Raw genomic sequence first — 57,671 nt, forward strand, 5'->3', positions numbered from 1 at the left:
GCCCGCGCGCATGGGCCGCTTCGATGTCCATGCTCTTCATTGCGCTCACGTGCAGCCTCAGCTGCGGGTAGCATTCGCGCAATCGCGCGAGCAGGCCCGCCACTTCGTGCGTGCGGTAGTAGTCGGTGATCGCGACGCGCAACTCGCCCTTGATCGCCTGACCGCGCACCTCGTCGAACGCCGCCTCGTTCAACGCGACGATGCGCCGCGCATGTTGCAGCAGACGCGCGCCGGCCGGCGTCGGCTCGACGCCGCGCTTGCTGCGTACGAACAACGACATGCCGGCGCGCGATTCGAGCTTGCGCACCTGCTCGCTGACCGTCGACTGCGACAAGTGCAGCAACGGCGCGGCCGCACTCAGACTGCCGGCGTCCGCGACCGCCGCGAACGTGCGCAACTGATCCAGATCGAAACCTCGCATCACGTACCCCATCCATCGAATAACCCGATGGATGCTACCACCAATTCACGCTTTTCCGAACCATGGACGATGGTCAGAATGTCGGTCAACCGCCGCGTCGCTCCATTTCGGCACCACCCGACATGCCGCGCGGCCCTCATTCTTTCGGACTTTCGTTCATGACCGACAACACACTCGCCCGTTGCGCCGCAGCCCCGGCCGGGACTGCGGCCGCAGCACCGGCACGCAGCCATCACGGCTGGGCTCTCGTCGTGCTGCTGATCGGCGCCATCCTGCCGCCGCTCGACTACTTCATCGTCAATCTCGCACTGCCGGCCATCCGCGACGGCATCGGCGCGCGGCCGGCCGAGCTGCAACTCGTCGTGTCGGCGTATGCATGCGCGAACGCGGTCGTGCAGATCACGGGCGGGCGCCTCGGCGACCTGTACGGCCGCAAGCGGATGTTCATGACCGGGATGGCGGGCTTCGTCGTGGCGTCCGCGCTGTGCGGGCTGGCCGACAGCGGCGCGGTGCTGGTCGGCGGTCGCGTGTTGCAGGGGCTGTTCGCGGCGATCCTCGCGCCGCAGGTACTCGCGACGATCCGCAGCGTGTTCAGCCCGCACGAGCAGGTGCGCGTGATGGGCTTCTACGGTTTCGTGTTCGGGCTTGCGGCCGTGATCGGTCAGCTCGGCGGCGGCGTGCTGATCGCGCTGCATCCGTTCGGTCTCGGCTGGCGCGCGATCTTCCTGGTCAATGTGCCGATCGGGATCCTCGCGCTGCTCGGCAGTTGGCGCTTCATTCCCGAAAGCAGGCCGCCGCGCGGCCAGCGCATCGACGTCCCCGGCACGGCGCTGCTGTCGCTGTTCCTGCTGATGCTCGTCTATCCGCTCACGCATGGGCGCGAAGCCGGCTGGCCGCTGTGGATGGTCGCGTGCGTGGCCGGCGCGGTGCCGATGCTCGGCGCGCTGCTCGCGGTCGAAACGCGCCAGCTCGCCGGTGGACGCGACCCGTTGCTCGACGTGCGGCTGCTGCGCAATCCGGTCATCGCGCTCGGCCTCACGCTCGCGTTCCTGTTCTACATGCTCAGCGCGTTTTTCCTGAGTTACGGCATTTATCTGCAGGGATGCCTGAACTGGTCGGCGCTGCAGTCTGGGCTCGCGATCCTGCCGCTCGGCGTCGGCTTCCTGGCAAGCCCGTTGCTGATGCCGCGGCTCGTCGGCAGGTTCGGCGGCCATCGCGTACTCACGCTGGGCTTCGCGATGCTCGCGGCCGGCGTCGCGACGGCCGCCGCGCTGGCCAGCGAACACGCGCCCGGGCCGGGCTTTCATGCGGGGATCGCCGCGATCGGCATCGGGCAAGGCCTCGTACTGCCTTCGGTCGTGCGGATCGTGCTCGCGGAAGTCGACGCCGCGCGCGCCGGCGTCGCGTCCGGCATGGTGACGGCGATGCTGCAGATCGGTGCGGCGGTCGGCGCGGCGGCGCTCGGTGGCCTGTTCTTCGCGCGGCTCGGCGCGCGGCCGGCGCCGCCCGACTACGTGCACGCGTTCAGCGCGACGATGTGGGCGCTGACGGCGGTATTCCTCGTGTGCGTCGTGTTGTCGGCAGCATTGGGGCCGCTGCAACGGCGGACGCAGGCGCGCGCGTGACGGTCAGCGGCGCAGCATCGCCGGCCGCGACATGACGAACGCGGTGCACGAGCGAGCCGTTGCGAGCGGCCCGCTCACGATTGCGGCTTGGGCGGCGCGTGACGCGCTTCCCATTCGGCCAGCTCGACGCGATAGCGCTCCATCGCGTCCTCGTACAGGTCGAAGATGCATGGCGAGCAGCCGCTGTTGCAGCAGTCCTCGAGTTCCGGTTGCTGAGGCGGGGTCGGACGCGGATCGTCGGCGGGCGCATCCGCAGCGTCAGGCTTGGTCACGGCTTCGGTCGGTTGATGTCGAACGCGGAGTATAAGGCGATGGCCGGCTGCACGCAGGCTCACGCATGCACGCAGCGTCTCGCCGGCACATCGGCCGGCAGGCGTCGCGCGCGGTGGCGCGTGCGCTTACGCCTGCCGTGATGCCGAAGCCGAATGCGCTCGCGTGTCGCGTCGCTACGCGACGCGCCCGCTCACCGGGATCGATGCGCCGGTGATCGCCTGCGCGTCGTCCGACAGCAGAAAGCCGATCGTCGCCGCGAGCTGTTCGGGCCGCACCCAGCGCGTGAAGTCCGCATCGGGCATGTCCGCGCGGTTCTGCGGCGTGTCGATGATGCTCGGCAGCAGCGCGTTCACCGTGACGCCGCGATCGAGCAGTTCCGCGGCCAGCGCCTCGGTGAGCCGCGCGACGCCGGCCTTCGCGGCCGCGTATGCGCCCATTCCGGCGCCGGCCTTCGACGCGGCGCCCGCGCCGATGTTGACGATGCGGCCGGCGCCGCTCGCGATCAGATGCGGCAGCGCCGCCTTCGACGCGTTCAGCGCCGTCTTCACGTTGAGCGCATACATCCGGTCCCAGGTGGCGACGTCGCCGTCGGCCACCGTTTCCCACGCGAACGCGCCCGCGATGTTGAGCAGCGCGTCGACCTTGCCGAATTCGCGATTGACCGTTTCCAGCGCACGCACGGCGGCCTGCGGATCGACGAGATCGATGCCGCCGATGCGCAGCGCGTCGGCCGGTATGTCGGGCAATGCCTGTGGCTCGGGCGCCAGGCCGCGGCCGATCAGCGCGACGCGGGCGCCGCGCCCGCCGAGCCATGCGGCCGTGGCGACGCCCAGATGGCCGAATCCGCCGGTGATCGCAACGGCCTTGCCTTGCAGGTCGTGTTCCATCGATATGTTCTCCTTGGTCTATGCGAGTTGAATGATGCCTGTCGAATGATGCGCGGTGCGCGATCGATGCAGGCGCTACGCGCGATCCGGCGCGTAGCTGAGGACCGCCGGGCGGCCTCGACACCTCCGCGCGATCGGGCAGCCACGTCGGCGCACGCACCGAGCCGCTCGGCATGCGGGCATAATGCGCGAAGCCGCTGCGCCGCACGGCGCACCGCGGCCGCGTCGGGCGCGAGAGCGCCGCGTCCGGCCCGCACGGCACCACTCCAACCTCACGCGCCCATTCCATGCAAGTACTCGTCGTCGGCACCGGCAAACTGGCCGCCGAACTGCTCGCGTCGCACCGACTCGATCCCGCCGCCTGTGACGTGATCGCGTGGCCGCAGCGCACGCGCCCCGATACCCGCGCGATCGTCGTGCATGCGGGCTCGGGCCGCGAGCTGCCCGCCGTGATCGCGTTCTGCGATGCAACCGGCTCGCCGCTCGTCGAGCTGTCCACCGGCTCCGCGCTCGAAACCGGATCGTACGACTTCCCCGTCGTGCTGTGCCCGAACACCAACATCTTGATGCTGAAGTTCATGAGCATGCTCGACACCAGCGGCCATCTGTTTCGCGACTGCCGCATCAGCGTGACGGAGTCGCATCAGGCGAGCAAGACATCCGTGCCCGGTACCGCAGTCGGCATCGCCCGGTCGCTCGGCGTGCCGGCGCATGATATCCGCTCGGTGCGCGACCCCGACGCGCAACGCGATGTCCTGCAGATTCCGGACGATCAGCTCGGCCGCCATGCATTCCATCGGGTCCGAATCGACGATGGCGCGTGCAGCCTCCAGTTCGAATCGCGCGTGTACGGCGCGTCGCCCTACGCGGACGGCGTGTCGCGAATCGTCGAGGCGGTGCGGCAGCACGCGCTCGAGCGGCGCCGGTACTCGGTCGTCGAGTTCATCCACAACGGCTGGCTGTAGCTGGGGCGGCGGGCGCGTCCGTGCGCTGTCGGCCGAGGCGACGGCGACGGCGGATCGATCGCGCGCAATCGCAGCCATCGCGGCGCGTCGGCATCGATTGGAGTGTGCCGGTCACCGATGTCCACACGTCGTTCGCAACGTCGATCACGACGCTCACGGAGGTCGCGCGCTCGGTGGGATCGACGTAGTCGACGAAGTACCGGTCCTCGAGCGGCCGCGTGACGCGGCACGGCGCGCGCCCGCCTGCGTCGCTCGCCGTGTCGCGCCATTGCAGCGCGCCGGCTTCGAACGTATTGGCGCGCCACACGTCCCGCGCGTCGGCAAGGGCCATGGCTGCCCGACGAGTGAGCGCACGGGCGCGAGTACGTTCGCGTGTGGCGCGAAGCCGTCCGCGAGCGCACCCACCTGAATGAATACCGGGTGCCGTCGTAGCAATTGCTTTCTCCCGCACAGCTTCAGGCCCGGCGGGCCGTGTACGCTGCTCATGTGTACATGGTGCACGTTGCGTGTGCCGCGCGGTATCGGCCGAACGGATGAGGGACGCGCGATACGGGAACGCGCTAAAGTGCATTTGATCCGCGTCGCGGCGGAGCGAGGAGCGAGCATGCATCGTGTCACGCATTACCGCCGCACCTGTGAAGGCATCGAGGCGATCAGCCTCGATTCCGACCGCGCGTTCCCGCGTCACGCGCACGACGAATTCGGCGTCGGCGTGATCGTCAGCGGCGCGCACCGGTCATGGAGCGGCCGTGGGCAGGTCGACGCGCAGGCTGGCGACGCGATCATGGTCAACCCGGGCGAGATGCACGACGGCATGCCGATCGATGCGGGCACCGGTCGCCGCTGGCGAATGCTGTACCTCGCGCCCGCACTGGTTGCCGGCATAGCGGCGGAAGAAGGCATCCGCGGTGTGGAACTCGCGAACCCGGCCGTGCGCGACGAGCAGCTCGTAGCCGCGTTCGCTCGGCTGCATGCGCGGGTCGTCGCGGGCAACGCGCCGCCTCTCGCACGCGACGAAGCGCTCGTGATGCTGGTGGCCGCGCTGCTCGCGCGGCATTCGAATCGCACGCTGCGGGCTGCGTGCGTCGCGCCGGCGATCCGCGCCGCGCGGGAACGGCTCGATGCGGCGCCCGCCGCGCCGGTGTCGCTCGCGGAGCTGGCGGGCTTGGCGGCGTCAGCCGCTTCCAGCTGCTGCGCGGCTTCGCGCGCGAACTCGGCATTACGCCGCACGCGTACCTGATCCAGTCGCGTGCGCGCCTCGCCCGTGCGTTGCTCGCGCGCGGCCACCCGATCGCGGACGCCGCGGCCGAAGCGGGATTCGCCGACCAGAGCCACCTGACGCGCGCGTTTGCCCGCCAGTTCGGGATCACGCCGGGGCGATTCCTGCAGGCGGGATGACGCTCCGCGCGATAGCGCGGGCGGTGCTGGCGATGCGTCGGTAGCAATGATCGCCGCCGAGCGGTGATGGCGGTAGCGGCAGTACTCACGATCGCTGTCGCTGTCGTAGCCGAAATAGCAATCGCAGCCGAAGCCGAAGCCCCAGTCCCCGTCGAAGCCAAAGTCGAATTCCCAGTTGTAGCGCAGCGGCAGTCGTAGTCGCAATCGCAATCACGGTCACGGTCCCGATCGCAGTCACGCCCGGCACACGATAATCACCCTCCCCGCACGACCACACCACCCGCCGCCCCTCACAGCCCCGAACACCCCCGCAATTTCATTCAAGACGGCCGCATCGTCACCCGCGATGATGCGGTGCATGAAGACACGACTGATCGGCTATCTCTATCTCGCCGCCGCGATGACGGGCGTCGGCAGCACCGTCATCGCGAGCCGCCTCGCCGCCGGCGGATTGCCGCCGTTCACCGCGACCGCGCTGCGCTTCCTGATCGCGACGCCGCTGCTGTTCGCGTTGATGCGCGCGCAACGATTGCGCTGGCCGCGCCTGTCGCGGCGCGACGCGGGGCTGCTCGTCGTGCAGGCGGCGGCGGGCGGCGTCGGCTACACGGTGCTGCTGATCTGCGGCACGCGGCTGTCGTCGCCGCTCGACGCGGGCGTGATGCTCGGCACGCTGCCGGCGATGTCGACGCTGATCGCGGCCGTCCTGCTCCGCGAGCGGCAGACGCCGCGCGACTGGGCCGCCGCCGCGCTGGCAACGGCCGGCGTGCTGCTCGTCACGTTCACGCCCGGCCATGCGGCGCCGTCGATGCGGGCACTGGCCGGCGACGCGCTGGTGCTGGCGGCCGTCGCATGCGAAGCCGTGTTCATCCTGCTCAACCGGCGGCTCGCGGTTCCGCTCGCGCCGCTGACGCTGTCGACGGCGATGTCCGGGCTCGGCTTCGCGCTCGCGCTCGTGCCCGCCGCATTCGAATGGCATGCGCTGGCGAGCGGCTGGACGCTCGGCGCCGTCGGTGCGATCGCGTATTACGCGCTGGTGCCGACCGTGCTCGGCTACCTGTGCTGGTACGCGGGCTCGGCACGCACGAGCGGCACCGAAGCGGCGCTGTTCACCGCCTTCGCGCCGGTATCGGCGGTGCTGTTCGCCGTGACGCTGTTCGGGGAGACGCTCGGCGGCACGCAGGTACTCGGCGTTGCGCTCGTCGTCGCGGCGATGCTCGTAGGCGCGACGCGGCGGCGTGATGCGGCGACGCGGCGACCGGCAGCGCAAGCGGACGCGTCCGCATCGCAGATCGCCGAGTGATCCGGTCCGCTGCGCATCCCGCGTGACCGGCCAACGGTAACGATTGTAGGAATGTGTCGGCGCGCGGCAAAACCGTTGCGCGCCATCGCGCAAGGTGCAATATTCGCGTGGCCTGGCCATTCGACCACCGAACGCATACGCATCGCCATGAACAAGAAGGAAGCCAAAACACGCATCGCGGCGCTGTTGTCCGCGGGCGCGAGGAAAGCCGACGTGCTCGCCGAGCTGGCGGGCCACGGTCTCAAGGAACAGTTGCTCGCGCGCCTGATCGCGTCGCGCCCCGATCCCGCGCTGTGTTGGAGAAACCGCGTGCACACGCGCATCCTGGTCGGGCTGGGCGTCGCGCAGCTTTTGATCAGCGTCGCACTCGCCTACGTGTTCGCCGCCGGTGGGCTCGGCATCGGCGCGACGCTGCTGTTCGGTGCGCTGACCGTGTCGCTGTCGCTGCTGTTCATCTGGGGGTTCGCGACGCACCGGGTCGGCGCCTATCACGCGTACATCGTTCTGTCGCTGCTACAACTGCCGAAAACCATCGCCGCGCTCGGTCGCGATCCGTCCGCCGCGCTGCCGAGCCTCGCCGTCACCGTGATCCTGGTCGGCTACGTGTGGTTCGTCCGCAACCGGATGTTCCCCGACTTCGGCTGGTTTTCGCCGCGCAAGATCGACGGCCGCTACGCCTTCGTCGAAAGCGCCTGACGCCGCGTTCGGCGTGACGCGGCCTCTATCGCGGGCCGCAAAAAACACCGGCCCGCCCCGCAACGGCGGGACGGGCCGGTGTGTTCCGCGCAGGCCGGAACCGTTCGGCTTACTTCGCCTTTTCCGCGGTGTCGCTGATCGCCTGCCCGCCCTTCGAAATGTCCTGACCCACACCGGCAATCGTGTTGCAACCAGCGAGCGCGGCGGTCACCACCAGCAGCATTGCAGCAATCGTACGCGTCATTCTCAATCTCCTTCGAGTCGAAAAGCCCGAGCGGGCAGATCGTGTCAGGCGGCGCGTCCCGCGGCATGCGGAACACGGGGCCTGAACGGATTATACGGAGACGCCCGCCGCGCGCCAGTGCACGCAGCGTCGCGGCCGCGCAGATTTTGCTTGACTTCGTCGTCGCCCGAACTAATATACGCACCGCGTATATTTTCCCGTGAGGTTCCGCCGATGACCGTTCCCCAGCAAGCCTTCCTCCGCGACGCGATGCGCCGCCTCAACATGACCCGCGAGGCGTTCGCGAACCGCATCGGCGTCAGCCGCCGCGCGCTTGATACGTGGCTGTTGCCCGACGATTCGCAGGAGTCGCGCGGGATGCCGGAAATCGTCGAGCGCTTCGTGTCGGAGATCGTCGGCCGCGCCGCACCGGAAAACGGCAACCATACGCAAAGCGTAGATAATCATGGGCTGGCGAAGCAATTCCTGTTCGAGGGCAAGCCGCAGCTGCTGTCGGTCGACCAGTTCACGCGGGATTCGGTCGAGGCGCTGTTCCGCGTCGCCGACGTGATGCAGCCGATCGCACGCCGCCGCAAGATCTCGCGCGTGCTCGAGGGCGCGGTGCTCGGCAACCTGTTCTTCGAGGCGAGCACGCGCACCCGCGTGTCGTTCGGCGCGGCGTTCTGCCGGCTCGGCGGCTCGGTGTGCGACACGACCGGCTTCACGTTCTCGTCGATGGCGAAAGGCGAATCGATCTACGACACGAGCCGCGTGATGGCCGGCTACGTCGACGCGCTGGTGATCCGCCATCCGGAGAAGGGCTCGGTCGCCGAATTCGCGCGCGCGACCAACCTGCCGGTGATCAACGGCGGCGACGGCCCCGGCGAGCACCCGAGCCAGGCGCTGCTCGACCTGTATACGATCCAGCGCGAATTCTCGCGGCTCGGCAAGATCGTCGACGGCGCGCACGTCGCGCTCGTCGGCGACCTCAAGTACGGCCGCACCGTGCATTCGCTCGTCAAGCTGCTCGCGCTGTACCGCGGGCTCAAGTTCACGCTCGTGTCGCCGCCGACGCTCGAAATGCCCGCGTACATCGTCGACCAGATCTCGAAGAACGGCCACGTGATCGAACAGACGCACGACCTCGCGGCAGGGCTGAAGGGCGCGGACGTCGTCTATGCGACGCGGATCCAGAAGGAGCGCTTCACCGACGAATCGTTCGAGGGCTATACGCCGGATTTCCAGATCAACCAGGCGCTCGTCGACGCCGTCTGCGGGCCCGACACGCTGATCATGCACCCGCTGCCGCGCGACAGCCGGCCCGGCGCGAACGACCTGTCGGTCGACCTGAACCGCGACCCGCGGCTCGCGATCTTCCGGCAGACGGACAACGGGATTCCGGTGCGGATGGCGATCTTCGCGGTGCTGCTCGGCGTGGAAAACCTCGTCCAGCATTCGATGCGCGACGCGACGTGGCGCCCGCCCGCGTACCTCGGGCCGGAGGATGCGGTGTTTCACGGGATCGATTGACGCGCAGCGGCGCCGCGCGGCCGGATTCGTTCGCATCCGGCCGCGAACGCCGATGCCGGCAGCGCGAGCACGCGCGTCGCGGCGCATGTCGCCGGTCGCCGGTCGCCGGTCGCCGGTCGCACTCGCCAGCCGCCAGCCGCCAGCCGCCAGCCGCACAACTATCGTCACGATCATCGGTAACGCGAGCGGCGTCCGCGCCTACGCGGCGATGCACGGCTCAGCACGTGCAATCCGCTGCGCTCGACGCGACCATGCACGAACGCAACCGCTCGCCGACATTCTTTCCGCCACCCATCCGCCTGCGTCGGTAACATCGGCACTTGCCCATCGCCGCCCGCTCGCGCACAATCGGCCCACCTGCCCTCCTCTCCCCGCGCCGATGTCCTACGCGTCGCTCGCCACCGGCGTTCTCCTGGCCGCCGGCCTCGGTCAGCGCTTCGATCCCAGCGGCCTGCACAGCAAGCTGCTCGCCCTGCTTCCCGACGGCACGCCGGTCGCAGTCGCGGCCGCGCGCCGGCTCGCGACGGCCACCGCCGACGTGGTCGCCGTCGTGCGCCCCGGCGCCGATAAACTCGCCTATCTGCTGAACGAATCCGGCTGCCGGGTCGTGTTCGCGCCCGACGCGGTGCGCGGCATGGGCGCGAGCCTCGCCGCCGGTGTGCGCGCGAGCGCCGATGCAGACGGCTGGCTCGTCGCACTCGGCGACATGCCGTGGATCGCCGCATCCACCTACGAAGCCGTCACGCGCGCGCTAGATGCCGATCGCGCGTCGATCGTCGCGCCGATGCATCGTGGCGTGCGCGGTCATCCGGTCGGCTTTGCCCTGCACCATTACGATGCGCTCGCCGCGCTCGACGGCGACACCGGCGCCCGCGCGCTGTTCGCGCGCGAGCGGGTCACGCTGCTCGACGTCGACGATCCGGCCATCCTGCGCGACGTCGACACGCCGGCCGATCTGCGCTGACGTCGACGCGCGCCGCCAGCGCAAGGTCCGAGATTCGGTGCGATATCAACCGCCGAGCGAATATCGCAGGCAATCGCACTGCAAACGCGTGCCCGATTGCCTATAAAGGAGACGAGGCGCGCTCACCGCGCCGTCCGCTTCCCCTGTCACGCATTGCGCGAGCTCTCCATGGATCACACGACTCCGCTGCCCGAGCCCCCGGCAGACCCGACCCGCGATCCGGAAGACGACCCGTTGTCGCCGCCGGCGCCCGGCCACCCTCACGAGAATCCGCAGCAGCCGGAGGGGCCGCCGAGCAAGGACCCGGTTTAGCCGATGGCCGTACACGACCACGCGCATCGTGTGACCCGCAACAGCCACTAAGCAGCCGCGCTTTCCCGCGCGACGCGCGCTTCGTAAGTCTTCAGATGGTTGTACGCGATGCGCAACAACGACAGCGCATCTGCCGCATGCGGGTCGCATCGCGCGAGCAGATCGCCGATCACGTGGTCCGCTTCGACGCGCGCGCCCTGCTCGACGTCGCGCAGCATCGATGCGGTCAGCGGCGACGGCGTCAGCACCATTCGCTGCATCCGCTCGATCGCGGCCGGCTCCGGGCGATAACCGTTGTGCGCGGCAATCGCGCTGCACTCGTCGAGCATGGCCTCGAGCAGGCGGCGTCCGTCCGGCGCGGCCAGAATGTCGCCCACCGAGCCGCGAAACAGCGACGTGCCCGCCGCGAGCGTGGCCAGAAACACCCACTTCTCCCACATGCGCGCGATGATCGCGTCGCTCAGCGTGACGTCGAAACCGGCGCCGCCGAGCACGTCGGCAACCGCGCGCACGCGCGCCGATTCGCCGCCGCCGAGTTCGCCGAACGAGAGGCCGTGCGTGTCGTTCAGATGTACGATCCGCTGCTCGCGATCGAGCGTCGCGGCGATCACGCACAACCCGCCCAGCACCCGCTCCGCGCCGAACCGCTCGCGCAGCACGTCCAGGTGGCGCATCCCGTTGAGCACCGGAAGAATCATCGTGGCCGGGCCGACGAACGGCGCGATGGCAGCGATCGCATCGTCGAGGCTGTACGCCTTGCAGCTGAGCAGCACCAGATCGAACGGCGCGGCCGCGTCGCCGGTGCGTAACGTCTGCACATTGGCGAGCGTCAGGTCGCCGCGCGGGCTGCGAATCATCAGACCATCGCGCGCGAGCGCCGCCGCGCGACCTTCGCGCACCAGAAACGTCACGTCGCGCCCGGCCGCCGCGAGGCGACCGCCGAAATAGCCGCCGACCGCGCCGGCCCCTACCACCAGAATCCGCATCGCTGCCTCCTTTCGCCTCGTTCAATGCCGCCACGCGGGCCGCTCGCCGGCCCGGCGCATGGCCGCAATCGTCAGACAGTATAGCCACACAACCTATGCATATGCAGGGATGACCGCAGGCCGGCATGCGACGTTCGCAAGACATCTAAGGGATTTCCCGCCTACGGGAACGGTCGCGTCGAGCCGACAAACAAGTAAACCAGAAGTAAACCGCTAGGCCGTCCCGGCGCGCCTGCTTGACCGACCGACCTGATACCCATGCGCACCCTTTCCCTGAATCAGAAACTCGCTTCGATGATCGTCATCCTTTGGCTCGGCCTGCTCGTGATCGCAGGGCTCGGCGCGTGGCAGACGCGCGCATCGATGATCGATGACCGCCGCGACCAGCTCTCGACGCTGGTGTCGCAGGCCGCGAGCGTCGCCGATCACTTCTACAAGCTGTCGCAGCAGAACGCGATGCCGGAAGCCGATGCGAAGCAGAAGGCGCTGGAAGCGATCGCCGCGATGCGCTACGGCGCCGACGGCTACGTCTCGATCAACGACTCGAAGGCGGTGATCGTGATGCATCCGATCAAGCCCGAGATCAACGGCAAGGACATGTCCGGCTTCACCGATCCGAACGGCCGGCACCTGTTCGTCGACATCGTGAAGGCCGCGGACCAGAGCGGCGGCAAGGGCTTCGTCGAATACAAGTGGCCGAAGCCGGGCGCGGACAAGCCGCAGGACAAGACGAGCGTCGTGCAGCGCTTCGCGCCGTGGGACTGGTATCTCGTGACCGGCATGTACATGAACGACGTGCGCACGGCGGTGCTCGCGAGCGTCGGCCGCTGGTTCGCGATGACCGCCGTGCTGGGCTCGATCGCCACGTTCGTGATGGTGCTCGTGCTGAAGAGCGTGCGCGCGAATCTCGGCGGCGCGCTCGAGGACGCGCTGGCGACCGCGCAGCGCATCGCGCAGGGCGACCTGACCGCGCGCGTCGACCTGCGGCCGAACGATCGCGGCAGCCTGCTGCACGCGCTGCACACGATGCAGGGCGGGCTGATCGACATGGTGTCGCGCGTGCGCATGGGCACCGAGAACATCAACGTCGGCGCGGGCGAGATCGCCGCCGGCAACACCGACTTGTCGCAGCGCACCGAGGAACAGGCTGCCGCGCTCGTGCAGACCGCGTCGAGCATGGACCAGATGACCGCGAACGTGAAGCAGAACGCGGACAGCGCCGCGCAGGCCGCCACGCTCGCCGACCAGGCCGCGCAGGTCGCGACGCGCGGCAGCGAAGTCGTCGACGACGTCGTGCGCACGATGGCCGAGATCACCGACCGCTCGCACAAGATCGGCGACATCATCGGCGTGATCGACGGCATCGCGTTCCAGACCAACATCCTCGCGCTGAACGCGGCCGTCGAAGCCGCGCGCGCGGGCGAACAGGGCCGCGGCTTCGCGGTCGTCGCGGCCGAAGTGCGCTCGCTCGCGCAACGCTCGGCCACCGCGGCGAAGGAGATCAAGTCGCTGATCGTGTCGTCGAACGAAACCGTCGACCACGGCGCGGCGCTCGTCACGCAGGCAGGCGAGACGATGGGCGAGATCGTGCAGTCGGTGCGGCGCGTGAACGAGATCCTCGACGAGATCAGCCACGCGTCGCGCGAACAGAGCGCCGGGATCGAACAGGTCAATCGCGCGGTCGGCGAGATGGACCAGGTGACGCAGCAGAACGCGGCGCTCGTCGAGCAGGCGGCGGCCGCCGCGCATTCGCTGCGCGATCAGGCCGAAGCGCTGCGGGATGCGGTCACGCGCTTCGCATTGCCGGCCTGACGGGCTGATACCGGCCTGATACCGGCGCGCTTGCGGCGCGCTGCTGCACCCGGCGCGCTCGCGTCGGGTGGCTGGCCGGGGCTCACATTCGGTTGCGGGCGGTGTCGATGCGACGACGCACGCACGTGCGCTTCATAGGCGCGAACGCCCGCTTGCGCGGCGACGATCGCGCGGCGAACTGGCGTCTCGTGTCGCGGCCGGTTACGCAATTGCCCGGCCGTCCCCGCGGGGCGCACGTCGATCGAAGATGTATCGGCCGCGGCCGTTCAGATCCCTTCGTCCGTTTAGCCCGCTCGGCGCATTCGGCCCACTCCGCTCATTCACCCTTCCCACCGATCGGCGTTCACGGCCGATCGCATACCGCCCCACCGCGCGACCTTGCCGCCATCGACATCGCGCATACGCGTCGGCATCGTCATTCGCGCTGCATCACCGATACCGCACCCGCGCCGCGCAGCCGCCCCGCAGCCTGTCCGCCGCCGAAGCCGAGTGCGGCCGCCCGTTGAATCAGCTCGATGTCGTTTTTCGCGCCGAGCTTCTTCATCGCGCTGATCTTCTGCGCGCTGACCGTTTGCTTGCCCTTGTTCAGCCGCTCGGCGATCGCCTTGATCGGCATGCCGTCGAGATACAGGCGGATCACCTCGATTTCGCGCGTCGACAGCTTGACGGGCGGCCCGTCCTGTTCGGCAATCGTATCGAGCGCGCCGCGCACGAGCGGCGACAGATAGCTGCCGCCGCTGTAGCTCGAATGGATCGCGGTCACGATGTGGCCGACGTCGTCGAGCTTGCTGACGAGACTCGGGCAGCCCTGCGCGAGGATCGAGCGGATGATCACCGGGCTCTCGCTGCCGACCAGCGCGACCGTCCCGACGCCCGGGCGCATGCGCCGCAACCACGCGAGCAGCGCCAGACAGTCCATCTGCGGGCCGCCGCGGATCGAATAGTCAACCAGCGCGATATCGCAGTCGACATCGGCCAGCGCCGCGACCATGTCGGACGGGCTCCGATAGGCGCCGACGAGCGCGATCGCGCACGCGTCGCCGGCGATATGCTCGACGCCGGCCAGCGTCAGCGGCCAGTCGTACGCGAAAACGGTGCGAATGTTGAATTTCCCCATGCGTGGTTCCTGAAGGTTCGCGTGGCCGCGCGACGCGACACGTCGCGACGCGGCCGGTTGGGCGGTGACTCCGCGGGCGGGATATTTTTATCCCAACGTCATTCTATGAAACGGCGCGCGGCCGGGATATCGGACGCGGTATAGATGGACGCCCAGGGACGTAATACGAGTTTGATATTTCGATCGTCGTACGCGATCGCGGACGCGCGCATCGTCCGGACGGCCGACGTTGCGGGCCGTGCGGGCCGCGCCGCTTGCCGGCGCGGTAAAATTGCGGCCCAGCATGCCATTCCGGACGACCGGCCGACGGCTGCGCACGCCCGGCCGTGCGCCGTCGGCCGGCCCCCTGCTTCTTCCATGACCGATTCCGACCTCCACGCCGACGACACCACGATCCACGACGACACCCTCTGGCGCGACAGCGGCTGGACGGCCCGCATCATCAAGAACGAAGACGACGACGGCTGGGCCGTCGAGATGGTCAAGGACGGGGAAGCCGAGCCGGCGCTGGTCGGGCCCTGGACGATGGGGCGCGACAAGAAGAACCCGAAGCCGATGGACGCGAACGCGTTCCGGACGCTGGTCAAGACGGCGACCGAGGTGCTGATGCGCCACGAGCAGCAGCGGCGCGCGATGCTGCACAAGGAAGTGACGGTCTGGGCCGGCGAGGACGAAGTGTCGGTGACGCTCGATATCGTGCCGGACGAATTCGAGCCCTATGCGGAACTCAAGGCGCTCGACCGCTTCGGCGAGCTGCTCGGCGAAGCGAAGGTGTCGGCGGCGTTCAAGCTCAACAAGGCCAGCGCCGCACGCTGGATCGAATCGGATTTCGAGCGCCCGGCTTAGGGCCTGTTCACGCCAATAAAGGGCTTGCGCTGGCCCCACGAGTGAGTTTTTCCGCGCGGTCCCTGACGCAGGCCGCCGCCCGCTGCGCGCGCACGCGCCGCGTCAGCCGTGCAGGCCGTGCGTGGTCATCAGCCGGTACAGCGTGGCGCGCGACACGCCGAGCTGCGCCGCGACGTCGGCATGCTGCTGGCGACGGTTCCGCAGCAGCATCTCCTCGATCGTGCGGCGCTCCGCCTGCCGGCGCGCCTCCACGAGCGTCGGCGGGCGGCGCAACCGGTACTGGCTCAACTCGAGATCGTCGGCCGAGATCAGCGGGCCGTTCGTCATCACGACCGCGAAGCGAATCCGGTTGATCAACTCGCGCACGTTGCCCGGCCATGCATAGTCGTGAATCGCCTCGATCGCGCACGGCATGAAGCCGCGAATCCGGTGCGGGCTGTCGCCCCGATAGCGCTGCAGCACGTGATCGGCGAGCAGCATGATGTCGCGGCCGCGCGCACGCAGCGGTGGCTCGTCGATACGCAGCACGCACAGGCGGTAATACAGATCGGGGCGAAAGCGCCCGGCCTGCATCGCCGCCTCCAGATCGACGTGCGTCGCGGACACGATCCGCACGTCCACCGGCACCGACGCGTGCGCGCCGAGCCGCTCGATCGTGCCTTCCTGCAGAAAGCGCAGCAGGCTCGCCTGGCTCTCGAACGGCATGTCGCCGATTTCATCGAGAAACAGCGTGCCGCCGTGCGCGGCCTCGATCCGGCCGATCTTGCGCTGGTGCGCGCCCGTGAACGCGCCGCGCTCGTGGCCGAACAGTTCGGCCTGCAGCAGCGTCGGCGGAATGGCCGCGCAGTTCACCGCGACGAACGGCGCGTCGGCGCGCGACGAATGCCGGTGGATCGCGCGGGCGGTCAACTCCTTGCCCGTCCCGGATTCGCCGGCGATGAACACCGCAGCGTCGGTGTTCGCCACCTTGCGGATGGTCGAGAACAGGCGCCGCATCGCGTCGCATGCGCCGATCATCGTGTCGCAGGGTGGCATCGCGAGCGCGGCCGGGTCGGCGTGCGCGAGCTTCAGCATCCCGTACGCATGGCCGGCGAGATAGCCGATCGTCTTGCAGCCCGCGGCGCGCGACGCGAAGCCGAAACAGCACTGGCGGATCAGGCGCGCGAGCGCGACATCGCGCAGCAGCGCGTCGTCGGCGAGCGCGACCCAGCCGACGTGCGGGTCGCGCAGCAGCGCCTCGAACGCGGCCGCGTCACGCGCCGCGTCACGCATATTGAACGCGGTGAAGTCGACGATTCCCGCATGCAGGCGGTTCGCCTTCACGAGGTTGAGTGCGTCCGCAACGGACTTGGCGCGCGAGACGTCCCAGCCGCGCGACGCGAGACAGTCGACGAGCGCGGCGTCCGGATACGGCGACACATAGACGAGCGGGCGCGACGGCGCGGCATGATGGCGCGACGCCGCGACCGGCGGCGGCATGCACGCGATCCGCTCGGTTTCAGGATGGCTCGACAATCTGATCCGGCAACATTGATTCACGATGGCCTCGTCGCATGGCGTTGTCGGTCGGCGCGGGGCGCGCGACATGGCGCGCGGCCTGCCGGTCCGATCGGGAAAATGACGCTATCGGCAGAACACGACACGCCGCATATAGATCTGCGGTTCGACGACGGGCCGCGCGGACCGGTCCAGTTCGTCGCGATAGCGGCGGTAGGTCTTGCCGTCCACGGTCACGTCGCCGGCGCGCGCCGTCTCGATCGCGGCCAGCGCGTGGCTTTGCCAGTCGTCGACGCGCGCCGATGCCGACAGACTCGATGCACCGGCGATCGTCTGCGTGACCGTGCTGCCGTCGGCCCAGGGCTGCGTCTGCATGTCGTCCGCGTGCTGCATCGCGCCGACCGTCTTGCCGGTCGGCGTCGGGCCGCTCTGCGCGACGAACGGCGCGGCGCGGCCGTACACCGGCGATTGCCATGAAGGCGCGTGGCCTTCCTCGGGCACCATGTAGATCGTCTGCGGATCGCCGACCATCATCATCGGCACGCATGCGGTGTTGTCGGGGCGGCCGAGCGTCGTCAGCGACTGCTGGATGCTCGCGGCGTTCGCGACGCTCTGTTCGTTCAGGATCACGAACACCGCCGGATTCTGAAACAGCGACTGCGCGGCGGCGTGTGCGCCGACCAGCAGCAGAACGATCGAAAGGAACCTCATGATCCGCGCCTCCTGTCCCCTCGACAGGCAAAAAGAGGTGTTGGCCTCGGGGTAGAACCAACACCCGTCAAAGCTGTCGCGCGCATCGCGCAACCGGTTGCGGCGCTTGCCGTGCAGGCGGCATACCGGTTGCATCGAAGCGCGCTGCCGGTCACGACGACGTGCTCGTCGAGACGACGGTCGGCGCGGGCGCGAGCGGCGCCGACGGGGCGGCGTGCTGGTCGATCGCCGGCGTGGCTGTCGCGGGCACGTCCGCGGCCGGCACGGCTGCGGATTCGACCACGGCCGTTGCGTCGGCAGCGCTCGGGGCCGTCGCCGCCACGGGCTGGGCGGCTTCGGCGGCAGGCATGGCCGAGGCGATCGGCGCTTGCGGCGCGCGGTCGACTGCGTTGGCGTCGGCCGTCGGCATGGCCGGTGCGCCGGTGTCGGTCGCGGCCGGCGTGCGCGCGGACGCGTTGGCGGCGAGCGACGGTGCGGGGTCTGCGGGCTTGTCGGCGACCATCGGGGCCTTGTCGGCGGCGGTCGCCGCGGGTTCGGTGGTCTTTTCCGCAATCGTCGACGCAGGCTCCGCCGCCTTCTCCGCAACCGTCGGGACGGGTGCCGACGCCTTCTCTGCAACCACTGGTGCAGGCGTCGAGGCCTTTTCCGCGATCGCCGACGCAGGCTCTGATGCCTTCTCAGCAACCGTTGGGACAGCTGCCGATGCCTTGTCCGCAACCGCTGCTGCAGGCGTCGACGCCTTTTCCGCACTCATCGACGCAGGCTCCGCCGCCTTCTCCGCAACCGTCGGGACGGGTGCCGGTGCCTTTTCCGCAACCACTTGTGCGGGCTTCGATGCCTCCTGGGCAACCATCGGTGCGGGCTTCGAAACCTTCTCCGCAATCACCGACGCAGGCGCGGGCACCTTATCCCCCGCGACCGGTGCCGGTGCAGGCCGTGACACGTTGTCCGCAACCGTCGCGGCACTCGGCGACACGGCAGCGGTCGCTGCAGCGGGCACCGCGCTCATCGCAGCGGACACCGCGGCCACGCCCGGCACGACCGCGGCCGCCTGCGCACCATTCCCCGCAGCCGCCTGCGCCGCACCCGGCATCGCCGCCGCAGCCGGCGCGCCGATCGGCGCTCCCGCGACGGACGCCCCCGCCTGCCCCGCATTCGCCGCCACCGCCCGCATCTGCGCAGGCGCCGGCCCAGCCGCATCGAGCGGCGGCAGCCCCATCCGGTTGCGCACGAGCGGATCGCGGAACTTCAAGTCGTCGGCGACGGTCGCATCGGCGGCAGGCGCGACGTTCGAGCGCGCGAGCGGCGCGGTCGTGCCCGGACACAGGTGGCCGGTCGCCTCGACCGCGCGGCGGTTCGCGTCGCTCTGGCACAGCAGCGCCAGCGCGACGTCGGTCAAGCCCATCGCGCGAAATTCGCGCGCATCGAGCCGTCGCACGCACGCCTGATCCACCAGCGTCGTGCCGCCGGTCGCGCCGAACCCCGGGAACGACACGCCGACGCTCACCGAGCCCATGCAGGTATCGGACAACGTGGTCGTCAGCCCGGGCGCCTGGATCGCCGGGTTCGTCTTGATCGTCTGCGTGCCCGAGTAGTTGACGTTCTCCGCCACCTGCGTGTTGTACGGGCTCGAGCCCGGCGCGCCGGCCGCGAGCGAGCTCGCGCTCTGCGGCGTCACGGTCGAGCCGCCGCTCGTCGACGAAGGCAGCGTCAAGTTGACCTGCACGCTCGAATTGCCGCTGCCGCGCACGCCGCTCGTGCTGCCACTCGTCGCATTGCCGCCGCGCGAGCTCGTCACGTTGGTATTCATGCTCGAGCCGCCGCCCTGGCCGATGGCCGTCGACGACGTCGAGGACTGCGCGCTTGAAGTCGAGTCGGCGGTCTGCGCATGGGCGCCGATCGTGGCCAGCGCGAACATCGCCGCACTGGCCGCCCTGATCTTGCTGCTGTTCATTTTGATCTCCGGACGAGGTTGGACCGCCCACCCAGGCAACCGCATCAATCCCGTTGCGTTCCTGCCGCTTTGCCTGTTTCCCCGAACTGCTTCCAGCCGCTGCCCAACTGCGACCACGAACCGCCCGGCATGCCCTGCGATGGCGGGGCCGCGGGCGCGCCGGCGGCATTGCCCGGCGACAGCGTGTGTTGCGGTGACGGTTTGGTTGTCTGCTCAGTGTTACTTGACGTCTGTACGTTCGATTGCACGTCGTCGGTCGCGCGGTCGGCGGCATACGCCGTCAGCGACGTGAGCATCACGACGGCGGCAATCAGGTTCTGCTTCATGCCAGCTCCTTACGGTGACGACAACGGCGCAACAGAGACCAGCGTCACCGGGAAACTGGTCCCTTCCACCCGAATCAGGGCGTGCCGGCCGTCGCGCCGGAGCTGCCCTGACTGCCGCCCGACGCCGACGGCGATCCGGCCGGCCCGGTACTCCAGACGGTCGACGTGTTGTAGTGGTTCGAGCCCGCGATCGTCGACGATCCGCCGAAGCCGGCCAGCCCGCTCGCACCCGCGTTCGCGATGCCGGCGTCGTTGCCGCCGCTCGCCGTGTAGTGGTTCGCGCCGAGCACGATCGTGGCGGTCACGCCGCCCGACAACGCATTCGCGTTCTCGGTCGTATTGGCGGTGCCGCCGAACGAGCCCGCGGCGCCGATCCCGCCGCCAGCCGCGAACGCGCCGCCGTTGGTGCCCCACCCGCCGGCCGTCGACGTCGAGTCGTGGTACGCGGACGCCGTGCCGGTCGAGCCCGCAGGCGTCACCGTGCTTCCGGCGCTCGCGCCTGCGACCGAAGTCGTGTTGCTCGTATAGCTGCCGGTGCCGACCAGCACCGAACCCGAGACGCCCGACGCCACGGACTGCGTCTGGTTGAAGGTCGTCGTGCCGGCGGCCGCTGCGGCCGACGACAGCACGGCGAGCGCGGTCGCTAAAAAGACGTTGGCTTTCATAGCAATTCCTTGCGATGACGAAGGTCGGTGGCCGGATCGCCGGGCCGCCCCGTGCGGGGCGATTCCCGGCGTCCGCGCCACCATTCGATGACGAGCGCTGCGCGCGGCGGCTTAGTAGTGGCGGAACGTCCAGGCGCTGGAGCCTGCGTTCGCGCCGCTCAGCCCGCCGGACTGCGAGCCGCCGAAGCCGAAGCCGCCCACCGTCGACGTGTTGGTGTGATCGGTGTACGACACCGCCGCGCTGGTGCCGCCGCCGGCCATCGCGCCGGCCGCGCCGAGTGCCGCACCCGAATCGGTGGCGGTGAAGTGACCGAAGCCGGTCACCCCCGCCATCGTCTGGCCGCCGCTCGACGAACTGCTGCTCGACTGGGTGCCGCTCGCTGCGAACGCTGCACCCGAAACCGCCATCACTGCTGCTGCAATCAGAAGCTTCTTCATGGTCGACTCCAAAACGGCGTGGACGGAACAAGCGCAGGAAGCTGCACGCCTTCAGCCTGCCTGCGTCGAGCAATCCCTGAACACAAGGACCGCCATTCAATCGGCAACGAGCGTTTCTCCGATCGCAATTCGGCTCATTGCCTAAATCCCATTCGCTGTTTTATTGGCCCTGCGATTCATTGTTTTGAATACCGGCTTGCGCACCGGTGAAGTCACCGGAATAAACCGAGTCTCGAACCCGGAAAACGAATGCATCGTTCCGTATCGTTCGTCGTGCGTCGTTCGATATCGGGCGGCGCCGCGCGCCGGCATGCGGCTCGCCACTGCCGGCGAGCGAAAATGCACGACCCGGTTTACCGAAGGCGAACGCCCTGCCGCTGAAAATCGCCGCGTAATCGCGGCAACGCGACAACAATGCGCAACCGTGCACGCGCGCCTGACCGTCACGCAGCAACGTTGTTCGTGAGTTACCGGTCGCCGATCATGCGGATAATCCGGCTCGCGCGTTTTCGGTACAGTCCGGGTCGCGCCGCTATTGCCGCGATGCGATCGAAATGTCGATGGACGTGCACGCGCGCATCGGCATCGAGCGGCCCGATACGAACTGCTGGTCCATCAGGGTGAAGTGAGTCGACGAGAGCGCCGCTGTCGATCAGTGGTGGCGCGAAACGACAGCGGCTCCAGCACGCGCAATGCGCGGATACCGGAACGCCGGCAACGACGCACTCGCGACGCCGGCACTGCGCCGCGAGTCGTACGGTTACCCCATCGTTGCGCTGAGAATGCGCGGATCAAGCTGCTGCTTGTGGTCTTCATCGCTGTTCCCCGACTGCTTATTGACGAGACTGCCGCCCCCCCAATCTTCACTGCATCAGGTCGACTGCCCGCCGGTGCGGTCAATACCGCAAGCGGCATGCCACGCACGATTGCGCCGACGATTGCGGGTGGCACGGCGCGCGGGCAGCGCGGAAACATGCGGTTTTCGTTTCAGGAATGTATCGCGGCAACAGGTGGCCGCCTGCGGCGATCATCGACTGACGAGAAGCAATCCCACCGAAGGCCGCGCGACGCGGTGCGCGGCGCCGCATGTGTGTGCTACCGAACGTCTGTTTCAGAGTTGAGAATCGCGCGCTGCCGGTTCGGAACAATGGACACGTCAACGCCCGAAAACGGCCTGCCACCGGGCTTTCGCGGGCGCGCGGCAAGTTGCGGACGGCTCGCTCGCGCGCCGCGCGCCTTCGCGCAAAGCGTGCGCGCATACGGCACGGGACCGATTGCACGAAGCATGCAGCGGCAAACCGATTACCCGAAAATACGATTGATTCATCCGTGAAAATCCCGACTCGCTCGCACATCGATGGTTAATGCCGCAGAGCGACGAATCGCAAAACCGGCACGGGCCGCACCGCTTTCTACCGGTCCGCATATTCGATGAAAAACGCCGGGCATTCGCGCGTATCCGCCAGCACATCGGGCGTTTTATTACGTTGCACATTCATTTCATCGTCCGGTAATGAACGCCGGCGCATTGCGTTTCGATGTGCGTATCGTGCGGGCGTCACGTGAGTCCGCATGGCGCGCGATACACCGGAGAAACAACTCGGAAACGACGTCGACGCCGCTTTCCCGCGCGCGAAGCTGCGCGTGCAAGCGTCGTTTCGGCGCGAAAAAATCATCGTGGTATGGCGTTTCTCGCATTTTCGGCGCGTCGATACGCGGCGACGCCGCGAGCGCCGAATGCGTGCGGCGCGGCGCGGGATACACGGGTGGAACAGCGGCGCGCCGGCCGCGCCGCGGCACGACCCGATACCGCGCCGCATATGACGCGCGCGCCGCTGGCATGCCGGTTGCAGCACCGTGCGGTTCGCCGTGCACGGAGCATCGCCGCCCGCACGGCCCGCGTCGCTCCTCATCGGCCGACGACCTGCCCGCAGCGCCGACTACGTACCGAGCAATTCCTTCCTGCGCAAATGACCCACGTCGCGCATCGGCGGCGCGCCGAACAGCCGGCTGTATTCGCGGCTGAACTGCGAAGCGCTCTCGTACCCGACGCTCGCGGCCACCGACCCGACGTCCCCGCCCTGCCGCAGCAGCAGCCTGCGCGCCTCGTGCAGCCGAAGCTGCTTCTGATACTGCAGCGGGCTCAGCGTCGTCACGTTCTTGAAATGATGATGCAGCGACGACACGCTCATGTTGACCGCCTGCGCGAGCGTCTCGACCCGCATCGGCTCCGCGAAATGATCGCGGATCCACTCGATCGCCCGCGCGATCCGGTGCGTCTGGCTGCCCGCCACCGCCATGTGCCGCAGCCGCGCGCCCTGCTCGCTCGTCATCAGCCGGTAGATCAGCTCCTTCTCGATCAGCGGCGCCATCACCGGGATGTCGGCCGGCGCATCGAGCAGCCGCACCAGCCGCAACGCCGCGTCGAGCAGCGGCGGCGTCAGCTCGGCCAGCGCGATCCCCTCGCCTTCCGGGCCGGGCTGAGCGTCGGGCAGCCGCATCTCCGCCGCCAGCTCGACGATCCGCTGCGGATCAAGCGTGAACGACAGGCACAGATACGGCGCGTCCGGCGACGCCTTCGTCACCCGCGAGAGGATCGGCAAGTCGATCGACGTAATCAGGCAATGCTGCGTGTCGTATTCGTAGGCCTGATCGGCAACCACCACCCGCTTCGCGCCCTGCGCGGCGAGCACGAACGCGGCACGCGACACGCCGCAGCCGAGATCGACCGGATGCGTATGCTTGTGAAACGCCAGCGCGGGAATCGCCGTCGCATGCGAGCCGTCGACCGGCGCAAAGCGGCTGATCAGCGCCGCCAGTTCGCGCCGCCCGGATTCGCGCGACGCTGCAATATCGGTCAGGTCCATGGCGGTTCCTCGTGTCGTTTTGCGGATCGCGCGAGCATAGCGAAACGCGCGCCGCCGTGCCCGGGATTTGCAGGATTGTTCAATAAATTTGCAGGATCGGATAGCCGTAACGACGGGCCGTTCGCGCACACTCCCACCTGATCCGGCGCATGCCGGGTTTTCCCCACGGAGACACAACCCATGTCCACATCGTTTGTCCTCAACGGCAAGAACGTCACGCTCGATGTCGATCCGACGACGCCCGTCCTCTGGGCGATCCGCGAACACGCCGGCCTCACCGGCACCAAGTTCGGCTGCGGAATGGCGCAGTGCGGCGCATGCACGGTCCATCTCGAAGGCCAGGCCGTGCGCTCGTGCGTGCTGCCGGTCGCCGGCATCGCAGGCAAGCACGTCACGACGATCGAAGGACTTCAGAGCAAGCCCGCCCGGGCCGTGCAGGCCGCGTGGGTGAAGCTGCAGGTGCCGCAATGCGGCTATTGTCAGTCCGGCCAGATCATGTCCGCAACCGCGCTGCTCGAACAGAACCCGAAGCCGACCGACGCCGACATCGACGCCGCGATGAACGGCAACATCTGCCGCTGCGCGACCTATGCCCGCATCCGCGCCGCGATCCACGACGCCGCCGCAACGCTGGGAGCGTGACCATGACGATCGAACTCGACAACGCCGGTTCGGTGCGCGCGTCGCGCCGCACCTTCCTGAAAACCGCGGGCGCCGCAGCCGCCGTCAGTCTGACCGTCGGCTTCGAATGGTTCGGCCTGGGCCGCCGCGCGCTCGCCGCCACCACGCCCGCCGCCAGGTTCGCGCCGAACGCGTTCCTGCGCATCACGCCGGACGGCCTCGTCACCGTCGTCGCCAAGCACGTCGAGATGGGCCAGGGCGCGTACACCGGCATCGCGACGATCGTCGCCGAGGAACTGGACGCCGACTGGTCGAGCGTGCGCGTCGAAAGCGCGCCCGCCGACGCGAAACGCTACGCGAACCTGGCGTTCGGCACGATGCAGGGCACGGGCGGCAGCTCGGCGATGGCGAACTCGTGGCAGCAGCTGCGCGAAGCCGGCGGGAAGGCCCGCGCGATGCTCGTGTCGGCCGCCGCGGCCCGCTGGAACGTGCCGGCCGGCGAGCTGAGCACCGCGGGCGGCGTGGTCACGCACGCGAAGAGCGGCAGGACGGCCGCTTACGGCACGCTCGTCGCCGATGCGGCGAAACTGCCGGTGCCCGACCACGTCACGCTGAAGCAGCCGGCCGATTTCAAGCTGATCGGCCATCGCATCCCGCGCGTCGACGCGTCGGCGAAGTCGAACGGCACCGCGCAGTTCACGCTCGACGTCGCGTTTCCGGGGATGCTGGTCGCGCTGCTGCAGCGGCCGCCGCGCTTCGGCGCCACCGTCAAGTCGTTCGACGCGTCGGGCGCGAAGGCGGTGCCGGGCGTCGTGTCGGTCGTGCAGGTGCCGCGCGGCGTCGCGGTCGTCGCGACGGGCTTCTGGGCCGCGAAACAGGGCCGCGACGCGCTGAAGGTCGAATGGGACGATACGCACGCCGAGAAGCGCGGCTCGGATGCAATCCTGCGCGAATACCGGCAGCTCGCGAACCAGCCCGGCGCGCCGGCCCGCACCGACGGCGACGCCGGCGCCGCGATCGCCGGCGCGGCGCACAAGCTCAGCGCGACATACGAATTCCCGTACCTCGCGCACGCGCCGATGGAGCCGCTCGACGCGGTGGTCAAGCTGACGCCCGACGGCTGCGAGATCTGGGCCGGCGACCAGTTCCAGACCATCGACCAGGCCAATGCCGCGCAGGTCGCGGGCCTGAAGCCCGAGCAGGTGAAGATCCACACGATGTACGCGGGCGGCAGCTTCGGCCGGCGCGCGAACGCGTGGTCGGACTACGTGGTCGAGGCCGTGTCGATCGCGAAGGCGCTCGGCGCGAACGGCAAGCCGGTCAAGCTGCAGTGGACGCGCGAGGACGACATCCAGGGCGGCCTCTATCGCCCGATGTACGTCCACAAGCTCGACGCGGGGCTGACCGCGGACGGCAAGCTGGTCGGCTGGCGGCACCGGATCGTCGGCCAGTCGATCCTCGCCGGCACGCCGTTCGAGGCGGTGATGGTCAAGCACGGGATCGACGCGACGTCGGTCGAGGGCGCGGCGAACCTGCCGTACGCGGTGCCGAACGTGTCGGTCGAGCTGACCACCACGAAGGCCGGCGTGCCGGTGCTGTGGTGGCGCGTCGTCGGCAGCTCGCACACCGCGTATGCGGTCGAGGCGTTCATCGACGAAGCCGCGCACGCGGCGGGCAAGGACCCGTACGCGTTCCGCCGCGACCTGCTCGCGAAGGAGCCGCGCATGCGCGCGGTGCTCGAGCTCGCGGCCGGGAAGGCCGGCTGGGACCCGGCGAAGCCGCTGCCGAAGGGGCGCGGGCGCGGGATCGCGGTGGCCGAGGCGTTCAAGAGCTATGTCGCGCAGGTCGCCGAGGTATCGGTCGGCGCGGACGGCAAGGTGAAGGTGGAGCGCATCGTCTGCGCGGTCGACTGCGGGATCGCGATCAACCCCGACATCGTCGCCGCGCAGATGGAAGGCGGCATCGGCTTCGGGCTCGGCGCGGTGATGCACAGCGCGATCACGCTGAAGGACGGCCAGGTCGAACAGCGCAACTTCGACGGCTACCAGGTGCTGCGCATCGCCGAGATGCCGAAGGTCGAGGTCTACATCGTGCCGTCGGCCGAGGCGCCGACCGGCGTCGGCGAGCCCGGCGTCGCGCCGGTCGGGCCGGCCGTCGCGAACGCGATCTTCGCGGCGACGGGCAAGCGGCATTACACGCTGCCGTTCGATTCGGGGGATGGCGCGAAGGCTTGACCGACGTGTGACGCATCGGGCGGTGCGGTGTGGCGTTGTTGCCCGGTGCGTCGGTGCGGCGCGGCGCCCCGCCGCGCCCGCATCGTGCTGCGCGTGACTGCGCCGTAACGCCGCCCGTAACGCACGTTACGCACGTAACGCCCGTAACGTTCCCGCGCGATGCTACGTAACAATTCTTCAATATCGGTCGGGCCGGCGCCGCGGCACGCGGCTGCGGCGCCGTTAAAAATTCTTTTAGATTCAACACCGGCGCGCGATTGCGGGCGCCGGGACCCGCCGCACGGCTGGGGCGGCTCCATCACTGGCCCGGAAGTTGCAGTACATGACTCGCAACACTCCTTTACGGACATGCGAGGGCCGCCATGGATTGCAAGTACCTGTACATCGACAACATCAAGATCAACTTCGTGCGCCGCACGATCGAGATCGACGACAAGCTGGTCGACGTCACGCCGCGCGAATTCGACGTCGTCGAATTCCTGCTCGACAACATGAACAAGATCGTGCCGCGCCAGGCGATCCAGGAAGCGGTCTGGGGCCGCGAGCTCGCCGTGTCGTCGCGCACCCTCGACACGCACATCTCGCGCATCCGCGCGAAGCTGCGCCTCGACCATGACAAGAACCTGCGGATCATCCCGATCTACGCGGTCGGCTATCGGCTCGTGCTGTTCGGCGCGGCGATCACGCACGCCGAGCGTCACGATGCCGCGCCGATCCTGCGCGCCGCGCCGCAGCCGATGGTGACCGCCGACTACGCGTGACCCGCGGCCGCGCCGGCGCCCCGAGGCGCGCCGGCCGGTTTTCTGGTTGGGTGGGGCGCGGTACGTCGGGCGCGTTGAGCCGAGGCGTGCCGAGCCATGCCATGCCGAGCCGCATCGAGCCGAGCTGTGCCAAGTCGTGCCGGACTGAGCCGAGCCCCCTCGAGTCGAGTCCAGTCGAGCCAAGCCCTGCCACGGCACCCCAAGCGCCAAGCCGAGCCCGACACCGCGCCGCGTCCTCGCCACACCGCCCTGCGCCACCCCAACCCCACGCCCCAAGCCCCACCCACCTTCCCCTTCACCCGCCCCCACGCCCCCGACACGCTTCGTAGCTCGCCACCACGAGCCGCGCCGCGTGCCGTCTGCGACTACGGATTCCGGCGCCGCACGCGGCCGGCACCGTCCCTACAATCGACGCAGTTGCCGCACGCACCCCGCGCCGCCGGCCTTACAACAACCCGTCGTCCCGACGCCGAAACCGCCCCGATCCCGCCGTGCACGCGCTGTCCCTGACGAATGCCGACGCCGACGACGCCGCGAACCAAGCGCCCGCCGCCGCTCCGGCCGCCGCGCAGACCGCCGCCGCCGTGCCGCCCGCGCCGGTCGCGGTCCCGCTGGACGCGTCGCCGCATCTGCCGCGCCTGTCCGCCGCCGCCGCGCGCGGGTTGTCGTACGCATACGGCGCGACGGCCGCCGTGCCGCTCACGCTCGGCGACCACGCGTACGAGGCGCGGTGGCGCGTCGACGCGGAACCCGCTGCCGGCGCGCACGCGTACCGCTTCGTCGTCGGCCCGGCGACCGGCACGCTGTGGATCGATCCCGCCGCTGAAGCCGAATGGCTCGGCGACGCGGCCGATCCCGCCGTCCCGGCCGTGATCCGCGCGGCGCTGCTCGCCGATCTCGCGGCGCCGCTCGCGGCCGTGCTGCAGGCCGCGACGCGGCAGCGCGTCGAGTTGCTGCCTCCGCCGCCGTCGCCGCCCGCGTGGCGCGCGGCCCCGGCCGCGCTGCGTTTCGAGCTGCGCCGCGCCGACGGCGCGTGGCGCTGCCATGGCGCGGTGCTGTTCGACGCGCCGGACGCGCTGGCGGTGTTCTTCGCCGAGCGCCCCGCCGCACGGCCCGACGCGCGCGCCGTCTACGCCGGCCTGCCGGTGCCGCTCGTGTTCGAGATCGGCCGCACCGAACTGACGACGGCCGAGCTGGCCGACGTCGTCGCCGGCGACATCATCGCGATCGAGCACTGGCGCGCGCACGAACAGAACCTGCTGTGCGTCGCGCGGCTGCCGGCCGCGCCCGCGTGGGAAATCACCGGACGGCCGTCCGGCAACCGGCTGACCGTCGAACGAATCAGGGAGATGCCCTTGGAACCGACCCGCACCGACACCCCGCCCACCCTGGCGCCCGATGCGCCGCCACATGAAGCGCCGCGCACGCTCGACGCGCTCGCGGTGGACTTGCGCTTCGAGCTGCCGTCGACGTCGATGCCGCTCGGCGAACTCGCCGTGCTGCAGCCGGGTGCGGTGATCGAGCTGCAGCAGGGCATCAACCAGAGCGTGATCCATCTCGTCGCGAACGGGATGCTGATCGGCACCGGCCACCTGATCGCGGTCGGCCAGAAGCTCGGCGTGCGCGTCGTCACGCTCACGCAGCCCGCGCCGCGCGAGCGCTGACCGATGGGCAGCCTGCCGAATCCCGTCGCGCTGATCGCGGTGATTGCCGCGCTCGGCATCGCGCCGTTCGCCGCGCTGATGGTGACGAGCTACACGAAGCTCGTCGTCGTGCTCGGCCTGCTGCGCTCCGCGCTCGGCATCCAGCAGGTGCCGCCGAACCTCGTGCTGAACGGCATCGCGCTGATCCTGTCGCTGTTCATCATGGCGCCGGTCGGCATGTCGATCCGCGACGCGCTGCAGCAGCGGCATTTCGATGCGTCGAGGCAGCTGTCGACCGCGGACGTCGGCGCGCTCGCCGACGCCGCGCTGCCGCCGATCAAGGATTTCCTGGTGTCGCACACGCGGCAGCGCGACCGCGAATTCTTCGTGCGCACCGCGACGTCGGTGTGGCCGAAGAACCGCGCGGAAGGCGTGAAGGACGACGACCTGCTCGTGCTGGTGCCGAGCTTCACGCTCGCCGAGCTGACGAAGGCATTCCAGATCGGCTTCGTGATCTACATCGTGTTCATCGTCGTCGACCTGCTGGTCGCGAACATCCTGCTCGCGCTCGGCATGCAGATGATCTCGCCGACGACGATCTCGGTGCCGTTCAAGCTGCTGCTGTTCGTCGCGCTCGACGGCTGGGCGATGCTCGTGCACGGGCTCGTGCTGTCGTACCGCGTAGCGGGGGCGGGATGAACGCGCGCGCGCTGCGCTGCGTCGCCGCGGGCCTGTACGCGCTGGCCGCGCTGATGCTCGCGTGCTCGGGCCTGAACGTGCGCGACGCGCGCGCGGCCGGCAGCGCCGCGGCCTTCACGCAACTCGCGCGCGCGTGCGCGCCGAACGTCGATCCCGACACGCTCGCCGCGCTGGTGCGGACCGAATCCGGCTTCAATCCGTATGCGATCGGCGTGGTCGGCGGCCATCTGACGCGCCAGCCCGCGTCGCTCGCCGAGGCGCAGGCCACCACGCGCGCGCTCGCCGCGCGCGGCATCAGCTACAGCGTCGGGCTCGCGCAGGTCAACGAGCGCAACTTCGCGAAATACGGACTCGACGAATCGACGATGTTCGAGCCGTGCCGCAACCTGCAGGCGGGCGGCGCGATCCTGACCGAATGCTTCGCACGCTCGAGCGGCACGGGACGGCCCGCGCAGGCCGCGTTGCAGGCGGCGCTGTCGTGCTACTACAGCGGCAACTTCACGACCGGCTTCTCGAGCGGCTACGTGAGCCGGGTCATCGCAAGCGCGCGCAGCAACGCGCGCGAAGGCGGCGTCGAGCCGATCCCGGTCGTGCGCGACGTGCCGCCGCCGGCGCGGCAGCGGCGCATGGACGCGGTCGCGACCACGCCACCCGAGCGCGCGCGACGGCTGCCCTCGGCGGCGGCGGCGGCGGACGCGCCGTCGTGCCGCGCGCGCCCCGTCGTCATGATGTGTCGCGGCTTGCCGGCCAGCCAGGCGAAGCGGCTGTGCGTGCGGTGCCTCGATCAGTGACGGGCTGAGCGCGCGTCGGCGCATCGCCGGATGCGGGCCGTTTTCAGGGGTCGAACGACGCTGCCGCGCCGCACCGCCGCAGCCCGCGCCGCTCTCGTAGCGCGTGCGGCGCCGTCGCGCCGCGCGCCTCGCCGCGCTACGAAACAGCCGTGCGCCCGCCGCGATGCGCGTCCGTACACTCGAACGATCGCGGCGCGGCGTGTGGCGCGCCGTGCGCGCCGCGCATCGCGCGGCTCAACGGAGACGAGCATGCTGTCGATCGACGGACTGGGACTGGGTGTCAACTGGCAGCGCTTCCTGTCGGAAACGCTGAATCCGGTCGTCGCGCCGCCGCCCCCGCCGCCGAAGCAGGACGATCCGGCAGCCGGCCCCGCGAACCCGACCGTGACGCCGCCGATCCCAGTCACCGCGTCGCTGGGCACCGACCCGGCCAAGCCGACCAACGCGGAAATCCAGTCGGCCACGTCGCTGATCCAGAGCATGGCCGCGCAGTACACGGCGCCGCCGCCCGACATCACGGTGGAGAACGACAAGACGACCGCCGTGCAGAAGGCGATCCAGGGCGCGCAGACCAAGTACGACAACGCGTCGCAGGCGCTGCAAGGCGCGCAGAACGTGCTGCACCTGGCGAACCGCGACCCGGAGTCGACGCCCGCCGAGCGCAAGAGCGCGCAGGCCGACTATGCGAAGGCGCGCGCGGCCGCCGACGACGCGCAGCGCGAGCTGAACGTGACGACCGACGCCGGCTACATGATCCTGTACGGCGAGCAGGCGAACGCCGACATGCCGGCCGGGATGAAGCTCGACGATTCCGGCAAGGTGACGGACCCCGGCGACGCGCAGCACGCGGCCGACCAGCAGCTCAAGACGCTGATCGCGGCATTCCCCGATCACCCGGACGATCCGAACTGGGCGCCGCAGGCAAGCGACTGCAAGAACCCGCTGCAGATCCGGCTTTATGACGACTGGCAGAAGGCGCAGGCGCATGCGTCGGCCGGCTCGGCGAAGTTTTTCGCGGACGTCGCGAACTCCAATCTCGCGTACGCGCAATTCCAGTCGTACCTCGCCGATCCCGACTACAAGGCGGCGCTCGATGCGGGCGTCGGCCGGCTCAACGATGCGTTGCAGCCGCTCGACCTGCAGGTGTCGATGCCCGACGCGCCGGATTCCGCGGATGCGGCGCAGACGACCGTCACGGCCGCGGCCAAGGACGCGAACTACGCGAATGCCGCACTCGCGGCGGCAAACGACAACGTGACGCTCGCCCAGGCGCAGCAGCAGTCCGATGCCGACAACGGCAAGGAAGGGCCGACGGTGATCGTGCCCGACGCGATCGCCAAGGACAAGACGGCGCTCGCTCATGCGCAGGTCACGGCGGGCACGAGCAGCAGCTATCTGCAGATGCTGGCCGCGCAGCAGCAGGCCGACACGTTGCAGGCGAACTACCACGGCAAGCTCGCTCGCCTGTCCGACGATCCGAGCGAGCCGTACCAGCAGCTGCAGCTCGCGAAGCAGCAGGCCGGCATCGCGCACGACGCGTTCGTGGTCGCGTACGGCGCCTCACTCGCGCAGCAGTACGACGACCAGGCCGCGCAGATCGAGGCGAGCGTCAAGCCGCCCGCGCGTCCCTCGCCGTTCAACACGGCGAACCCGTCGCAGCTGTTCGCGCCGCCGCCGTGGAACACGACGGGCACCTCAGCGAACGGCACCCCCGCGAACGCGGCGCCGCTGTTTTCGTCGCCGTTGCCGAAGACGAACGCCGCAGGCGCGCCGAACGCCAACGGCGCGCCGAACGGCAGCCAGCCGTTGTGGAACACGTCGCCGTTGCTGAACGGCCCGCTGTCGTTCGCGCCGGCGGATGCGGCGGCGAACCCGGCCACGCCGTCCGGCCCGACGCTGCTCGACGCGAAACGCCTGCGCGTCACCGCGGGCGCCATCCGCGCCGCCGGCAACCGGCTGTCGAATCTGGTCAACGAGCGTGCGACCGGCGCGGCGCTCACCGAAGCGCGCAACCAGCAAGCGCAGAAGCACGCGACGCTCGCGACGATCCAGCAGCAATACGACGACTGGCAGGCCTCGCATCCGGCGCCGACGCGCTTCCGGCAGCTCGCCGACGGCGACATCCTGCCCGCGTATACGCCGCCGCTGCCGAACCCGAACCAGACCCAGCTCGATCAGGCGAAGAAGGATGCGCAGAACGCCGACAACGCCGTGCAGCGGCTGCAGTTGCTGAGCGAGTCGGCCCACCAGCAGGTGCTGCTGGACCAGTTCGACGCGGGACTCGAAGAGCGGCTGCGCTATGCCGATCCGAATTCCGACGCGTACAAGGACTACCAGAGCGCGCAGCACGATTTCTACGAGGCACACCGCAGCGAATTGTCGAACACGCTGCTCGACGCGGCGAGCGCGAGCACCGGCAAAGGCGCGACCATCGACTTCGGCAAGCTGAGCGACACGCAGCAGCGCAATCTGATCGGCGTCGCGCTCGGCATGGCGCCGGACGTCGGCGGCGACGCGTCGTCGAACACGTCCATCGCGACCGACACGCAGACGCATTTCACCAACAAGGACAAGCTGTCGACGATCGACAGCGTGCGCGACCAGCTGCTGAAAGTCGGCGGCGGCGCGACGACGCAGGTCAGCGTGCTGCCGATGGTGTATGCGGCGAAGGATGCCGGCATGACCACCAGCGCGCTGTTCAAGGTCAGCGGCAAGGACGGCACGCAGTACGTCGACGAGACGGCGAGCACCTACGACGACATCAACGACTACATCGACAACAACGAGCTGTCGAAGGACGGCACCGTCGACATCGCGACCGGCCACAACGCGGACGGCACGCTGCAGCTCGTCTCGAAGGCCGCGCACCACGAGAGCGGCTTCGACAGCTTCATGAACACGCTGACCAGCACCGGCCTGAACATCGGCATGATGGTCGGCGGGATGGCGCTCGAAGGCCTCGGCACGCTGCTCGACGGCACCGTCGTCGGCGCGGTCGTCGGCGTGCCCCTGAACCTGCTCGGCGCGGGGATGATGTACACCGCGATCGGCGCGACGGTGACGAGCGCCGGGCTCGATCTGGCCAACCGCGCCGACCACGGCCGCAGCATCAATCCGTTCACCGACGCGGGTGCGCGGATGGACTTCATCAATCTCGTGCCGATGGGCGCCGCGGGCGCCGCGAAGCTGGCCGGCGCCAAGCTGTTCACGCGCACCGTGACGGCGCTCACGCGCACGCCGAAAGTCGCGTCGGTGCTCGCCGGCGGCACGAAGGCCACCGCGGTCGTGACCGGTCTGGGCGCCGGCTTCGAGGCGTTCGGCGAAGCCGGCTACGACTACTTCGTCACCGGCGACAAGAAGGCCGCCGGCGAGGAGCTCAAGTCGGGGCTGACGAACGTCGCGCTGATGGCCGCGGGCGGCCTCAAGGAGCGCGTGGTCACGTCGGTGCGCACGGGCACCGGCAGGCCGATACCGATCCGCGGTGCGGACGGCAAGACCGTCAGCGTGGACAGTCAGACGATCGGCCGGATCCTCAACAAGGGCGACGACGCGTCGCTCGCGGCCGGCCGCACGCGCGTGACGCTCGACGGCGAGGCCGTCACCGTGTCGCCGGACGGCACGCTGCGCGTCGGCGACAAGATCCTGACCTACGAAGACCAGCCGATTCGCGTGCTCGACCGCACGTCGCGCAACGCGTTGCCCGCAGGCAAATTCGTCGTGCTCGGCGAAGACGGCAAGCTGTCGGTCGTCTCCGCCTCCGACAAGAGCTGGACCAACGGCACGCGGATCGACTCGGTGACCGACACCGGCGAGCGGCTGTCGTTCGGCGACGGCGGCGGCATGAGCACGACGCCGAAGGTCGTGGCGAGAACACCGCTCGAACTGCTCGACCGCACGCTGCAGCAGGCGCGCGACGAATACGCGGCCGCCCGCGACGAACAGGCGCCGCGCAGCCTCGCGCAAGCGGCCGAGCAAGGCGAGACGGCCAGCGCCGCGAACGACGCGCGCAGCACGCGGCGCACGAGCCAGGAACGCGCGCGCGTCGACGCGCAGCGCGACGAGGCCGCGGCCGAGCATGCGACCGACGCGAACCTCGACCGGCGCAGCGCCGACGCCCAGGCGCTGCGCTACCGGCCGCTCGACGCCGACGCGTCGCCCGGCGCGAGCGCGCGCACGACGCCTGCCGCGGCACGCCCGCGTATCGACGTCCGGGTCGTCGACCTGACCGGCGCGAAGCCCGCCGCCCGCGCGGCGACGGCCGATCCGGCCGGCATCTCGGTGCCGCGCGGGCCGAGCGCGGAACCGCTCGAGGTCGGCGGCCGCACGCTCTACATCGTGCGCGACGGCGACGCGCCGCATAGCGCGTCGCCCGCCGCCGCGCGCACGCCGAATCTCGACGAACCGATCGTCGTGATCGCCGGCGAGCACGACGCGCAACTCGCACCCGAGCTCGCGAACCGCTGGGACAAGCCCGTCTATGCGGCGACGCCCGAGGCGCTCGACGCCGACGGTCAGCTGCGCGCCGACGCGCGCACGCTGCGTTTCGACCCGGCGCCCGACGGCGTCGCGCTCGCGGGCGACGCCGAAGCGGCACCGCACGCGTCGCCCGCCCGCGCGCCAGGCGACGCGCCGGTGATCGTGCTCGCCGGCAAGCGCGGGCCGAACGAGCCGGCGCTGCCGCGTCCCGCCGCGACGCCGCGGCCGCTGAAGGCGCTCGACGGCCGCTTCAGCGCGCCGAACCGCGTGCTGGTGCTGGTCAAGTCCGAGCGCAGCGCCGCGCCCGAGCGTGCGCCGGCACACGGCGAGACCGCGCCGCCGCGCGAGCGCGCAGGCGGCGGCGCCGCGCGGCCCGTGTCACACCACGACGTCGCCCTCGCCTACGATGCCGACCTGGTGGCCGCGCATCCGGAGATCACCGAAGCCGCGCCGCCCGAAGCGGCCGCGTCCGGCCCCGGCTGGTTCACGCGGATGCAGATGCGTTTCGGCGGTGCGCCGGTGCCCGACACCGTGCTGGCGCTCGCCTCGCAGTCGGCGACGCTCGTCACGCAGCTGCGCATGCTGAGCGACGGCGGCTGGCGCGTGAAGGTCGGCAAGCGCGGCGGCGGGAGCCACATCGATGTGCGCAAGCGCGTGATGACGATCGACGGCGCGCTTCAGGAACCGGGCAGCATCACCTACACGCTCGCGAGCGAGGCGCGCCAGGCGGTCGAGGCGATGGCCGGCGCGCTGGACCTCGACTACGGCAGCCGCAGCCGCTTCACGCGCAAGGCGCTCGAAGCGGAGGCGCGCGCGCAGATCAACGCGTTCGAGGCGCGCTACGAGATCGCGCTGTCGACCGGCGTCGACATCGCCGAACACGCGCAGCTGCCCGATGCGATCGCGCGCGAAGGCGTCGACTGGCACGGGCCGACGAGCGATTACACGGGCACGGTCGCGCGGCTCGCCGAAAACTTCGCCGATGCGCCGGTGGCCGCTCGCGACGCGCAGACCTATAGCGAGTTCTACGACGACGTGTGGGCGCGCCAGAAGCGCCGCGGCGGCGTCCCGCGCCGGATGCCCGCGCCGCGGATGCAGCCCGCCGACGGCCAGGACGGCACCGCGCCGGCCGGCCGGCAGCAGCTCGACGCGCGCACCGCGTGGAGCTACGCGCACGCCGTGCTCGAGTCGCCGTTCGGCGAGCGCCCGGCGCCCGATGCCGCCACGTTGCAGGCGCGCCGCGACGGCCACATGTCGACGTTCGCCGACGGCGACGTGCTGGTGCTGCATGCGGACACGCTGCCCGACGGCACGCTGCTCGTCGACGGCAAGCCGGTGAGCGCGCACGAATACGCGCTCGCGATGGCGCCGTGGCCCACGCTCAGGCAGGCGGACACGATCGTGCTGTCCGCCGGGCAAGGCGGCTACGAAGCGGCCGCGCGGCTCGCGAACGTGTGGCAGCGCGCCGTCTACGCGCCGCCCGAGCATGCGGTCGGCGCCGACGCGACGGTGCACGACACGCGCATGTTCCACCGCTTCGATCCCGCGCCCGCCGCGCCGCACGCGCTCGGCGAACTCGCGGCCGACGCCGACGGCGTGCATCTGGCCGGCGATCCGGCCAGCCGGATCGACATCGACGGCAACGTCGGCGAACTGCTCGGCGCCGGCGCGCGCAAGACGGCGTTCGCACTCGGCGACGACGCCGCGCTCGCCACCGTCGACCGCAGCCCGAAGCCGCCCGGCGCACCGCAGGAACCGCTGACGCCCGAAGCGCAGCGCGCCGCCGACGAGCAGCTCGTGCGCGACGAGCAACGCGCGCTCGCACAGCTGGAACAGTGGGGCATCCGCACCGTTCGGCTGGACGGCCCGTTCCGCGCGCTCGGCGACCGCGTCTCCGCGCTGTCGCTCCCGCTCGGCGTGTTCCACAGCGACGAATTCGCGAGCGGCCGCCTGCCGCCCGCGGTGGCGCGCGCGGCCATCCAGAACGTGTTGAAGACGCGCGAGGTGCTCGAGCAACACGAGGTCGGCTTCGACCTGCAAGGCATCTTCACGCGCTCGGGCGATTTTCTGGTCTGCGATCCCGGCCCGATCCTGAACACCTACGCGGCGCACACGCTGTCGCTGTCGCGCCTGTTTGAGATCGAGAAAGGCATTCACCGCTGGATCGAGCAGCACGGCGTCGACGCGCTCGATTCGGCGCTCGATCCGGCCCGCGACCCGACGCCGCTGGCCGACGATGCGTTCGTGCAGAAGCCGTCGGTGATCACGCGCGTGCGCATGCGGGTGGGCGGCGCGCCGCTGCCGAACGAGGTCAGCGCGCTCGCGCAGCAATCGGGCACGCTCGCGCAGCAATTGCGGATGCTCGAAGACAACGGCTGGCGCGTGCGCGTCGGCAAGCGCGGCGGCGGCAGCCGGACCGACGCGCGGAAAAAACGCGTGACGCTCGACGGCAGCCTCGCGCACACCGGCGCGATGACCTACGTGCTGGCGCACGAGACGGGGCACGCGGTCGAGGCGATCAGCGGCACGCTCGGGCTCGACTACAGCGGCCGGCGCCGCTTCACGCGCAAGGCGCTCGAAGCCGAGGCGCGCGCGCAGCTCAACGCGTTCGAGGCGCGCTACGAAATCCAGATGGCGACCGGCGTCGACATCGCCGCCGGCGTGCGGCTGCCCGACGCGCTGCAGGCGGAAGCCGACGCATGGCCGGCCGCGCGCGGCGACGCCGGCGCGCTCGCACGGCTCGCCGACGCGTTCGCCGAGGCACCGGTGTCGGGCGCGCGCGGCAAGACCTACACGGAGTTTTACGGCGACGCGTACGATCGCGGCCCCGGCCGGCGCGCGCGCGCGATGCCGGCGCCCGAGACGCGCGCCGCGCACGACGGCGATGGCGAGCGCGACGCGCCGACGACGATGCGCGAGATCCAGGCGCAGCGCGCGGCATGGTCGCAGGCGCATGCGGAACGCGACGCGTCGCCGTTCGGCGCGAGCGGAGCGCCGCCGGTCGACACGCTCGCGCTGCTGCGCGACGGCCGCGTGCTGCTCGACATGGGCCAGCGCATCGCGATCGTGCCGGCCGACACGCTGCGCGACGGCACGCTGCTCGGCCCCGACGGGCAGCCGGTCGGTCCGCACGAGTTCACGCTGCTCAACGCGCCGCCGTCCGATTACGGCTACACGACGATCCTGGCGGCGCGGCATGCGAACGAAGGCGCGGCCGCGCAGCTCGCCAACCTGTGGCAGCGCGCGATCTACACCGTCCATCCCGACGCGATCGGCGCGGACGGTATGCCGACCGACCTGTCGGCAATGAACCGCTACGTGCCGGCGAGCTATCGCCAGCCGTCGCTCGGCGAGCTGTCGGTCGACGGCGCGCACGGCACGCTCCATCTCGACGGCGCGCCCGGTCGGCCGGTCGATCCGGCGGACTATCTCGGCCCGGTGCTCGGCTCGGGCGCGTACAAGACGGTGTTCGACGGCGGCGCCGGCCAGGCGCTCGGCGTCTACCGCGACGGCTCGATCGACGGCCTCGCCGATGCGTACGAAGCGGTCGAGCTCGAGCAAGGCGGGCTCAAGACGCTGAGCGAGGTCTACGAGCTGCCGACCAGCACCATCGACGGCCCGTTCTCGGTCGTGAACCGCGTGGGCGTCGTGCTGAAGCCGTCCGCGCAGTTGAGCAGCGTCGACGTCGAGTTCGACATCGGCCTGCCGGCCGTGGTGTCGAGCCGCGGCCTGACGGATCTCGCCCGCATCCGTCGCGTCACGCAGGACCACCATCTGCTCTACGACTTCCAGGTGCTGTTCGCCCGCAACGGCGACGTGCTGCTGCACGATCCCGGCGAAGTGCTGCCGCACGGCGATCCGCACGGCACCGTGCTCGCGCGGATCGACGAAGTCGCCGCGAAGATCCACTCCGGGCTCAGGCACGGCCGCATCAAGCTCGCGCATCCCGCGTTCGACGAGGCCGGCGCGTATGCGCCGCGCCGCGGCGCGATCGCGCACGTCGTCATGACCTTCCGCGGCATCGTGCTGAGGATGCAGGCCCACGCGCTGGCGCGCCGCTCGCCGACGCTGCGCGCGCAGCTGCGGCTCGCGCGCGCCGACGGCTGGAAGGTGAAGCTCGGCGCGCCCGGCGGCGGTCAGTATGTCGATGCGGCGCGACGCAGGATCGTGCTCGACGGCAACACGCGCCGCGCCGGCACGCTGGTCTACGCGCTCGCGCACGAAGTGCAGCACGGCGTCGACCTCGCCACCGACACGCTCGGCCTCGACCGCAGCAGCCCCGACGCGTACGTGAAAAGCCTGCTGCTCGCCGAAGCGCGTGCGCAGCTCAACGCGTATCGCGTGCGCGCCGAAATCCTCGCGGCGGGCGGCCCCGACGTCGCCGCGCACGTGCAGCTGCCGGCGACGCTCGCGCGCGCGGCGGAACACGCGTTTGCCAGCGGCGAGCCGGCCGCGCTCGATGCGCTCGCCGACGCGTTCGGCGAGATCCGCACGTCGCTGCCCGGCACGCCGACCTATCGCGCGCTGTACGGCGAGCAGGCGCGCACCGAGCTCGCGGGCGAGCCGGCGCCGCTGACGCTGGCGGCCCCGGCCACGGGACGCGGCGGCGGGCGGCGCGGCGGCGCCCGGTCGGGCCGCAACGCGCTCGACAGCGCCGAGATGACCCGCGCGCGCGCGTGGCTCGACGCGCGCGGATTGCGCACGCTCAAGCGCGTCGACGGCGCCGATGCGGCGTCGCTGCGCGCGCTCGTGCGCCAGACCGGCACCGATACCGTGCTGCTGATCACGCGCGCCGGCAAGATCACGCCCGCGGCGGTGCCCGAGGTGGTCGCGACCGCACGGATCGATGCGAACGGCGCCATCGCGCAACCGAAGTTCGTCGGCGGCAAGCTCACGCCCGACGAGCAGCAATCGCTCGCGGCCGCGCTCGATCCCGCCCACGACGCGGCCGACCCCGCGCAAGCCGCGGCCGCGCGCGCGGGCTTCGCGTTCCATGCGTCGCCGGTGTCGCTCAAGCAGCTGCAGGCGCTCGGCGGGATGGCGAAGATCGAGTACGCAGGCGACGGCAAGGTCGTCGAATTCACGCGGCGCGGCCGCGTGAGCAGCCGCTACGTCGATGCGATCGGCGCGCTCGCCGATGCGAAGCACTATCGCAGCGCGCACAAGGCGCTCGGCGCGGCCGGCCGGACCGACACCATCTACGCGATCGACCGCACGACGGGCGAGCTGCGCGGCCATGCGACCTACGATGCCGCGAGCGGTTCGTGGAACTACCACGAGAAGGCGCCGCTGGCGCAGACGCGCATCGGCGAGCGGCCGCTGCGCGACGCCTATCCGCGCCGCGCGCAGGTGCGCGTGCGGCCGCACGGCAAACCGCACGGCGTGCCGCTCACGCGGGCGCGCCGGCATGGCGTGTCGTTCGTGGTCAGCAGCATCGATCCGGCCATGCTCGAACAGGTCGGCAATCGCTTCGATGCGCCGAAGCCGCCGAAGGCCGACAAGCCGGACAGGCTGCCGCGGCCCGGGCTGCGCTACCTCGGCCAGCTCGGCATCACCAAGACGCTTAACGCGCCGCGCCGCGTCGCGCTGTTGACGCGCAACCGCACCGCGGCGCTGCTCGGCCGCGCCCGCACGGGCGCCGCGCTGCCTGCTGCCGGGGCGGCGGCGGCGAGCGTGCCGCTGTTCGACCGGAACCTGCTGCCGTCGGGCAAGCACGCGGCGCTGGATTTCAGCGGCCACAATGCGGTGCATCTGCTGAGTGCGGCCGAGTTCGGCGCGCTCGATGCGGGCAAGCATCACATCTACGTGTACGACACGAGCGACCCGCTCACCCACCGGCTCGACACGCCGCAGGGCGTGCTGGTGCCGGACGCGAAGGGCAAGCTGACGTGGCACGACTGGCAGAATCCGGGCGCGCCCGGCGTGCCGCTCGAATCGTCGCCGATCGGCGCGGGGCCTTACGGCGCCGACACCCATCTGCTGCTCACCGAGCTGACGCCGGCCGAACTCGCGGACCACGCGCGCGGCACGCGCCTTGCCGCGCTGAACCGGCGCGTCGAGTATCTGGACGGGATCGCGAAGGACACGTCGCCGAGCACCTTCGCGTCGCTGCGCAACTGGGCAAGCGACGCGGCCCGCGAAACGCGCAGCGCACGCAAGGCGCTGAAGAAGGAAATCAAGGCCGCGACCAAGGCCGCGAAGCGCCAGGGGCTGCCCGAGCCGGCCTATCCGGAGCTCAAGCTGCGCCCGTACCAGCCGTCGCTCGTCAGCACGACGCTGGTCGAATGGAAGCGCCTGTATGGCGACGGCAACGTGCCCGACCTGTTCGCGCACCTCGAGCGGATCGACGCGCTCGCGAAGCACGAGCGCGATTCGCGCCTGCCGCCGCTCGAGCTGACCGACGCGACGGCCACGACGCCGCCGCCCGCGACGATGGCCGATGCCGCCGCATGGCGCGGCACCGGCCTGCCGTTGTACGTGGCGCGCGACTGGTCGGGCGGCGGCGCGCGCTACGCGCCGGTGCCGTTCTCCAGGCGTGCGCAGCGCGGCCTCAGCACGGCCGCCGCCACCGACCGCGCGCTGCGGCGCGCCGTGCTCGGCGCCGGCGACGCGGTGCGCAACCGCCTCGTGCCGATGAGCCGTGCGTACCGGCTGTCCGACGATCCGGCCGAATTCGTCGCGCAGACGCGTCGCCACGGCGGCGTCATGCCGGTCGTGACGATCCCGATCGATCCGCACACGCTGAACGCGACGCGCGGCGCGAAGCACGACCTGGAATTCGTCGGCGACGTGAAGTCGATCGGCGACCAGCGCAAGGCGAAGATCGACTACTGGGAAGGCACCATCACGGGCGAGAACGGCAACGTCGCGCATCTCGACGACCTGACCCGCGAGAACCTGCACCGCTGGCTCGACGCGGCGTCGGAGGCCGGCTTCCTGCTGCGCTTCGAAACCGCGCCCGCGCGCGCGCTCGTGTCGGCCGCCGACTACCGGCACCTCGCGGGCACCAACGACGGCTATCACCATCACGCACGCCTCGGCGCGCTGCTCGAATCGTGGGCCGCCGAGCACGAGGGCGAACCCGCGCCGAACGTGATGGTCACCTTCCACGGCTGGGACAGCGTGCTCGAGCCGGTGCCGGGCGCCGGGCACCTCGAGCTGCTCGACTCGCTGCTCGATCGCCCCACGCTCGAATGGGTGCACGTCGGGCTGTCGTACGCGACGCACGGCTCCGACTTCATCGCGAACCAGGAACTGACGACCGCGCTGGCGAAGCGGCTCGTCGAGCGCGCCGTGGACGAATACGCGCAGCCCGACGGCCTCGACGCACCGCGCAGCAAGCTCGCGCGGCTGCACGGCACGGACGCGCTGACCCGCGTATTCGAGCGTCTCGACGCCGACACGCTCGCCGGCCAGCATCAGCTGCTGTTCGCCGAAATCGAACGGATCGGCCGCGAAAAGGGCCTCACGCCCGCGCAGATCGCCGAATTGCGCCAGCGCCTGTACGAAGGCAATACGACGCGCCTGCTGCATCGCGCGCGCTATGCGACGGCGAAGTTCGCGACCGACGCGTGGCACGCCGACCCGAGCCATGCGCCGTCCGAGAAGTCGCGCGAGCGCAAGTTCAACGAGGCCTGGCTGAAGGACGTCGGCGCCCGGCTGCGCGCGCCGCAGCAGGATACGACGCTGGTCGACGGCAGCACCGTCGCGGCGGGGCTCGAACCGTGGCGCGAAGTGGTCCGACGGCCGGCGCTGATGGTCGACGCGTCGCTGCCGGTCAGCGAGAGCCGCCTGATCAGCGCGCAGGCGGCCGACTACGTGAAGCCGGGCGATCCGCTCGCCGCCTTCGCGGAACTCAATGCGCTGCGCCTGCAGCAGATGGAACGCTCGTGGTCGGTGCTCAGCTGGAAGAACGTGCTGTCGGGGCTGGTCGGGATCGGCGCCGGCATCGCCGTCCACCATATCGGCCTGACGCCGACCGACTACAAGCAGGCGGCCAACGCGACCTTCGTCGGCGTGCGGACCGGCCGCCTCGTGCAGGCGCTGCATCAGGACACGCTGCGCGCGCTGCAAAGCGGCGATCCGCGGCTGTTCAACCACGTGATCGATCGCTTCATCAACGGGCTCAACAACCAGTTGTCGGCGCACCGGATGGACGAGGCGCAACGTCGCGCGTCGCTGGTGCGGCTGGCCGGCGAAGGCCGCGCGAAGATCAACCTGCAGCTCGAACTGCACGGCCGCAACGCGCTGTCCGCCGACAAGACGGTCGACTACACGAAGCTGATCGCGAACGACATGCTCGCGCAGATGCAGGGCGTGCTGGGCGGCACGTCGCTCCAGCAGATGCACGAGGGCAATCCGCGCCGCTTCTTCGGCAAGCTCGGCCGCACGGCCGCGATCGCGGGTTATGCGAGCCTCGGCGAGATGTCGCTGCATACGCTGCTGCAGGATCCGTCGCTGGTGCCGCTGCTGGGCACCACCGGCGCGGTGCTGGGCCTCACCTACACCGGCCTCGTGCAGGCCAGCGCGTTCACCCACCTGAGCATCGAACGGCGCAGCCGCTTCGTGCGCTTCATCGACACCGCGTCCGACCTCGCGAGCATCGCCGGCGGCTATATCGCGCCGTTCGTGGGCGCGGCCGCGACGATCCACACCAACCTGCCGACGGCGATCGCGTCGCTCAGCTCGGCCACGCTGCTCGCGCTCGCGCGCGTCGAGGCGCATTTCCCGAACCTGACCAAGCGCGTCACCGGCAAGATGCCGACGATCCTGCTGCTCGCGCCGATCGGGATCTACGTCGGCAACTGGGTTTATACGGCGGTCAGTGGCGGCAGCAGCAGCGGCAACGGCAGTAACAACGGCAACAACAACACGTCGCCGTCGAACGGCACCACGCACCACGGCAGCGCGCCTTCCGCGCCTGGCCTGCCTTCCGCGCCGGCCGTGCCGCCCCTGCCGCCATCGGGCACGCACGCGCACGTCGCGCCCGCGGCGCCGCCCACGACACCGACGACGCCGCAGACGCCGGCCGCCGCGCAGCCGTACATCGTCGTCGCCGGCGATTCGCTGTGGGTGATCGCCGACCGGCATCGGCAGTCGCTGCTCGAGGCCGCGCACGTGTCGCGCGCCGATCAGCAAGGGTTGACGCGCGACCAGCAGGACGCGCGCGCGCTGACCGAAATCCTGCAGCTCAATCCGTCGGTCGCCGGCGATCCGAACCAGTTGTCGGTCGGTACGCCGCTGAACATCGGTTGAGCGGCGTGGGAGTGTGAGCCTCGAACGGCCTGAACCGGCAAGGACGGGGGCCGCTCGCGGGCCTCCGCGTGTTGCGCATCGCGTTTCACCCGGCCGTCACACCGCGCGCTGTCCCTCGAGCCACGCCTGGAACATCAGCACCGTCCATAGCTGATGCTGCCAGTTCATCCGGCCGGTCTGGTGCTGCCGCCACAACCGCTCGACCGCCGCCGCATCGAAGAAGCCCTCCTCGCGCAGCCGCGCGGGATGCAGCAGCGCCTGCGCCCAGTCGCGCAGCGAGCCGCGCAGCCAGTGATCGATCGGCGCGCAGAAGCCCTGCTTCGGCCGGTCGATCAGCGGCGCCGGCACGTACGCATCGAGCAGGCGGCGCAGCAGCGCCTTCGACTGGCCGTCCGGCAACCGCACCGCCGCGGGCAGCCGCCACGCGAATTCGACGACGTGGTGATCGAGGAACGGCATCCGCGTCTCGAGGCTGACGGCCATCGCCGCGCGATCGACCTTGGTCAGGATGTCGGTCGGCAGGTACGTGAGCGTGTCGATCGCCATCGCCTGCTCGGCGAAGGTCAAATCCGCGGGCCATGCGCTCGCGGTGTCGAGCGGCGTCGGCGGCTCCTGCCCCGCGAGCGCGATGCGCTCCGGATGATGCACCGCCGACATCAGCAGCCGGTACAGCCCGATGCGGCTGTCGGCGGTCATCACATGGCCGAGCTTGTGCAGCCGGTCGCCGATGCGCGGCGGGGTCTCGCGCGCTTCGGCGCCGCTCCACGCGCTCTGCGCGACCGCCGCGAGCTGGTCGGCGTGATCGGGCCGCAGCGCATGCAGCGCGGCGGCGATCCGCGCGCGTACGGCCGCCGGCACGCGATGCAGCTTGCGCCACAGGCGCGGCGTCAGGAAATAGCGCGTGTAGCCGCCGAACAGCTCGTCGCCGCCGTCGCCGGACAGGCTCACCTTCACGTGGCGGCGCGTCAGCTCGGCGACGAGGAAGGTCGGAATCTGCGACGCGTCGGAAAACGGCTCGTCGTAGATCGACGGCAGCTTCGGCACGACCGCGAGCGCGTGATCCGCGGTCACGTACAGCTCGGTATGCCGCGTGCCGAGATGGCGCGCAACCGCCTTCGCATAGCCGGCCTCGTCGTAGCCGGCCTCGTGGAAGCCGATCGTGAAAGTGTCGACCGGCGCCGCCGATTGCGCCTGCATCAGCGCGACGATCGCCGACGAATCGACGCCGCCCGACAGGAATGCGCCGAGCGGCACGTCGGCCTCCATTTGCTGCGCAACGGCCTTGCGGAGAATCCCGTCGAGCAGGCCGACCGCCTCCTGCGCGGTGCCTTCGAACGGCTCCGCGCGGCCGGCCTCGATCGCGTGTTCGAGCGTCCAGTACGCGCGCACGCGCGGCGTGTCGCGCGCATGCTCGAACTGGATGAACGTCCCGGGCGGCAGCTTGCGGATGCCGCGATAGATCGTGTACGGCGCGGGCACGCTCGACTGCCGCAGGTACAGGCACAGCGCATCGCGATCGATCGCGCCGTCGAAGCCCGGAAAGCTGCGCAGCGCCTTCAGCTCGGACGCGAACACCAGCGCGTCGCCGATCCGGCCGTAATAGAGCGGCTTCTCGCCGATCCGGTCGCGCGCGAGCGTCAGCACGCGCGACTCCCGGTTCCAGAGCGCGATCGCGAACATGCCGGTCGCGCGGCGCAGCGCCGCCTCGACGCCCCACGCGGCGATCGCCGCGAGCAGCACTTCGGTGTCCGAGTGTCCGCGCCATGCCGGCGCGCGGCCGGTGCGCTCCAGCTCCGCGCGCAGCGCCCGGTGGTTGTAGATTTCGCCGTTGAAGACGAGGACGAAGCGTCCGCACGCGGACGCCATCGGCTGGCGGCCGTGCACCGACAGATCGACGATCGCGAGCCGCCGGTGGCCGAGCGCGATCCCGGCTTGCGCATCGAGCCAGGTTCCCTGCGCGTCGGGCCCGCGATGCGCGAGGCTCGCCGTCATCCGCGCGAGCGTCGCGCGGGCTGTCTCCTCATCGAAAGCGGCGCTGTTCAAAAAGCCGTCGATTCCGCACATGTTCTTGCCCGTGTATTGATCGATCCCGTCTCGCTCGGCGCCACGTCGCGGCACGCCGTCGGGCGAGACGGTCGGGCCATGTTACGGAGAAATTATTCATCAATAAATCTGGGTGGCCGTTGGTAGCCATCTAAAAAAATCGGCGTCAAGCGTCGCATGCGGAAATGGAGAAAGGGCCACATCGGATGACGGGCCGGGCAGATCCCGCAACGAAACCGGAAAACGGTACGGATGGCGAAACCGCAACGGCAATGAATATAAAAACGGCAACCGATTCGAAATCCGAAATTTTGGCCGCTCAATTCGCGCCCGTCGCCCACTTCAGCAGCGCCGCCACTTCGCGGAAATGCCGCGGCTGGATCGTGCCGTTTTCCGGCGTCGAGTCGTACAGCGCCTGCGCAAGCCCGACGTTCGCGAGCGTCGGGCGCAGCGCGTCGCGCGCGAGCCGGACGATCCGCTCGGCCGCCTCGCCCTCGCCGCGCGCGAGCACCCACGGCAGCGAGCCCATCCCGCCGTAGTACAGCGCGACCGCGACGCGCGACGAATAAACGACCACCGATGCGAAATCGATCCGGTCCTGCAGCGACGCATACTGCAGTTCGCGCGCGAGCTGCCGCCGCTTCGCCTGGATGTGCGGATCGCCCTCGTCGTCCTTGTGCTCGCGCCGCACCTCGTCGATCGACATCTTCATCTTCTTGTTGAACTCGTGATGCTGGTGAACGATGTCGATGATCGCCATCACGACATAGACGAGCGCCGCCCAGCCGAACAGCAGCATCAGCAGCTTCACGATCAGCGCGAGGATCGACATCGGCCGTGTGAAGCCGGATTGCACGGCCGGATCGAGCGACTCGACGATCAGCCAGCCGAGCGTCGCGACGAGCAGCACCGTCTTCAGCAGCATCTTCACGAGATTGACGACGTTGCGCAGCGACGCCATGTTCTTCAGCCCTTCGGCCGGGTTGAGCCGCGACAGCTGCGGCACGAGGCGGCTCCACGCCATCACGCCGCCGACCTGCACGAAACCCGCGAGCAGCCCGAGCATGAGGCCCGCCCCGACGATCTCCGCCGACAGCGTCATCCAGTCGCGCGCGGCGCTGCCGACGAGCGCCGCGAGCCGCGCGCCGGGATCGGCCGCGCCGGCCGCATCGAACACGAGCCGGAACAGCCCCTGCAGGCGCTCGAACAGCGCGCCGAGCCCGACCGCGAGCGCGACGCATGCGCCGACGAAAAACGCCGACGAGATCGTCTCGGCGCTCTTCGGCACATCGCCTTTCTCGCGCGCCTCGCGCAGGCGCTTCGCGCTCGGCTTCTGGTTCTTCTCGGCCATGCGCGGCCTTCACGCCGCGCCGTGCGGCGCGAACAGCGCGCGCAGCAGCGCCATCAGCCCGCTGTCGGGGCTCAGCAGCGCGTGCAGCGCCGCATAGACGACCGGCAGGAACAGCACCATCATCAGCATCGCGAGCGCACTCTTCACCGGCTGCGCGAACACGAAGATGTTGAGCTGCGGCACCGAGCGCCCGACGAGGCCGATGCCCAGCTCGACGAGCACCAGCACGATCACGACCGGCGCGGCGAGTTTCACCATCCATGCGAAGATCGAGTCGGTCTGCCGCACCACGAAGGTCTGCAGCATCGACGAGAAATCCGGGCCGAGCGAGCCGATCGGCCACCACGCGTACGATTGCGCAAACAGCTGCACGAGCACCTGCAGCCCGCCCGCGGTGACGAACAGCGCGATCGCGACGAAATTGAGGAAGCCGGACGTCGGGCCGCCCTCGTGCCCGCCCATCGGATCGAAGAACGCGGCGCTGCCGCTGCCGGTCTGGAAGTCGATCAGGTAGCCGACGCCCTGGATCGCGAACAGCACCGCGCTGAACGCGCCCGCGAGCAGCACCCCGACCACCGCCTCCTTCGCGACCAGCAGGCACCACATCAGGAACGGCAGCGCGGCGACCTGCGCGGGATCGATCGCGGGCGCGACGAACGCGGCGATCACCACGGCGATCCCGTTGCGCACGAGCCCCGTGACGATCTGCTCGTTGAACACGGGCACGACGAACATGATCGGCAGCAGGCGCGGCATCACGTACAGCAGCGGCCGGAGCGCGCCGGCGACGTCGTTGAAACCGGTCGCCTGGTCTAGCATCGGCGCTCCGTGGGCACGGGCACGGGTGCGGGCGCTGTGTCGTCGAAGTGCGGAGATGGGTGGGCGGAGGCAGCTGCCGTATCTGCGGCATCGCTCGTATTGTCTGCATTGTCTGCGTTGTCTGTGCTGGCTGCATCGGCTGCGCTGGCTGCATTGGCTACATCGCCCACATCCCCCCCCGCCTCCGCCGCGCCCCCGACCATCTCCGCATCGAACGCCGCCGTCATCTCCGGCTGGCTGCGCGCAGCATGGCCATCCGCGCCGCCCGCGGCCCACACGCCGGCCGTCGCGAAGCGACGCACCGCATGCGCATCGGCCACATCGTCGGCCTCACGCTCGATCCGCGCGGCGCGCGCGTGCAGCGCCTTCTCGCCGGCCTTGTCGAGCTTGTCCTCGGCCGCCTTCGCCTTGCGCGCCGCGCGCTGCAGGCCGGCCAGTTCCGCTTCGTGGCCGCGATGCATGTCGGCCGCCTCGCGCACCGAATGATACGCAGTGCCGATGTGCCAGTCGAACGTGCGCGTGTCGGCCGCCGCGTTCTGCAGCGCGCGGGCCTCGCGCGCGTCGCCGGCGAGCCGCGTCTGGACCGCCGCTTTCGCGGCGACGTGCTGCGCGAGCCGCGCGTGCGCCGCATCGAGCGCGCGGCGGCTCTGCGCGGCGATCCCCTGTTGGCGCGCGGCGGCGATCTTCGCGAGCTGGCTGCGCATTTCCCGCACGCGCTTCAGTCGCGCGAGCGTCGCGAGCACCGCGCGGTCGTCGGCTTCAGACATGATCGTTCGCGAGCCGCGTCAGCTTCGCGAGCAGCGCATCGAAGCGCACGTCCTCATGCGACGCCTGCGCGCAGAACGCGGCGATCGCGTCGCGCGCGCGCAGCGCGAGATCGCCGAGCCGGTCGCTGCCTTCGCGGTACTCGCCGATCTGCACCAGCAGCTCGATCTCCTGGTACTTCGCGATCAGCTCGCGCACGCGCGCGGCCGCCTGCTGGTGCGCACGGTTCGCGACGAGCGGCATCACGCGCGACAGGCTCGCGAGCACGTCGATCGCCGGGTAGCGGTTCGCGAGCGCGATCTTGCGCGACAGCACGATGTGGCCGTCGAGGATCGAGCGCACTTCCTCCGCGATCGGATCGGATTCCTCGTCGCCTTCGACGAGCACCGTGTACAGCGCGGTGATCGACCCGCGCGCGCCCTGCCCCGCGCGTTCGAGCAGGCGCGGCAGCACCGCGAACGTCGACGGCGGAAAGCTGCGGCGCGTCGGCGGCTCGCCGCTCGCGAGCCCGACCTCGCGCTGCGCGCGCGCGAAGCGCGTCAGCGAATCGACGAGCAGCAGCACGCGCTTGCCCTCGTCACGAAAATGCTCGGCGATCGCGGTCGCGACGAGCGCGGATTTCACGCGCTCCATCGCGGGACGGTCCGACGTCGACACGACGACGATCGAGCGCGCGCGCACCTCCGGCGACAGCGCATGCTCGATGAACTCGCGCACCTCGCGGCCACGCTCGCCGACGAGCGCGATCACGTTCACGTCGGCGCGCGCGCCGCGCGCGATCATCCCGAGCAGCGTGCTCTTGCCGACGCCGGACGGCGCGAAGATGCCGACCCGCTGCCCGACGCCGAGCGTCATCAGGCCGTCGATCACGCGCACGCCGGTCGGAAACGGCGTGTCGATCATCTGCCGCGCGAGCGGGTTCGGCGGGTCCTGCTGGGTCGACACCCACGCCGCACCCGTCACGGGGCCGCGCGCGTCGAGCGGCCGGCCGAGCCCGTCGAGCACGCGGCCGTACAGGCCTTCGCCCACCGGAAACACGTGCTCCCGGCCGGACGGCACGACGGTCGTCTCCGGCGACAGCCCGGCGACGTCGCCGAGCGGCGTGAGCAGCGTCGTCTGTCGCGAGAAGCCGACCACTTCGGCGAGCAGCGTCGGCTGGCCGGGCGTGCGCAGCTCGCAGATCTCGCCGAGCCGCGCGCGGATGCCGGTCGCGTTGAGGATCTGCCCGACCGCGTGATTGACACGGCCCTGCACCGACACCGGCGAGAAGAACGCGAGCCCCGCGTCGAGCTCGCCGACGAGCCGGCCGCGATCGAACGGCGCGGCGTCGCCGTCGCCGGCCGGCGCGCCGGCTTCGTCGAGCGGCGCGCTCATCGCACGGCGCCCTTCACGGCGCCCTTCAGCGCGTCGCGGCGGATCGCCTGTCGCAGCGCGTCGATCTGCAGGTCGAGACTCGCGTCGATCCGGCCGGACGGCGTCTCGACCGTGCATGCGTGGCGTTCGAGCTGCGCGTCCTCGACGATGCGGATCTTCTGCCGGTTCGACTGGCCGGCGAACGCGCCCGCGAGCGCTTCGCGCATCTCGTCCTCGCGGCCCGGCGCGATGCGCACGGTCAGGAACGCCTCGTCGCGCACGAGCGGCGCGATGCGCGCGAGCGCGGCCGCGTACAGCGTCTGCGTGCTCATCTCGCCGACGATCGCGCGCACGGCCTTGACGACGATTTCGGCCATCGCATCCTTCATCGACTCCATCGTGCGCGCGGCGGCGAGCGACTGCGCGTAGGCCTGCGCGGCCTGCTCCCGCTGCGCGCGCCGCATCCCTTCCTCGTAGCCGGCCGCCTGCCGCCTGTCGAATTCGCGCTGCGCGTCGGCGACGATGCGCGCGGCCTCCTCGTGCGCGGTGGCGATCACCGCGGATGCGTCGAGCAGCGCCGCGTACTCGCGCTCCTTGAGCACCTTGCGCTCCGACAGCAGCTGCAGGTTGTCGCTCGTGATCAGAAAAGCCAGTCCCATGACGCAAGCCTCTCGGGAATCAGAAACAGGAACAGCAGTTCGCCGAACTGGTCGCGCTGCGCGCGGTTCAGCCAGTACGGCGCCTCGGCGTCGATCGCGCGGTTGAACTTCAGCGTCACGCGCCGCGCGACCGCGTCACCCGCCGCGCCGATGAAATCCGCCAGCAGCCGGCCGCCGCGCGCGCGGATCACCGCGGGCAGCGCCGCCGGCTCGCCGCGCCACGGTTCGAGCGTATCCGCGAGCGCGCCGAATTCGGGCGCGCGTTCGAGCGCGAGGTCGAGCGCGTCGCCGCCGAGCTTCGCGGCGACTTCCGCACGCATCCGGCGCACCGCGAGCGCATCGCGCAGCCACGTGCGATGCAGCAGCAGCCCCGCATAGGAAGCAAGCTGCTCGAGCGCCGCGCCGGGCAGCAGCGCGAGCCGCGCGCACGGGTTCGCGGCGTCGAAGTCGTGGCGGCCGGCCACGTCGTGCGCGTCGAGCAAGTGGCGCGCGACCAGCTTGCGCCCGGCCGGGCCGAACGCGTCCGGCGACCGGTAGCGCGCGGGCCAGTCGGCCGGCACGCGCGTCACGTGCAGATAGCGGTCGGGACGCAGGTTGAAGTCGCATACGAGCCGGTGGAACGCGGCGCGCCGCGCCGCGGGCGGCGGCGCGAGCGGCTGCAGCCACGGCAGCGGCGCGGCGCCGGGCGCAGGGTCGCCGGGCGCAGGGTCGCCTGCCGCCACAAACGCGCGCGGATCGCTCATGCGCCGTCGCGCGCGCCATCCGGCGTGCGCAGCGAACCACCGCCCGCGCCGCCGTTCGCGTTCGCCTGCGCGCCGCGCGCCACGCCGAGCAGGCCCGCGAGCCGCGCGCCGAACATCCCGCGCCGCGCGGCCGACAGCGCGATCACCGCGCCGGTCAGCAGGATCAGCGCGAACACGAGCCAGCCGAGCGGCGAGCGCAGCCGCACGATGTCGGCCAGCGCGCTGCCGATGCCGTCGACGCGCGCCGCGCGTTCGGCGGCCGGCTGCAGGAACAGCGACACGTTGTCGTACTGCAGCCCCTCGATGCTGTGCGCGACGAGATCCTTGACCATCGGCGCCATCGCGCGCAGGTCGACGCCGGGCCGGTAGCGGATGTAGACCGCGGCCGACGACGGCCGGATCTTGTCCGCGAGCGGGTCGTTCTCGGGGATCACGACCTGCACGCGCGCGACCACCACGCCCTCGATGTCCTGCAGCGTGCGCGACAGGTCCTGCGACACGCCGTACAGGTAGCGCACGCGCTCCTCGGCCGGCGTCGACACCAGCCCCTGCTTCTGGAACAGCTCGCCGAGGCTCGCATGGCGCGGCTTCGGCAGCCCGTTCGCGCGCAGCACCGAGAGCGCCGCGTGCAGGTCGCCGTCGGCGACGCTGACCTGCCACGCGTCGCGGTCCGACGTATCGCGCGCGTCGTTGTCCTTCGACGCGTCGATGCCCGCGTCGCCGAGCACCGCGATCATCTGGTTCGCGTCGGCCTCCGACAGGCCCGAGTACAGCTCCTTCTGGCAGCCGGCGAGCAGCACGAGCAGGCCCGCGAGCAGCGCACGCGCCGCCCGGCTGCGCCACGCAGCAGCGCGCGGCGTCGAATCGATCGTCGTCATCGTTTGTCCGCGTTTGCGTCCACGTTTCCGGCGCGCGCCGCGCTCCCGCCGCGCGCGCCGCGGTCGTCACTCCTGCGTCTTCAGCACCGTGTGCGTGAAGCCGTTCGCCGCCTGCGCGACCGACAGGCTCAACTGATATTCGGAAATCGTGGTGGTCGCCGTCCACTGGAAGTCCATCGCCTTCACCATCGTCATCAGCGGATCGCTGCGGTTGTCCGCCATCGACGTCAGCATCTCGGTGCGATGCTTGTCGATGTTCGCGTAGCGCGCGTCGAGGTCGTTGCCGTACGCGCGCAGCCGCTCGACGAGCGACGAATGGTTCGCCTGCGCGGGCGTCGCGGGCGTCATCTGCACGGCCGGCGCCGCATCGGCCGGCGCGCGCGACATCGCGACGCCCGCTGCCGACGGCGACGACCCGCCCGCTGCCCCCGGCTGCATCAGCGCATCGAACTGCCGCACCTGCGCCGGATCGGACGCCGCGCCCGCCTGCTGCTGCGCGCCGCTCGCGAGCGCGGCCGCGCCCGGCGGCGCCGCGCCTACGCCTGTTACCGACATGATCGTGTCCTCCTTGACCGGCAAAGCCGGAAACGAGCCGGCCGGCGCGCGCCCGCGTCCGCTCGGGCGCCCGTCGCGGGCAGCCCGTGCACGCGGCGTCGCGCGGCGCGGCCGGCGACCGCCGTCATGCGCGGCCGGCGGAACTCAGGTGTTGCGCAACCTGGGCGTTCGCCGTCCCTTCCTGCGCGGTCACTGCGTTGCTGGTTTCGAACGTCGCGGTCGACTGCTGAACCTGGAAGTTGATCTTCGTCAGCTCCAGCTGCGTCTTGGTCAGGTCGTCCGCCTGTTTCTGGACATCGCCCGTATTGGTCACACCACCTGTCGAGGCACCCATGCTTCGCTCCTTTACGTGAACCACGATTCCCGATCCGGCCGCGGCCCCATGCCGCGCCGGCGACGTGACACGCCGCATGCGTGCGGCGCGTCGCGTGATGCGCGCACCGCTCGCGCGATGCGCATGACCTGTCGCGGCGCTAGTGCGCCGCGTCCTTCGTTGCGTCCTTTGCTGCGCCGGCCGCGGCGACGGCGGGCGTCGTAGTCGGCGTCGCTGGCGCTTCCGGCAGCAGCGCCGGCCCCGGCACCGGCTGCGCGACGCCGGCCGCGGCGCCGCTCGCGACCGGCGGCACGGGCGGCGCCGGCGACGCCGCGGGCGCCTGCACGCCGCCGAGCGGCATCGTGATGCGCTGGCCGTTACGCTCGAACACCACTTCGTCCGCGCCGATCGACACGACGGTCGGCCCTTCCTTCAGCTTCGCGCCCTCGAAATAGCGGCTGCCGTCCACGGTCTCGATGTAGCGCTGGTCGCCGTCGCCAGCGAACACGGTCGTGATCTCGGGAATCCCGGCCGAGCCGCCGAGCGTGGCCGTCGTGCGCGGCGCTGCAGCTTCCGCGTCGCGCACGTGATCGACGACCTCGAGCGCCGGACGCGCGTCCTTCATGTAGTTGCGGATCCGCGGCTCGATCTGCGCGCGCGCGGCCGCGCCCGTCAGCTCGATCCGGCCGCGGCCGAGATAGGTCACCGTCAGCGCCGTGTCGCTGAAATAGGTCTGCGCGGTCGCGACGAGGTCGCTCACCACGTACAGATTGCCGAGCGCCGCGTTGTCGACGCCCGCGACGATCTGCGCGACGCGCTCGCGCGCGGCCGCATCGCTCACGTAGCCGGACACGAGCGCGCCGTCGTCGCGCGGCGACACGGCCAGCTCCGGATACGCATGCAGCAGCCGCTGCAGCCGGTGCGTGCGCGCGAGCACCGACTCGTGCTGCCACGGCAGCCGGCCGGACCATGCGACGAACCCGTAGCCGAGCGCGCCGAGCAGCGCGCCGACCCACAGCGCGACGACCGCGATCACGAGCCGCCGGCTGCCGAGCCGGCGCAGCCCGCCCGTGAGCCAGCCGAGCCATGCCGCTTCGCGCGCGGCCTCCGGCGCGCCGGTCTCGTCGGGCACCGCGACGCTCGCCTGCGCATGCCGCGCGATGCCGAGCCTGATCGTGCCGATCGTCACCACGTCCTGCGGCGTCAGCGAGCGGCGGCTCGCGCCGAGCGGCGCGTCGTTGAACAGCACCGGCGCGCCAGCGTCCCCGCCGTGGTTCTGCACGGTCACCGCGAGCGCGCCGACCTGCAGGCACACCTGTTTCGCGCCGATCTCGCGATCGGGCAGGATCACTTCGCAGTCGGCCGACGTGCCGATCCAGTTCGCGCCGCGCGCGAGCGACATCGTGCGGCCGTACATCGGTCCGCTGAGAAAACACAGGTTCCACGGCGACGCGAGTGCGGCCGCGGCACCGCCTGCACCGCCTGCACCGACGACGCCCGCAGCGCCGCCTGCCGCGCCGCCGGGCAACGCGCCGTCGCCGTGCGGATCAATGGCGGTCGTCGACATGGGCGGACGCTCCTGCGGTCATCGCCACGGGCTGCGCCGCCGCGTCCTTCGGCGGCGGCAACGCGGGCGGGCCGAACTTCGTGCCGGGCAGCGGCTTCGGCGTCAGCGGCACCGCGACGTCGTTGTCCGGCGGGCGATACATCGACAGCCCGTCGGGATTCGGCGGCACGGCGAGACCCGGATTCACCGGCGAGCCGTCCGGCGCGTACATCGAAGCGGTCGTGACCACGCGCGGCGTCAGCAGATAGAAGCGCTCCATGTGGTTGCCGGTCTTGTCGGTGTACTTGAACAGGTTGCCGATCAGCGGGATGTCCGACAGCCACGGCACGCCGCTCTTGTTCAGCCGCACCTCGTCGTCGTTGAAGCCCGCGATCAGCAGGCTCTTGCCCTCGTCGATCATCGTCTTCGTGACGATGTTGCGCTGCTGGATCACCGGCACGTTCGACACGGCCTGGCCCGGCACGATGTTGCCGTCCTGGATGTCGATCGACATCATCACGCTCTGCGGGCCGCCGGCCGCCGCGGCCCGCGCGGCTTCGTCGACGATCATCGGCGTCACCTTGATGCTCGTGCCGGTCGTCACGCTGTACAGCGACGAATCCTGGTAGCCCTGCACCTGCACGTAGAACTGCGTGAGGTTCTCGAGGATCGCCTCGGTGTTGTCGAGCGCGAGCACTTTCGGCTTCGAGTGGAGCTGCGCCTGCCCCTTCTGCGCGAGCGCGTTCACGCGCGTCAGCAGGTAGTTGCGCAGCGAGCCGCCGATCGACGCGGTCAGCGCGATGCCGGTCGGCATGAACGCGCCGATCTGGCCCGCCTCGCTGGTGTTGGTGTCGATGCCGAACGTCAGCGGCGGATTGCCCGCGCCGCCGAACTGCGTGTTGCCGGTCAGCGGGTTCGCGCCGTTGCCGATCTGCACGTCGCCGTGCTTCGTGTGCAGGCGCCAGTCGATGCCGAGGCTGTCGAGCGAATCCTCGTTGATGTCGATGATCGTCACGTTGATCTCGACGATGCGCGGCCGCTCGTCGAGCTGGCCGATCAGCGACTGGTAGCGGTACATGTTCTCCGGCAGGTCGCGCACGATCACCGCGTTGATCGCGGGGTCGGCAACGATCTGCGGCAGCGTGTCTCCGCCGCCGCCCGCGTTCGTGAACGGCGAGAACGCGCCGGATCCGTCGCTGCCGCCGCCGTAGCCGCCCGAGCGCGGCCCCCCGGAAATATCCGGAAAATCGAGGCGCGGCACCGCGATCGTCAGCCCCGAGCCGAGCTTTACCTGGCGCGCCGCCTGGCCGAGCGACGCGCTCGCCGGCACGAGACTCGTTTCGACGCCGCTCTTGCCGAACAGCCGGCGCAGGATCGTCGCGACGCCCGGCACCGTCACTTCCTTGCCCGAGCGGTTGATCGTGAAATCCGACGCCCAGCCGTACTTGAGCCGGAACGCGCGGATGTCCGCGTGCTGGCCGTTCGCCGCCGGGTCGCCGACCGTGCCGATCGCCTGCCGCACGAGCTCGACGTAGCGGCGCGGCCCCGCTACGTACACGCTGTTCGCGCGGTCGTTGATCACGAGCGTGAAGCGCTTGTCGGCCACCTGCATCGCCTGCAGCGCGCGGCCGATCTCGCCGGCCGCGTTCGGCGGGATCGGGATCATCTGCGTCTGCGACTGGTCGGCGGGATCGACGTACAGGAACGAGCCGTCGTAGTACCACGTGAGCCCGTAGGTCGAGCAGATCGTGTCGAGCGTCTGCTGCGGCGTGCCGGAGAAGCGGCCGCTGATCACGCCGTCCACCTTCGGATCGACGACCGCCGTCACGCCCTGCGACGCCGCCAGCTCGCGGATGAAATCGGCGATCTTCTTGCCGTTCGCGACGATCGTGAACGGCTTGTTGCGCCAGCGCAGATCCGCCGCGCGCGCGGGCTGCGCGAGCATCATGCAAAGCGACGCCGACAGCAGCGCCGTCGCGCACAGCGCGAGTGCGGCCCGCTGCAGGCCGCGGGATTGGAACCAGACCGAAGCGACGCGTCGGCGCATCAAAAGACTCCTGTGGAAGAAACGAACATGCGTTCCAGCGCCTGCTGCGCGAAGCGCAGCACCTCGCCGCCGAGCCAGCCCGACAGCAGCACGAGCGCGACCATCACGGCGATCAGCCGCACCGCCATGCCGAGGTTGGCGTCCTGCACCTGCGTGACCGCCTGCAGGATCGCGACGACGAGGCCCGTGACCGTCGCGATCGCGACGATCGGCAGCGACAGCAGCAGCACCAGCATCAGCGCCTGCCGGGTGAGATCGAGAATCGTCGAGCCCGTCATCGCGCGGCTCCCGGCGCGCGCACCTCGG

45 protein-coding genes and 2 pseudogenes (2 of these 47 only partly in view) are annotated in these 57,671 nt (G+C 70.5%); 18 read left to right on the top strand and 29 right to left on the bottom strand.

The window, feature by feature from the left end:
* Window positions 1-421, bottom strand: the 5' portion of a protein-coding gene (locus tag WJ35_RS26295; protein WP_011882568.1) for a LysR family transcriptional regulator. It extends 452 nt beyond the left edge of the window; only the first 421 of its 873 coding nucleotides appear in the window; the start codon lies at window positions 419-421; its stop codon lies off the left edge, out of view.
* Between the two features lie 158 nt (window positions 422-579).
* Between WJ35_RS26295 and WJ35_RS26300 the strand changes: the two genes are divergently transcribed.
* On the top strand, window positions 580-2,046 hold the full coding sequence (locus WJ35_RS26300; protein ID WP_069240353.1) for an MFS transporter: 1,467 nt from the start codon (window positions 580-582) through the stop codon (window positions 2,044-2,046).
* Between the two features lie 74 nt (window positions 2,047-2,120).
* Here the strand turns inward: WJ35_RS26300 and WJ35_RS26305 are convergent, their stop codons facing one another.
* Window positions 2,121-2,318 (bottom strand): oxidoreductase-like domain-containing protein, encoded by a 198-nt coding sequence (locus WJ35_RS26305; RefSeq protein ID WP_069240354.1) that lies wholly within the window; start codon window positions 2,316-2,318, stop codon window positions 2,121-2,123.
* Between the two features lie 174 nt (window positions 2,319-2,492).
* Window positions 2,493-3,206, bottom strand: a complete 714-nt coding sequence (locus WJ35_RS26310) for an SDR family NAD(P)-dependent oxidoreductase (RefSeq protein ID WP_069240355.1) — start codon at window positions 3,204-3,206, stop codon at window positions 2,493-2,495.
* 287 nt (window positions 3,207-3,493) lie between these two features.
* Between WJ35_RS26310 and WJ35_RS26315 the strand changes: the two genes are divergently transcribed.
* The gene (locus WJ35_RS26315) at window positions 3,494-4,171 is read left to right on the top strand and encodes a dihydrodipicolinate reductase C-terminal domain-containing protein (protein WP_011882572.1); all 678 of its coding nucleotides are present in this window, start codon (window positions 3,494-3,496) and stop codon (window positions 4,169-4,171) included.
* A 76-nt stretch (window positions 4,172-4,247) separates the two neighbouring features.
* On the opposite strand, the pseudogene WJ35_RS26320 reads toward WJ35_RS26315, so the two are convergent.
* Window positions 4,248-4,606, bottom strand: a pseudogene (locus tag WJ35_RS26320) (MoaF N-terminal domain-containing protein); the annotation flags it as partial.
* A gap of 169 nt (window positions 4,607-4,775) precedes the next feature.
* On the opposite strand from WJ35_RS26320, the pseudogene WJ35_RS26325 reads away from it, so the two are divergent.
* From WJ35_RS26325 to WJ35_RS26335, 3 genes and pseudogenes are all read left to right on the top strand, one after another.
* Window positions 4,776-5,569: pseudogene (locus WJ35_RS26325) on the top strand (AraC family ligand binding domain-containing protein).
* Between the two features lie 358 nt (window positions 5,570-5,927).
* A complete protein-coding gene (locus tag WJ35_RS26330) occupies window positions 5,928-6,869 on the top strand; it encodes a DMT family transporter (protein ID WP_069240642.1) in 942 nt (313 codons plus the stop codon).
* A 147-nt stretch (window positions 6,870-7,016) separates the two neighbouring features.
* The gene (locus WJ35_RS26335) at window positions 7,017-7,565 is read left to right on the top strand and encodes a permease (protein WP_069240356.1); all 549 of its coding nucleotides are present in this window, start codon (window positions 7,017-7,019) and stop codon (window positions 7,563-7,565) included.
* Between the two features lie 109 nt (window positions 7,566-7,674).
* Here the strand turns inward: WJ35_RS26335 and WJ35_RS26340 are convergent, their stop codons facing one another.
* Window positions 7,675-7,809, bottom strand: a complete 135-nt coding sequence (locus WJ35_RS26340) for an entericidin A/B family lipoprotein (protein WP_029226154.1) — start codon at window positions 7,807-7,809, stop codon at window positions 7,675-7,677.
* A 213-nt stretch (window positions 7,810-8,022) separates the two neighbouring features.
* Between WJ35_RS26340 and WJ35_RS26345 the strand changes: the two genes are divergently transcribed.
* The 3 genes from WJ35_RS26345 to WJ35_RS31940 all read left to right on the top strand — a co-directional run bounded on the left by WJ35_RS26345 (window position 8,023) and on the right by WJ35_RS31940 (window position 10,594).
* Window positions 8,023-9,318, top strand: a complete 1,296-nt coding sequence (locus tag WJ35_RS26345) for an aspartate carbamoyltransferase (protein WP_060077174.1) — start codon at window positions 8,023-8,025, stop codon at window positions 9,316-9,318.
* 379 nt (window positions 9,319-9,697) lie between these two features.
* Window positions 9,698-10,282, top strand: a complete 585-nt coding sequence (locus WJ35_RS26350) for a nucleotidyltransferase family protein (RefSeq protein ID WP_069240357.1) — start codon at window positions 9,698-9,700, stop codon at window positions 10,280-10,282.
* Between the two features lie 168 nt (window positions 10,283-10,450).
* A complete protein-coding gene (locus WJ35_RS31940) occupies window positions 10,451-10,594 on the top strand; it encodes a hypothetical protein (RefSeq protein WP_196222107.1) in 144 nt (47 codons plus the stop codon).
* A gap of 47 nt (window positions 10,595-10,641) precedes the next feature.
* On the opposite strand, the gene panE is transcribed toward WJ35_RS31940, so the two are convergent.
* Window positions 10,642-11,580, bottom strand: coding sequence for a 2-dehydropantoate 2-reductase (panE, locus tag WJ35_RS26355; protein WP_069240358.1), 939 nt, complete (start codon window positions 11,578-11,580; stop codon window positions 10,642-10,644).
* Between the two features lie 258 nt (window positions 11,581-11,838).
* On the opposite strand from panE, the gene WJ35_RS26360 reads away from it, so the two are divergent.
* Window positions 11,839-13,392: a methyl-accepting chemotaxis protein gene (locus tag WJ35_RS26360; protein ID WP_069240359.1), complete on the top strand. Its 1,554-nt coding sequence runs from the start codon at window positions 11,839-11,841 to the stop codon at window positions 13,390-13,392.
* 415 nt (window positions 13,393-13,807) lie between these two features.
* Here WJ35_RS26360 and WJ35_RS26365 read toward each other — a convergent pair whose 3' ends face one another.
* Window positions 13,808-14,509 carry a response regulator transcription factor gene (locus WJ35_RS26365; protein ID WP_069240360.1) on the bottom strand — a complete coding sequence of 234 codons (702 nt, stop codon included), beginning with the start codon at window positions 14,507-14,509 and terminating at the stop codon, window positions 13,808-13,810.
* 357 nt (window positions 14,510-14,866) lie between these two features.
* Between WJ35_RS26365 and WJ35_RS26370 the strand changes: the two genes are divergently transcribed.
* Window positions 14,867-15,355, top strand: coding sequence for a hypothetical protein (locus WJ35_RS26370; RefSeq protein WP_069240361.1), 489 nt, complete (start codon window positions 14,867-14,869; stop codon window positions 15,353-15,355).
* Between the two features lie 102 nt (window positions 15,356-15,457).
* On the opposite strand, the gene WJ35_RS26375 is transcribed toward WJ35_RS26370, so the two are convergent.
* The 7 genes from WJ35_RS26375 to WJ35_RS30795 all read right to left on the bottom strand — a co-directional run bounded on the left by WJ35_RS26375 (window position 15,458) and on the right by WJ35_RS30795 (window position 21,400).
* On the bottom strand, window positions 15,458-16,834 hold the full coding sequence (locus WJ35_RS26375) for a sigma-54 dependent transcriptional regulator (RefSeq protein ID WP_224056636.1): 1,377 nt from the start codon (window positions 16,832-16,834) through the stop codon (window positions 15,458-15,460).
* Between the two features lie 144 nt (window positions 16,835-16,978).
* Window positions 16,979-17,563, bottom strand: coding sequence for a hypothetical protein (locus tag WJ35_RS26380; RefSeq protein WP_011882584.1), 585 nt, complete (start codon window positions 17,561-17,563; stop codon window positions 16,979-16,981).
* A 151-nt stretch (window positions 17,564-17,714) separates the two neighbouring features.
* Window positions 17,715-19,517, bottom strand: coding sequence for a chemotaxis protein CheA (locus WJ35_RS26385; protein ID WP_069240362.1), 1,803 nt, complete (start codon window positions 19,515-19,517; stop codon window positions 17,715-17,717).
* Between the two features lie 44 nt (window positions 19,518-19,561).
* The gene (locus tag WJ35_RS26390; protein WP_011882586.1) at window positions 19,562-19,843 is read right to left on the bottom strand and encodes a hypothetical protein; all 282 of its coding nucleotides are present in this window, start codon (window positions 19,841-19,843) and stop codon (window positions 19,562-19,564) included.
* Between the two features lie 74 nt (window positions 19,844-19,917).
* Entirely contained in the window at window positions 19,918-20,508 is a 591-nt protein-coding gene (locus tag WJ35_RS26395; protein WP_011882587.1) for a hypothetical protein, read from the bottom strand.
* Between the two features lie 111 nt (window positions 20,509-20,619).
* On the bottom strand, window positions 20,620-20,946 hold the full coding sequence (locus WJ35_RS26400) for a hypothetical protein (RefSeq protein WP_011882588.1): 327 nt from the start codon (window positions 20,944-20,946) through the stop codon (window positions 20,620-20,622).
* A gap of 160 nt (window positions 20,947-21,106) precedes the next feature.
* Window positions 21,107-21,400 (bottom strand): hypothetical protein, encoded by a 294-nt coding sequence (locus WJ35_RS30795; protein ID WP_080484433.1) that lies wholly within the window; start codon window positions 21,398-21,400, stop codon window positions 21,107-21,109.
* Between the two features lie 1,118 nt (window positions 21,401-22,518).
* On the opposite strand from WJ35_RS30795, the gene WJ35_RS26405 reads away from it, so the two are divergent.
* On the top strand, window positions 22,519-22,770 hold the full coding sequence (locus WJ35_RS26405) for a hypothetical protein (RefSeq protein WP_059668633.1): 252 nt from the start codon (window positions 22,519-22,521) through the stop codon (window positions 22,768-22,770).
* 116 nt (window positions 22,771-22,886) lie between these two features.
* Here WJ35_RS26405 and WJ35_RS26410 read toward each other — a convergent pair whose 3' ends face one another.
* A complete protein-coding gene (locus tag WJ35_RS26410) occupies window positions 22,887-23,813 on the bottom strand; it encodes an AraC family transcriptional regulator (RefSeq protein ID WP_069240363.1) in 927 nt (308 codons plus the stop codon).
* A 180-nt stretch (window positions 23,814-23,993) separates the two neighbouring features.
* Here WJ35_RS26410 and WJ35_RS26415 point away from each other — a divergent pair, with 180 nt between their 5' ends.
* From WJ35_RS26415 to WJ35_RS26445, 7 genes are all read left to right on the top strand, one after another.
* Entirely contained in the window at window positions 23,994-24,455 is a 462-nt protein-coding gene (locus WJ35_RS26415; RefSeq protein ID WP_010089798.1) for a (2Fe-2S)-binding protein, read from the top strand.
* Between the two features lie 2 nt (window positions 24,456-24,457).
* Window positions 24,458-26,668 carry a xanthine dehydrogenase family protein molybdopterin-binding subunit gene (locus tag WJ35_RS26420; RefSeq protein WP_069240364.1) on the top strand — a complete coding sequence of 737 codons (2,211 nt, stop codon included), beginning with the start codon at window positions 24,458-24,460 and terminating at the stop codon, window positions 26,666-26,668.
* A 362-nt stretch (window positions 26,669-27,030) separates the two neighbouring features.
* The gene (locus WJ35_RS26425) at window positions 27,031-27,429 is read left to right on the top strand and encodes a winged helix-turn-helix domain-containing protein (RefSeq protein WP_069240365.1); all 399 of its coding nucleotides are present in this window, start codon (window positions 27,031-27,033) and stop codon (window positions 27,427-27,429) included.
* A gap of 491 nt (window positions 27,430-27,920) precedes the next feature.
* A complete protein-coding gene (gene sctQ, locus WJ35_RS26430; protein WP_069240366.1) occupies window positions 27,921-29,093 on the top strand; it encodes a type III secretion system cytoplasmic ring protein SctQ in 1,173 nt (390 codons plus the stop codon).
* A gap of 3 nt (window positions 29,094-29,096) precedes the next feature.
* Entirely contained in the window at window positions 29,097-29,771 is a 675-nt protein-coding gene (sctR, locus tag WJ35_RS26435; protein ID WP_069240367.1) for a type III secretion system export apparatus subunit SctR, read from the top strand.
* On the top strand, window positions 29,768-30,562 hold the full coding sequence (locus WJ35_RS26440; protein WP_069240368.1) for a lytic transglycosylase domain-containing protein: 795 nt from the start codon (window positions 29,768-29,770) through the stop codon (window positions 30,560-30,562). The genes sctR and WJ35_RS26440 overlap by 4 nt, the downstream gene beginning before the upstream one ends.
* A 249-nt stretch (window positions 30,563-30,811) precedes the next feature.
* Window positions 30,812-44,293 carry an LWXIA domain-containing protein gene (locus WJ35_RS26445; RefSeq protein ID WP_069240644.1) on the top strand — a complete coding sequence of 4,494 codons (13,482 nt, stop codon included), beginning with the start codon at window positions 30,812-30,814 and terminating at the stop codon, window positions 44,291-44,293.
* Between the two features lie 96 nt (window positions 44,294-44,389).
* Here WJ35_RS26445 and asnB read toward each other — a convergent pair whose 3' ends face one another.
* From asnB to sctV, 14 genes are all read right to left on the bottom strand, one after another.
* The gene (asnB, locus tag WJ35_RS26450; RefSeq protein WP_069240369.1) at window positions 44,390-46,357 is read right to left on the bottom strand and encodes an asparagine synthase (glutamine-hydrolyzing); all 1,968 of its coding nucleotides are present in this window, start codon (window positions 46,355-46,357) and stop codon (window positions 44,390-44,392) included.
* A 298-nt stretch (window positions 46,358-46,655) separates the two neighbouring features.
* Complete coding sequence (locus WJ35_RS26455) at window positions 46,656-47,687, bottom strand: EscU/YscU/HrcU family type III secretion system export apparatus switch protein (protein WP_010097488.1); 1,032 nt, start codon at window positions 47,685-47,687, stop codon at window positions 46,656-46,658.
* 9 nt (window positions 47,688-47,696) lie between these two features.
* Window positions 47,697-48,506, bottom strand: a complete 810-nt coding sequence (gene sctT, locus WJ35_RS26460; protein WP_060233453.1) for a type III secretion system export apparatus subunit SctT — start codon at window positions 48,504-48,506, stop codon at window positions 47,697-47,699.
* Entirely contained in the window at window positions 48,500-49,273 is a 774-nt protein-coding gene (locus WJ35_RS26465; RefSeq protein ID WP_069240370.1) for a hypothetical protein, read from the bottom strand. Before WJ35_RS26465 ends, sctT begins: the two co-directional genes overlap by 7 nt.
* Window positions 49,266-50,645 (bottom strand): type III secretion system ATPase SctN, encoded by a 1,380-nt coding sequence (gene sctN, locus WJ35_RS26470; RefSeq protein ID WP_069240371.1) that lies wholly within the window; start codon window positions 50,643-50,645, stop codon window positions 49,266-49,268. The genes WJ35_RS26465 and sctN overlap by 8 nt, the downstream gene beginning before the upstream one ends.
* Window positions 50,642-51,283, bottom strand: coding sequence for a type III secretion system stator protein SctL (sctL, locus tag WJ35_RS26475; RefSeq protein WP_069240372.1), 642 nt, complete (start codon window positions 51,281-51,283; stop codon window positions 50,642-50,644). Before sctL ends, sctN begins: the two co-directional genes overlap by 4 nt.
* Complete coding sequence (locus WJ35_RS26480) at window positions 51,265-52,026, bottom strand: SctK family type III secretion system sorting platform protein (RefSeq protein WP_060233448.1); 762 nt, start codon at window positions 52,024-52,026, stop codon at window positions 51,265-51,267. The genes sctL and WJ35_RS26480 overlap by 19 nt, the downstream gene beginning before the upstream one ends.
* Entirely contained in the window at window positions 52,023-52,904 is an 882-nt protein-coding gene (sctJ, locus tag WJ35_RS26485) for a type III secretion system inner membrane ring lipoprotein SctJ (RefSeq protein ID WP_060233447.1), read from the bottom strand. Before sctJ ends, WJ35_RS26480 begins: the two co-directional genes overlap by 4 nt.
* A 66-nt stretch (window positions 52,905-52,970) precedes the next feature.
* Window positions 52,971-53,459, bottom strand: a complete 489-nt coding sequence (locus WJ35_RS26490; protein ID WP_069240645.1) for a hypothetical protein — start codon at window positions 53,457-53,459, stop codon at window positions 52,971-52,973.
* Window positions 53,460-53,583: 124 nt separating this feature from the next.
* Window positions 53,584-53,793 carry a hypothetical protein gene (locus WJ35_RS26495; RefSeq protein ID WP_042588308.1) on the bottom strand — a complete coding sequence of 70 codons (210 nt, stop codon included), beginning with the start codon at window positions 53,791-53,793 and terminating at the stop codon, window positions 53,584-53,586.
* A 139-nt stretch (window positions 53,794-53,932) separates the two neighbouring features.
* Complete coding sequence (sctD, locus tag WJ35_RS26500; protein ID WP_069240373.1) at window positions 53,933-55,339, bottom strand: type III secretion system inner membrane ring subunit SctD; 1,407 nt, start codon at window positions 55,337-55,339, stop codon at window positions 53,933-53,935.
* Window positions 55,320-57,365 carry a type III secretion system outer membrane ring subunit SctC gene (gene sctC, locus WJ35_RS26505; protein ID WP_069240374.1) on the bottom strand — a complete coding sequence of 682 codons (2,046 nt, stop codon included), beginning with the start codon at window positions 57,363-57,365 and terminating at the stop codon, window positions 55,320-55,322. Before sctC ends, sctD begins: the two co-directional genes overlap by 20 nt.
* Window positions 57,365-57,643 (bottom strand): type III secretion system export apparatus subunit SctS, encoded by a 279-nt coding sequence (gene sctS / locus WJ35_RS26510; protein ID WP_010093947.1) that lies wholly within the window; start codon window positions 57,641-57,643, stop codon window positions 57,365-57,367. Before sctS ends, sctC begins: the two co-directional genes overlap by 1 nt.
* A protein-coding gene (sctV, locus tag WJ35_RS26515) for a type III secretion system export apparatus subunit SctV (RefSeq protein ID WP_060233442.1) crosses the window boundary here: on the bottom strand, window positions 57,640-57,671 show its 3' end. 2,155 nt of this gene lie beyond the right edge of the window; 32 of the gene's 2,187 nt are visible here — the last part of the coding sequence; its start codon lies beyond the right edge, outside the window; it ends in the stop codon at window positions 57,640-57,642. Before sctV ends, sctS begins: the two co-directional genes overlap by 4 nt.

The sequence above is a fragment of the Burkholderia ubonensis genome, from assembly GCF_001718695.1.
Lineage (GTDB): Bacteria > Pseudomonadota > Gammaproteobacteria > Burkholderiales > Burkholderiaceae > Burkholderia > Burkholderia ubonensis_B.

What these genes read in the sequence shown, in the direction of transcription:
- WJ35_RS31940 (WP_196222107.1), top strand. Translation starts at nt 10,451, where the DNA reads ATGGATCACACGACTCCGCTGCCCGAGCCCCCGGCAGACCCGACCCGC.
- sctS (WP_010093947.1), bottom strand. Translation starts at nt 57,643, where the DNA reads ATGACGGGCTCGACGATTCTCGATCTCACCCGGCAGGCGCTGATGCTG.
- WJ35_RS26330 (WP_069240642.1), top strand. Translation starts at nt 5,928, where the DNA reads ATGAAGACACGACTGATCGGCTATCTCTATCTCGCCGCCGCGATGACG.
- WJ35_RS26390 (WP_011882586.1), bottom strand. Translation starts at nt 19,843, where the DNA reads ATGAAGCAGAACCTGATTGCCGCCGTCGTGATGCTCACGTCGCTGACG.
- WJ35_RS26335 (WP_069240356.1), top strand. Translation starts at nt 7,017, where the DNA reads ATGAACAAGAAGGAAGCCAAAACACGCATCGCGGCGCTGTTGTCCGCG.
- WJ35_RS26480 (WP_060233448.1), bottom strand. Translation starts at nt 52,026, where the DNA reads ATGAGCGATCCGCGCGCGTTTGTGGCGGCAGGCGACCCTGCGCCCGGC.
- sctT (WP_060233453.1), bottom strand. Translation starts at nt 48,506, where the DNA reads ATGCTAGACCAGGCGACCGGTTTCAACGACGTCGCCGGCGCGCTCCGG.
- WJ35_RS26345 (WP_060077174.1), top strand. Translation starts at nt 8,023, where the DNA reads ATGACCGTTCCCCAGCAAGCCTTCCTCCGCGACGCGATGCGCCGCCTC.
- WJ35_RS26300 (WP_069240353.1), top strand. Translation starts at nt 580, where the DNA reads ATGACCGACAACACACTCGCCCGTTGCGCCGCAGCCCCGGCCGGGACT.
- WJ35_RS26360 (WP_069240359.1), top strand. Translation starts at nt 11,839, where the DNA reads ATGCGCACCCTTTCCCTGAATCAGAAACTCGCTTCGATGATCGTCATC.
- asnB (WP_069240369.1), bottom strand. Translation starts at nt 46,357, where the DNA reads ATGTGCGGAATCGACGGCTTTTTGAACAGCGCCGCTTTCGATGAGGAG.
- WJ35_RS26395 (WP_011882587.1), bottom strand. Translation starts at nt 20,508, where the DNA reads ATGAAAGCCAACGTCTTTTTAGCGACCGCGCTCGCCGTGCTGTCGTCG.
- sctL (WP_069240372.1), bottom strand. Translation starts at nt 51,283, where the DNA reads ATGGGACTGGCTTTTCTGATCACGAGCGACAACCTGCAGCTGCTGTCG.
- WJ35_RS26315 (WP_011882572.1), top strand. Translation starts at nt 3,494, where the DNA reads ATGCAAGTACTCGTCGTCGGCACCGGCAAACTGGCCGCCGAACTGCTC.
- WJ35_RS26350 (WP_069240357.1), top strand. Translation starts at nt 9,698, where the DNA reads ATGTCCTACGCGTCGCTCGCCACCGGCGTTCTCCTGGCCGCCGGCCTC.
- WJ35_RS26495 (WP_042588308.1), bottom strand. Translation starts at nt 53,793, where the DNA reads ATGGGTGCCTCGACAGGTGGTGTGACCAATACGGGCGATGTCCAGAAA.
- WJ35_RS26415 (WP_010089798.1), top strand. Translation starts at nt 23,994, where the DNA reads ATGTCCACATCGTTTGTCCTCAACGGCAAGAACGTCACGCTCGATGTC.
- WJ35_RS26405 (WP_059668633.1), top strand. Translation starts at nt 22,519, where the DNA reads ATGGCGCGCGATACACCGGAGAAACAACTCGGAAACGACGTCGACGCC.
- WJ35_RS26385 (WP_069240362.1), bottom strand. Translation starts at nt 19,517, where the DNA reads ATGAACAGCAGCAAGATCAGGGCGGCCAGTGCGGCGATGTTCGCGCTG.
- WJ35_RS26445 (WP_069240644.1), top strand. Translation starts at nt 30,812, where the DNA reads ATGCTGTCGATCGACGGACTGGGACTGGGTGTCAACTGGCAGCGCTTC.
- WJ35_RS26465 (WP_069240370.1), bottom strand. Translation starts at nt 49,273, where the DNA reads ATGTCTGAAGCCGACGACCGCGCGGTGCTCGCGACGCTCGCGCGACTG.
- sctN (WP_069240371.1), bottom strand. Translation starts at nt 50,645, where the DNA reads ATGAGCGCGCCGCTCGACGAAGCCGGCGCGCCGGCCGGCGACGGCGAC.
- WJ35_RS26365 (WP_069240360.1), bottom strand. Translation starts at nt 14,509, where the DNA reads ATGGGGAAATTCAACATTCGCACCGTTTTCGCGTACGACTGGCCGCTG.
- WJ35_RS26425 (WP_069240365.1), top strand. Translation starts at nt 27,031, where the DNA reads ATGGATTGCAAGTACCTGTACATCGACAACATCAAGATCAACTTCGTG.
- WJ35_RS26340 (WP_029226154.1), bottom strand. Translation starts at nt 7,809, where the DNA reads ATGACGCGTACGATTGCTGCAATGCTGCTGGTGGTGACCGCCGCGCTC.
- sctR (WP_069240367.1), top strand. Translation starts at nt 29,097, where the DNA reads ATGGGCAGCCTGCCGAATCCCGTCGCGCTGATCGCGGTGATTGCCGCG.
- panE (WP_069240358.1), bottom strand. Translation starts at nt 11,580, where the DNA reads ATGCGGATTCTGGTGGTAGGGGCCGGCGCGGTCGGCGGCTATTTCGGC.
- WJ35_RS26380 (WP_011882584.1), bottom strand. Translation starts at nt 17,563, where the DNA reads ATGAGGTTCCTTTCGATCGTTCTGCTGCTGGTCGGCGCACACGCCGCC.
- WJ35_RS26420 (WP_069240364.1), top strand. Translation starts at nt 24,458, where the DNA reads ATGACGATCGAACTCGACAACGCCGGTTCGGTGCGCGCGTCGCGCCGC.
- WJ35_RS26410 (WP_069240363.1), bottom strand. Translation starts at nt 23,813, where the DNA reads ATGGACCTGACCGATATTGCAGCGTCGCGCGAATCCGGGCGGCGCGAA.
- sctC (WP_069240374.1), bottom strand. Translation starts at nt 57,365, where the DNA reads ATGCGCCGACGCGTCGCTTCGGTCTGGTTCCAATCCCGCGGCCTGCAG.
- WJ35_RS26310 (WP_069240355.1), bottom strand. Translation starts at nt 3,206, where the DNA reads ATGGAACACGACCTGCAAGGCAAGGCCGTTGCGATCACCGGCGGATTC.
- sctJ (WP_060233447.1), bottom strand. Translation starts at nt 52,904, where the DNA reads ATGACGACGATCGATTCGACGCCGCGCGCTGCTGCGTGGCGCAGCCGG.
- WJ35_RS26370 (WP_069240361.1), top strand. Translation starts at nt 14,867, where the DNA reads ATGACCGATTCCGACCTCCACGCCGACGACACCACGATCCACGACGAC.
- WJ35_RS26490 (WP_069240645.1), bottom strand. Translation starts at nt 53,459, where the DNA reads ATGTCGGTAACAGGCGTAGGCGCGGCGCCGCCGGGCGCGGCCGCGCTC.
- WJ35_RS26375 (WP_224056636.1), bottom strand. Translation starts at nt 16,834, where the DNA reads ATGCCGCCGCCGGTCGCGGCGTCGCGCCATCATGCCGCGCCGTCGCGC.
- WJ35_RS26440 (WP_069240368.1), top strand. Translation starts at nt 29,768, where the DNA reads ATGAACGCGCGCGCGCTGCGCTGCGTCGCCGCGGGCCTGTACGCGCTG.
- WJ35_RS26455 (WP_010097488.1), bottom strand. Translation starts at nt 47,687, where the DNA reads ATGGCCGAGAAGAACCAGAAGCCGAGCGCGAAGCGCCTGCGCGAGGCG.
- WJ35_RS26400 (WP_011882588.1), bottom strand. Translation starts at nt 20,946, where the DNA reads ATGAAGAAGCTTCTGATTGCAGCAGCAGTGATGGCGGTTTCGGGTGCA.
- sctD (WP_069240373.1), bottom strand. Translation starts at nt 55,339, where the DNA reads ATGTCGACGACCGCCATTGATCCGCACGGCGACGGCGCGTTGCCCGGC.